The organism is Burkholderia sp. Ap-955, assembly GCF_011753045.1.
In the GTDB taxonomy this organism is placed as follows: domain Bacteria; phylum Pseudomonadota; class Gammaproteobacteria; order Burkholderiales; family Burkholderiaceae; genus Burkholderia; species Burkholderia lata_D.
Genome location: NZ_VWWH01000001.1, coordinates 115,344 through 173,014, shown reverse-complemented (window position 1 = coordinate 173,014; position 57,671 = coordinate 115,344). Strand labels below are relative to the sequence as shown.

49 protein-coding genes (2 of these 49 cut by a window edge) are annotated in these 57,671 nt (G+C 63.4%); 29 read left to right on the top strand and 20 right to left on the bottom strand.

Features of this window, described 5'->3' with window-relative positions; all coding sequences use genetic code 11:
* A protein-coding gene (locus F3J15_RS00750; protein ID WP_166886505.1) for a glycosyltransferase crosses the window boundary here: on the top strand, nucleotides 1-1,088 show its 3' portion. The gene continues 154 nt to the left of window position 1, outside the view; the window shows 1,088 of its 1,242 coding nt (coding positions 155-1,242); its start codon lies off the left edge, out of view; the stop codon is at nucleotides 1,086-1,088.
* Between the two features lie 15 nt (nucleotides 1,089-1,103).
* Here F3J15_RS00750 and hutC read toward each other — a convergent pair whose 3' ends face one another.
* The 4 genes from hutC to F3J15_RS37625 form a co-directional block, all read right to left on the bottom strand.
* Nucleotides 1,104-1,799 (bottom strand): histidine utilization repressor, encoded by a 696-nt coding sequence (gene hutC, locus F3J15_RS00745; RefSeq protein WP_089428141.1) that lies wholly within the window; start codon nucleotides 1,797-1,799, stop codon nucleotides 1,104-1,106.
* Nucleotides 1,800-1,981: 182 nt separating this feature from the next.
* Nucleotides 1,982-3,109 carry a porin gene (locus tag F3J15_RS00740; RefSeq protein WP_166886502.1) on the bottom strand — a complete coding sequence of 376 codons (1,128 nt, stop codon included), beginning with the start codon at nucleotides 3,107-3,109 and terminating at the stop codon, nucleotides 1,982-1,984.
* 185 nt (nucleotides 3,110-3,294) lie between these two features.
* Nucleotides 3,295-3,609, bottom strand: a complete 315-nt coding sequence (locus F3J15_RS00735; protein WP_166886499.1) for a hypothetical protein — start codon at nucleotides 3,607-3,609, stop codon at nucleotides 3,295-3,297.
* Between the two features lie 251 nt (nucleotides 3,610-3,860).
* The gene (locus F3J15_RS37625) at nucleotides 3,861-4,184 is read right to left on the bottom strand and encodes a hypothetical protein (RefSeq protein WP_240158652.1); all 324 of its coding nucleotides are present in this window, start codon (nucleotides 4,182-4,184) and stop codon (nucleotides 3,861-3,863) included.
* Here F3J15_RS37625 and kdpA point away from each other — a divergent pair.
* The 12 genes from kdpA (at nucleotide 4,164) to F3J15_RS00665 (ending at nucleotide 16,138) form a co-directional block, all read left to right on the top strand.
* A complete protein-coding gene (gene kdpA / locus F3J15_RS00720) occupies nucleotides 4,164-5,867 on the top strand; it encodes a potassium-transporting ATPase subunit KdpA (RefSeq protein WP_166886493.1) in 1,704 nt (567 codons plus the stop codon). The two genes, F3J15_RS37625 and kdpA, sit on opposite strands and share 21 nt — an antisense overlap.
* Before the next feature lie 10 nt (nucleotides 5,868-5,877).
* Entirely contained in the window at nucleotides 5,878-6,579 is a 702-nt protein-coding gene (gene kdpC / locus F3J15_RS00715; protein ID WP_205190624.1) for a potassium-transporting ATPase subunit KdpC, read from the top strand.
* 80 nt (nucleotides 6,580-6,659) lie between these two features.
* On the top strand, nucleotides 6,660-8,684 hold the full coding sequence (kdpB, locus tag F3J15_RS00710; protein WP_205190633.1) for a potassium-transporting ATPase subunit KdpB: 2,025 nt from the start codon (nucleotides 6,660-6,662) through the stop codon (nucleotides 8,682-8,684).
* 80 nt (nucleotides 8,685-8,764) lie between these two features.
* Nucleotides 8,765-10,471 carry a DUF4118 domain-containing protein gene (locus tag F3J15_RS00705; RefSeq protein WP_166886490.1) on the top strand — a complete coding sequence of 569 codons (1,707 nt, stop codon included), beginning with the start codon at nucleotides 8,765-8,767 and terminating at the stop codon, nucleotides 10,469-10,471.
* The gene (locus F3J15_RS00700) at nucleotides 10,468-11,202 is read left to right on the top strand and encodes a response regulator (RefSeq protein ID WP_089447251.1); all 735 of its coding nucleotides are present in this window, start codon (nucleotides 10,468-10,470) and stop codon (nucleotides 11,200-11,202) included. The genes F3J15_RS00705 and F3J15_RS00700 overlap by 4 nt, the downstream gene beginning before the upstream one ends.
* A 291-nt stretch (nucleotides 11,203-11,493) precedes the next feature.
* Nucleotides 11,494-12,267 (top strand): ABC transporter substrate-binding protein, encoded by a 774-nt coding sequence (locus tag F3J15_RS00695; protein WP_089486337.1) that lies wholly within the window; start codon nucleotides 11,494-11,496, stop codon nucleotides 12,265-12,267.
* Nucleotides 12,268-12,441: 174 nt separating this feature from the next.
* Nucleotides 12,442-13,131: an ABC transporter permease gene (locus F3J15_RS00690; RefSeq protein ID WP_089447252.1), complete on the top strand. Its 690-nt coding sequence runs from the start codon at nucleotides 12,442-12,444 to the stop codon at nucleotides 13,129-13,131.
* Entirely contained in the window at nucleotides 13,128-13,841 is a 714-nt protein-coding gene (locus F3J15_RS00685; protein WP_011355969.1) for an ABC transporter permease, read from the top strand. The genes F3J15_RS00690 and F3J15_RS00685 overlap by 4 nt, the downstream gene beginning before the upstream one ends.
* Nucleotides 13,842-13,874: 33 nt before the next feature.
* Nucleotides 13,875-14,642 (top strand): ATP-binding cassette domain-containing protein, encoded by a 768-nt coding sequence (locus tag F3J15_RS00680; RefSeq protein WP_039344915.1) that lies wholly within the window; start codon nucleotides 13,875-13,877, stop codon nucleotides 14,640-14,642.
* 93 nt (nucleotides 14,643-14,735) lie between these two features.
* Entirely contained in the window at nucleotides 14,736-15,170 is a 435-nt protein-coding gene (locus F3J15_RS00675; protein ID WP_069250965.1) for a cupin domain-containing protein, read from the top strand.
* A 310-nt stretch (nucleotides 15,171-15,480) separates the two neighbouring features.
* On the top strand, nucleotides 15,481-15,618 hold the full coding sequence (locus F3J15_RS37620; RefSeq protein WP_167347852.1) for an HHHH-motif protein: 138 nt from the start codon (nucleotides 15,481-15,483) through the stop codon (nucleotides 15,616-15,618).
* A 61-nt stretch (nucleotides 15,619-15,679) separates the two neighbouring features.
* On the top strand, nucleotides 15,680-16,138 hold the full coding sequence (locus F3J15_RS00665; RefSeq protein ID WP_166886487.1) for a hypothetical protein: 459 nt from the start codon (nucleotides 15,680-15,682) through the stop codon (nucleotides 16,136-16,138).
* A gap of 105 nt (nucleotides 16,139-16,243) precedes the next feature.
* Here the strand turns inward: F3J15_RS00665 and phaZ are convergent, their stop codons facing one another.
* Nucleotides 16,244-17,599, bottom strand: a complete 1,356-nt coding sequence (phaZ, locus tag F3J15_RS00660; RefSeq protein WP_166886485.1) for a polyhydroxyalkanoate depolymerase — start codon at nucleotides 17,597-17,599, stop codon at nucleotides 16,244-16,246.
* A 288-nt stretch (nucleotides 17,600-17,887) separates the two neighbouring features.
* Here phaZ and F3J15_RS00655 point away from each other — a divergent pair, with 288 nt between their 5' ends.
* The 7 genes from F3J15_RS00655 (at nucleotide 17,888) to F3J15_RS00625 (ending at nucleotide 33,486) form a co-directional block, all read left to right on the top strand.
* Entirely contained in the window at nucleotides 17,888-18,553 is a 666-nt protein-coding gene (locus F3J15_RS00655; RefSeq protein WP_166886482.1) for a glutathione S-transferase family protein, read from the top strand.
* 237 nt (nucleotides 18,554-18,790) lie between these two features.
* The gene (locus tag F3J15_RS00650) at nucleotides 18,791-20,032 is read left to right on the top strand and encodes a cyclic nucleotide-binding domain-containing protein (protein ID WP_166886478.1); all 1,242 of its coding nucleotides are present in this window, start codon (nucleotides 18,791-18,793) and stop codon (nucleotides 20,030-20,032) included.
* A gap of 13 nt (nucleotides 20,033-20,045) precedes the next feature.
* Complete coding sequence (locus tag F3J15_RS00645; RefSeq protein WP_166886475.1) at nucleotides 20,046-20,810, top strand: flagellar motor protein; 765 nt, start codon at nucleotides 20,046-20,048, stop codon at nucleotides 20,808-20,810.
* Between the two features lie 39 nt (nucleotides 20,811-20,849).
* A complete protein-coding gene (locus F3J15_RS00640; protein ID WP_166886472.1) occupies nucleotides 20,850-21,524 on the top strand; it encodes an OmpA family protein in 675 nt (224 codons plus the stop codon).
* 169 nt (nucleotides 21,525-21,693) lie between these two features.
* Entirely contained in the window at nucleotides 21,694-23,556 is a 1,863-nt protein-coding gene (locus tag F3J15_RS00635) for a methyl-accepting chemotaxis protein (RefSeq protein WP_166886469.1), read from the top strand.
* Between the two features lie 1,486 nt (nucleotides 23,557-25,042).
* Nucleotides 25,043-32,260 (top strand): reverse transcriptase domain-containing protein, encoded by a 7,218-nt coding sequence (locus tag F3J15_RS00630; protein ID WP_345891469.1) that lies wholly within the window; start codon nucleotides 25,043-25,045, stop codon nucleotides 32,258-32,260.
* A 377-nt stretch (nucleotides 32,261-32,637) separates the two neighbouring features.
* Nucleotides 32,638-33,486 (top strand): hypothetical protein, encoded by an 849-nt coding sequence (locus tag F3J15_RS00625; protein ID WP_166886464.1) that lies wholly within the window; start codon nucleotides 32,638-32,640, stop codon nucleotides 33,484-33,486.
* A gap of 272 nt (nucleotides 33,487-33,758) precedes the next feature.
* Here the strand turns inward: F3J15_RS00625 and F3J15_RS00620 are convergent, their stop codons facing one another.
* Complete coding sequence (locus F3J15_RS00620) at nucleotides 33,759-34,391, bottom strand: hypothetical protein (protein ID WP_205190623.1); 633 nt, start codon at nucleotides 34,389-34,391, stop codon at nucleotides 33,759-33,761.
* Nucleotides 34,392-35,270: 879 nt separating this feature from the next.
* Between F3J15_RS00620 and F3J15_RS00615 the strand changes: the two genes are divergently transcribed.
* Nucleotides 35,271-35,567 carry a hypothetical protein gene (locus F3J15_RS00615; protein WP_166886459.1) on the top strand — a complete coding sequence of 99 codons (297 nt, stop codon included), beginning with the start codon at nucleotides 35,271-35,273 and terminating at the stop codon, nucleotides 35,565-35,567.
* 208 nt (nucleotides 35,568-35,775) lie between these two features.
* Here F3J15_RS00615 and F3J15_RS00610 read toward each other — a convergent pair whose 3' ends face one another.
* The 3 genes from F3J15_RS00610 to F3J15_RS00600 all read right to left on the bottom strand — a co-directional run bounded on the left by F3J15_RS00610 (nucleotide 35,776) and on the right by F3J15_RS00600 (nucleotide 39,396).
* Nucleotides 35,776-37,017, bottom strand: coding sequence for an amidohydrolase family protein (locus F3J15_RS00610; protein ID WP_166886456.1), 1,242 nt, complete (start codon nucleotides 37,015-37,017; stop codon nucleotides 35,776-35,778).
* A 12-nt stretch (nucleotides 37,018-37,029) separates the two neighbouring features.
* Nucleotides 37,030-38,346 carry an MFS transporter gene (locus tag F3J15_RS00605; RefSeq protein WP_166886453.1) on the bottom strand — a complete coding sequence of 439 codons (1,317 nt, stop codon included), beginning with the start codon at nucleotides 38,344-38,346 and terminating at the stop codon, nucleotides 37,030-37,032.
* A 138-nt stretch (nucleotides 38,347-38,484) separates the two neighbouring features.
* On the bottom strand, nucleotides 38,485-39,396 hold the full coding sequence (locus F3J15_RS00600; RefSeq protein WP_166886451.1) for a LysR substrate-binding domain-containing protein: 912 nt from the start codon (nucleotides 39,394-39,396) through the stop codon (nucleotides 38,485-38,487).
* Between the two features lie 183 nt (nucleotides 39,397-39,579).
* Between F3J15_RS00600 and F3J15_RS00595 the strand changes: the two genes are divergently transcribed.
* From F3J15_RS00595 to F3J15_RS00585, 3 genes are all read left to right on the top strand, one after another.
* On the top strand, nucleotides 39,580-39,990 hold the full coding sequence (locus F3J15_RS00595) for a TIGR02594 family protein (RefSeq protein ID WP_166886681.1): 411 nt from the start codon (nucleotides 39,580-39,582) through the stop codon (nucleotides 39,988-39,990).
* Between the two features lie 142 nt (nucleotides 39,991-40,132).
* Nucleotides 40,133-40,765, top strand: a complete 633-nt coding sequence (gene yfcF, locus F3J15_RS00590; RefSeq protein WP_166886448.1) for a glutathione transferase — start codon at nucleotides 40,133-40,135, stop codon at nucleotides 40,763-40,765.
* 129 nt (nucleotides 40,766-40,894) lie between these two features.
* Nucleotides 40,895-41,401, top strand: a complete 507-nt coding sequence (locus tag F3J15_RS00585; protein ID WP_166886446.1) for a hypothetical protein — start codon at nucleotides 40,895-40,897, stop codon at nucleotides 41,399-41,401.
* A gap of 443 nt (nucleotides 41,402-41,844) precedes the next feature.
* Here F3J15_RS00585 and F3J15_RS00580 read toward each other — a convergent pair whose 3' ends face one another.
* The 7 genes from F3J15_RS00580 to F3J15_RS00550 form a co-directional block, all read right to left on the bottom strand.
* Nucleotides 41,845-42,219, bottom strand: a complete 375-nt coding sequence (locus F3J15_RS00580) for a hypothetical protein (protein WP_166886443.1) — start codon at nucleotides 42,217-42,219, stop codon at nucleotides 41,845-41,847.
* Nucleotides 42,220-42,241: 22 nt separating this feature from the next.
* Nucleotides 42,242-42,973, bottom strand: coding sequence for an SPOR domain-containing protein (locus F3J15_RS00575; RefSeq protein ID WP_166886440.1), 732 nt, complete (start codon nucleotides 42,971-42,973; stop codon nucleotides 42,242-42,244).
* 390 nt (nucleotides 42,974-43,363) lie between these two features.
* Nucleotides 43,364-44,800: an efflux transporter outer membrane subunit gene (locus tag F3J15_RS00570; RefSeq protein WP_166886437.1), complete on the bottom strand. Its 1,437-nt coding sequence runs from the start codon at nucleotides 44,798-44,800 to the stop codon at nucleotides 43,364-43,366.
* A gap of 19 nt (nucleotides 44,801-44,819) precedes the next feature.
* Entirely contained in the window at nucleotides 44,820-46,394 is a 1,575-nt protein-coding gene (locus F3J15_RS00565) for a DHA2 family efflux MFS transporter permease subunit (RefSeq protein ID WP_166886434.1), read from the bottom strand.
* A gap of 13 nt (nucleotides 46,395-46,407) precedes the next feature.
* On the bottom strand, nucleotides 46,408-47,502 hold the full coding sequence (locus F3J15_RS00560) for an HlyD family secretion protein (RefSeq protein WP_069250987.1): 1,095 nt from the start codon (nucleotides 47,500-47,502) through the stop codon (nucleotides 46,408-46,410).
* Nucleotides 47,503-47,566: 64 nt separating this feature from the next.
* Nucleotides 47,567-47,998: a MarR family transcriptional regulator gene (locus F3J15_RS00555; RefSeq protein ID WP_166886432.1), complete on the bottom strand. Its 432-nt coding sequence runs from the start codon at nucleotides 47,996-47,998 to the stop codon at nucleotides 47,567-47,569.
* A gap of 81 nt (nucleotides 47,999-48,079) precedes the next feature.
* The gene (locus F3J15_RS00550; RefSeq protein ID WP_166886429.1) at nucleotides 48,080-49,000 is read right to left on the bottom strand and encodes a LysR family transcriptional regulator; all 921 of its coding nucleotides are present in this window, start codon (nucleotides 48,998-49,000) and stop codon (nucleotides 48,080-48,082) included.
* Nucleotides 49,001-49,090: 90 nt separating this feature from the next.
* On the opposite strand from F3J15_RS00550, the gene F3J15_RS00545 reads away from it, so the two are divergent.
* The 3 genes from F3J15_RS00545 to F3J15_RS00535 all read left to right on the top strand — a co-directional run bounded on the left by F3J15_RS00545 (nucleotide 49,091) and on the right by F3J15_RS00535 (nucleotide 51,412).
* Nucleotides 49,091-49,519 carry a MarR family winged helix-turn-helix transcriptional regulator gene (locus F3J15_RS00545; RefSeq protein WP_166886426.1) on the top strand — a complete coding sequence of 143 codons (429 nt, stop codon included), beginning with the start codon at nucleotides 49,091-49,093 and terminating at the stop codon, nucleotides 49,517-49,519.
* Nucleotides 49,520-49,707: 188 nt separating this feature from the next.
* On the top strand, nucleotides 49,708-50,955 hold the full coding sequence (locus F3J15_RS00540) for an aconitase X (protein ID WP_166886423.1): 1,248 nt from the start codon (nucleotides 49,708-49,710) through the stop codon (nucleotides 50,953-50,955).
* Nucleotides 50,948-51,412 (top strand): DUF126 domain-containing protein, encoded by a 465-nt coding sequence (locus tag F3J15_RS00535; protein ID WP_166886421.1) that lies wholly within the window; start codon nucleotides 50,948-50,950, stop codon nucleotides 51,410-51,412. Before F3J15_RS00540 ends, F3J15_RS00535 begins: the two co-directional genes overlap by 8 nt.
* A 49-nt stretch (nucleotides 51,413-51,461) precedes the next feature.
* On the opposite strand, the gene F3J15_RS00530 is transcribed toward F3J15_RS00535, so the two are convergent.
* The gene (locus F3J15_RS00530) at nucleotides 51,462-51,881 is read right to left on the bottom strand and encodes an ester cyclase (RefSeq protein ID WP_166886418.1); all 420 of its coding nucleotides are present in this window, start codon (nucleotides 51,879-51,881) and stop codon (nucleotides 51,462-51,464) included.
* Nucleotides 51,882-52,036: 155 nt separating this feature from the next.
* On the opposite strand from F3J15_RS00530, the gene F3J15_RS00525 reads away from it, so the two are divergent.
* The gene (locus tag F3J15_RS00525) at nucleotides 52,037-52,927 is read left to right on the top strand and encodes a LysR substrate-binding domain-containing protein (RefSeq protein WP_166886416.1); all 891 of its coding nucleotides are present in this window, start codon (nucleotides 52,037-52,039) and stop codon (nucleotides 52,925-52,927) included.
* On the opposite strand, the gene F3J15_RS00520 is transcribed toward F3J15_RS00525, so the two are convergent.
* On the bottom strand, nucleotides 52,924-54,024 hold the full coding sequence (locus tag F3J15_RS00520) for an AraC family transcriptional regulator (protein WP_166886413.1): 1,101 nt from the start codon (nucleotides 54,022-54,024) through the stop codon (nucleotides 52,924-52,926). The two genes, F3J15_RS00525 and F3J15_RS00520, sit on opposite strands and share 4 nt — an antisense overlap.
* Before the next feature lie 85 nt (nucleotides 54,025-54,109).
* On the opposite strand from F3J15_RS00520, the gene F3J15_RS00515 reads away from it, so the two are divergent.
* Nucleotides 54,110-56,143, top strand: a complete 2,034-nt coding sequence (locus F3J15_RS00515) for an NADPH-dependent 2,4-dienoyl-CoA reductase (RefSeq protein ID WP_166886411.1) — start codon at nucleotides 54,110-54,112, stop codon at nucleotides 56,141-56,143.
* 197 nt (nucleotides 56,144-56,340) lie between these two features.
* Here F3J15_RS00515 and F3J15_RS00510 read toward each other — a convergent pair whose 3' ends face one another.
* Together F3J15_RS00510 and F3J15_RS00505 are read right to left on the bottom strand one after the other, a co-directional pair.
* On the bottom strand, nucleotides 56,341-56,745 hold the full coding sequence (locus tag F3J15_RS00510; protein WP_039344831.1) for a DUF2471 family protein: 405 nt from the start codon (nucleotides 56,743-56,745) through the stop codon (nucleotides 56,341-56,343).
* Nucleotides 56,746-56,908: 163 nt separating this feature from the next.
* Nucleotides 56,909-57,671 carry the 3' portion of a LysR family transcriptional regulator gene (locus tag F3J15_RS00505; protein ID WP_069250997.1) on the bottom strand. Its footprint extends 131 nt past the window's final position, so 763 of the gene's 894 nt are visible here — the last part of the coding sequence; its start codon lies off the right edge, out of view — the gene reads right to left on this strand; the stop codon is at nucleotides 56,909-56,911.

Below are 57,671 nucleotides of genomic sequence, written 5' to 3'. Positions count from 1 at the left end.
CGTTGTCCGGCGATATCCGCCGGGCGATTGCGCCGGATGGCGCATTGGCCGATGCGGTGCGCGGTCGCGGCGGTTTCAATGACACGTCGAAGGCGCTTGCGGCGATCGCCAATGCGAACACGGCTGCGTGGATGCGCGAAATCGCGGATGCGTCGGCAGGCTGCGACGCGATTCTCGTGTCGGGGCTCGCATCGTTCGTCGGCTTGTCGGTCGCCGAGTATCGCGGCGTGCCGGCGATCGGCACCGGCATGATCCCGATCACGCCCACCACCGAATTCGCGTCGCCGTTCCTGCCGCCGGGGAAATTGCCGCGCTGGCTGAACCGCACGAGCCACCGGTTCGTGAACGCGCTGTTGTGGCAGGCGTTCAGGAAGGCGACGAATGCGGCACGAGCGAGCGTGTGCGGGTTGCCGCCGCGCAAGCATGTATGGACTGACCATCCGATGCTGTACGGCGTATCGCCGGCGCTGCTGTCCGGCCCGGGCGACTGGCCGTCGAATGTACAGGCGTGCGGCCAGTGGCGGATCGATGCGCATGCCTGGGCGCCGCCGCCTGATCTCTCGACCTTTCTCGAAGCGGGCGATCGCCCCGTGTACATCGGTTTTGGCAGTATGGCCGGCTTCGATCGCACCGCGATGATCGATGCGTTGACGCGTGCGCTCGCCGGCCGGCGCGCGCTGTTTTATCCGGGCTGGAGCGGCATCGACGCGTCGATGCTGCCGGCGAACGTTCGCGCGATCGGCGATACGCCGCATGACTGGCTGTTCCCGCGCGTATCGACGGCGATCCATCACGGTGGATCGGGCACCACGCATTCGGCGGCGCGGGCCGGCATTCCGTCGGTCGTCGTGCCGTTCGCGGGCGATCAGTTCTTCTGGGCGAACCGGCTGCACAGGCTCGGCGTGGCGGATGCGCCGGTGGCGGGGCGACGCGTGGACGCCGCCGCACTGGCGCGGGCCATCACATTTGCCGAACGGGACGAAACGAAAGCGCGCGCGATCGAACTCGGCGCGCGCATCGCGCAAGAAGAAGGGTTGAAGGGGGCCGTCAGTGCAATCGAGCGATGGGGGCGTGCCGTAGCGCGGTGAGCCCGCGCATCCACCTCAGAAATGCCCGGTGAACCGGTACCGGCTGCCCGGGTGCCACAGATTGGCGACCGACGCGACCATCCCCTGCGACCACGTGCGCCGATGCAGCAACAGGCACGGCTCGCGGTCGTCCATCGTCAGGTGGCGGCGCGTTTCGGCGTCGGGCATCGCGGCCTCGATCCGGTATTCGACGCGCTGCAGCGGCGCGACGCGCGTCAGGTACTGGTTCGGCGTCGTCGTCGTGAAGTCCTGCAACGCGTATTCGGGCGCGCAGGCCGGATTGACCCAGCGCTCCTCGAGCTGCACGGGCGTGTCGTTCTCGAAGTGCAGCACGCGCGAATGGAAGATCGGGCTGCCCGTGTCGATCTGCAGCTCGTCGGCGAGCTTCGCATCGGCGACGGCCGCGCCGACCTGCAGCACCTGCGCGCGATAGCCGTGGCCGCGCGCGGCGACTTCGTCCGAGATGCTGCGGATCGCGACGAGCGTCGATTCGTACTTCGGCGACGCGACGTACGTGCCGGAGCCGCGCGTGCGCGTGAGCACCTGCTCGGCGGTCAACTCGCGCAGCGCGCGGTTGACGGTCATCCGCGCGACGTTGAATTCGCGCGCGAGCTCGTTCTCCGACGGCACCTGGTCGCCTTCCGCCCATTCGCCGGCATGAATGCGCGCGAGGATGAAGTCCTTGATTTCCTGATAGATCGGTGTGGTCATGGGATCACGATTCGAGAGTCGGCAGCGGCCCGCCGCCGAATGCCGATCCGGCGCGCGCCCGGCGCCGAGTGTACCGGTTTCGCGGACGCGCGGGCCCGGATTCCCCGAATGATCCCTGTTCGGCCGGCGCGCGTCCATGCGGGATTGCACAGAGCGGCCGGCCTTGGGCGGCTGGCGTGCGGTCAGAACCGATGCCGGATGCCCACCGTCCCGACCACCTGCGTGTTGGTCGACGAAGCCGCGAGCCCCGTGACGTTCGCGAAGCCGAGCGTCGCGCCCGCCGGCACGCCGAACTGGTGCTGGTAGACGGTTTCCGCATACACGTCGGTGCGCTTGCTCAGCGCGTAGTCGGCCATCAGCGTCACCTGGTGCCATTTCGGCCGATGGCTGCCGGTTGCGTCGTCGTAGCGGCCGTTGGTGAACGTATAGGCGCCCGCGAACGAGACGGCCGGCGTCAGCGCATAGCGCGCGTTGACCTCGAAGTTGTCGAAGCGCAGCGCATTCAGCGCGCCGGGCAGCGACGACGCAGCCGTTTCGTCAAACATCGAATGCGTCCACAGCGCGCCGACCGTCAACTGGTCGAACGCGTAGCTGCCGCCCGCGCCCATCACGCGCTGGCGCACGGCCGGGAAGTTCGGCCCGTCGTTGGTCGACAGTGCACCGCCGGCCGTCAGCCCGCCGCGGTTGAGCTGCAGGTACGCGGCGCCGAGGCTGACCGGCCCGTTTGCGTACGACACGCCCGCGCTGTATGCGCGGTTGTTCGCAAAGCCGCCGGCCGCGTTGCTGAACCCGTACAGGCCGCCGAACTGCCAGCCGGCGAGCGTCGGGCTCGTGTATTTCACCGCGTTGTCGATGTAGAACGAATCGTCGAGGTTGTCGTTGTCGAACGGATGCGACGCGAGGTTGTTGCCGTCGCCGTTGTTCGCCATCGCGAGCGGGCCGAGATAATCGACCACGGCATCGTATTGGCGGCCGAGCGTCAGCGCACCGTACTGGTCGCTCTGCAGGCCGACGTACGCGCGGCGGCCGAACATCGTGTTCTTGTAGGACTGCGTGCCGTTGTTCAGGTTGAAGCCGTTTTCGAGGCGGAACAGCGCATGCAGGCCGCCGCCGAGATCCTCGTTGCCGCTCAGGCCGAAGACCGTATTCGACAGCAGGCCGCTGCCTTGCTGCCACGCGCTTTTACCCGACTGGTTGTTCGTATAGACGATACCCGCATCGAGCATCCCGTAGAGCGTGACGCTGCTTTGCGCATGCGCGGCGGCGCTGAGGAACGCGAGGGAGAGGGTACCGGCGACTGCTTTTTTCATTGGTTGTGCTTCCTGGAAAGGCCCGTAGCGACGGGAACGACGATCCGGCGCGCGCACCGGCGGCGAGCGTGCGCGGCTCGTGATGAAGACGAACCGCACGCGTTCGCACCGGAGACGCGCGTTCGAATCGATGAAAGGGGAGCGGGCGCGTGACGCGTGTCACGCGCGGCCGCATCGGAGGCCGGCTAGTGCTGCAGCAGGCGGATCGTGCCGAATTCGGCGGCCGGCAGCAGGCGGAGGATCGACAGGATGGCGGGTGACGCCTGCGACCGTGCGACTTCGAGCTCGATGCATGCGCGCCCGGTGCGATTGTCGATCGCGGCCGTATAGAAGTTGAGCGCGGTGCCGACCGCCTGGTGCAGCAGGCGCCGCACGACGGCGAGGTTGTCCGATTCGACGCGGATCGACAGCAGCACGAGCTCGTCGGCAGCGCACCGGCGCCGCGAACGAACGGACGGCAGATCGCGTGAAGCGGCGGTTTCGGTTCTGGTCGGTTTCATGCTGGCATCCCCGGATCGCATCGTGCTCCGCACCGCGGAGATCTCGTCTTGGACATGTCGCCCATTCTAGGAATCGCGGTGAAGATACGGTGTATAGACTCGTATTGGCCCCGAAAAGAACGCATAAAAACGCCATCGCCGCCGGCTTTCGTCTTTACAGCTTTTTTACTCCGCGTAAGGAAATTGAACACCGCTTTGATACGCGGATTTCTACACTGTCGCATCCCATTCGCCAGATGAGCATGGGGGCGTCACACGGGCCTGCGCCGACACGGCGAGGCCCGGTGCACCGACGATCGCGCGGTGTTGCCGCGCATATGAAAAAGGGGAAAGCCATGTTGTGGATCACCGGCGCGTTGTCGCTCGCGCTCTTTATCTATCTGTTTCATGCGTTGATCAAACCCGAGCGGTATTGATTGGCGCGATTCAACAGGAATTCGAAAATATCGGTGAATGTCATGAGCGATCTGCTTTTCATCTTTTTCACGCTCGCGTTCTTTGCCTTGACGGCGGGTTTCATCACCGGCCTTGACCGGATCTGAGCGAGCGTCGACATGTTCAACAATCTCATTCAATTCGCGATCGTTCTCGCGATCATGCTGGCGCTGGTGCCCGTCGTCGGGAAATGGCTCGCGCACGCCTTTACGAGCCCGCGCCACGCGTGGGTCGAACGCCGTACCTATGCGCTGCTCGGCGTGAATCCCGACGAAGCGATGTCGTGGCAGCGCTACGGCATGGTGCTGCTGCTCAGCAATGCCGGGATGATGCTGGTCGGCTACCTGCTGCTGCGCATCCAGGACACGCTGCCGTTCGACGCGCTGCAGCGCGCGTCGCAAAGCCCCGACCTCGCGTTCAACACCGCCGCGTCGTTCATCACGAACACGAACTGGCAGGCGTATGCGGGCGAGAGCAGCCTGTCGAACTTCTCGCAGATGGCCGTCATCACGTTCCTGATGGTGGTCAGCGCGGCGACCGGCGTCGCGGCCGCGGGCGGCTTCATCCGCGGGCTGAGCCGCAAGAGCGCGGCGGACATCGGCAACTACTGGGTCGACTTCACGCGCGTGACCTATCGCGTGCTGCTGCCGCTCAGCTTCGTGATGGCGCTCGTATACGTGTGGCAGGGCATGCCGCAGACGCTCGCGTCCGACGCATGGGCGACCACGCTCGAAGGCGCGCGCCAGCAGATCGTGATGGGGCCCGTGGCCAGCCTCGAATCGATCAAGCATCTCGGCACGAACGGCGGCGGCTTCTTCAGCATGAACGCCGCGCATCCGTTCGAGAACCCGACGCCGCTCACCAACACGCTGCACATGCTGTCGATGCTGCTGATTCCGTCCGCGCTGACCTATGCGCTCGGCACGATGATCGGCCGGCGCCGCCAGGGCTGGGTGATCCTCGCCGCGTTCGTCGTGATGTTCGTCGGCTTCCTGGCCGTGATCTATTCGGCCGAGCAGCACGGCAATCCGCTCGTGACCGGGCTCGGCGTCGACCAGCAGATGAGCGCCACGCAGCCGGGCGGCAACATGGAAGGCAAGGAAATGCGCTTCGGCATCGCGCAGACGAGCCTGTTCGCCACGGTCACGACGGCCGCGACCACCGGTTCGGTCGACGCGATGCATGACTCGCTGACGCCGCTCGGCGGGCTCGTGCCGATCGCGCAGATGATGCTGAACAACGTGTTCGGCGGCGACGGCGTCGGGCTGATCAACCTGTTCACGTTCGCGATCCTCACGGTGTTCCTGGTCGGGATGATGATCGGGCGCACGCCGGAGTTCCTCGGCAAGAAGATCGAGGCGCGCGAGATGAAGCTCGTGATGCTCGCGGTGCTCGCGCATCCGTTCAGCATCCTCGGCTTCACCGCGGTGGCGGCGATGCTGCACGCGACGATGGACAGCCTCGCGAACCTCGGCCCGCACGGCTTCAGCGAAGTGCTGTACGCGTACACGTCGGGCACGGCCAACAACGGCTCCGCGTTCGCGGGCCTGAATGCGAACACGCCGTTCTTCAACACGACGATCGGCTTCGCGATGCTGATCGGCCGCTACCTGACGCTGCTGCCGATGCTCGCGGTCGCCGGCAGTCTCGCCGCGAAGAAGAGCGTGCCGGAAAGCGCGGGCACGCTGTCGACGTCGACGGGCCTGTTCGCCGGCCTGCTGGTCTTCGTGATCCTGGTCGTCGGTGGCCTCACGTTCCTGCCGGCGCTCGCGCTCGGCCCGATCGTCGAGCACCTGATGATGTCGGGCGGCCAACTGTTCTGAGGAAAACATCATGATGCAAGGCAATCGCCAGGCAGCGGCCGCCGCCGCGCCGGCACCCGGTTCTTCGTTCGGCGCGGCGACGCGCGGCCTCGTGCGGCCCGTGATCGCGTCGTCGGTCCTGTTCATGCTCGTCACGGGTGTCGCGTATCCGCTGCTCACCACCGGCGTTGCGAACGTGCTGTTCCCGTCGCAGGCGCGCGGCAGTCTCGTGCAGCAGAGCGGCACGACGGTCGGCTCGGCGGTGATCGGGCAGCCGTTCACGCATGCCGGCTACTTCCACGGGCGGCCGAGCGCGACGGTCGGCACCGATCCGGCCGATCCGTCGAAGACGGTCGACCAGCCGTACAACGCGGCCGGCAGCGGCGCCAGCAACCAGGGTGCCACCAGCAAGAAGCTGCTCGCGGATATTGCGCTGCGTGTGCGCACCTACCGGCAGGAGAACGCGCTCGCCGCCGGCACGCCGGTGCCGGCGGATGCGGTGACCGCGTCGGCATCGGGGCTCGATCCCGAGATCTCGGTCGCGAACGCGCGGCTGCAGGCGGCGCGGGTCGCGCAGGCGCGCGACGTCGATGCTGCGCAGGTCACGGCGCTGGTCGACCGGATCGCGTTGCCGCGCCAGCTCGGCGTGCTCGGCGAACCGCGCGTGCGCGTGCTCGACCTGAACCTCGCGCTGGACCGTGCATTCGGCCACGCGGCCGGCGCGAAGCAATAGCAGGAACCACGGAGTCACTCATGTCCCATATCGAAACCCCGATCAATCCAGTGGCGATGCCGGTCGGCGGCGTGCCGCCGATGCGCTGGACGGCCGTGCTGCGCGAGGCGTTCCGCAAGCTCGCGCCGCGCGTGCAGTTGAAGAATCCCGTGATGTTCGTCGTGTATCTCGGCAGCATCGTCACGACCGTGCTGTGGTTGCAGGCGCTGACCGGCACGGGCGACGCGCCGGCCGGCTTCATCTTCGCGGTCGCGTGCTGGCTGTGGTTCACCGTACTGTTCGCGAATGCGGCCGAGGCGCTGGCCGAGGGGCGCGGCAAGGCGCAGGCCGATGCGCTGCGCGCGGCGCGCAAGCGCGTGTACGCGAAGGTGCTCGACGAGCCGAGGCAATTCGGCAGTACCAGCCATCGCGTGCCGAGCGACGAGCTCGCGGCCGGCAGCATCGTGCTCGTCGAGGCCGGCGACACGATTCCCGCCGACGGCGAAGTGATCGACGGCGTCGCGTCGGTCGACGAATCGGCGATCACCGGCGAATCCGCGCCGGTGATCCGCGAGTCGGGCGGCGATTTCTCGTCGGTGACGGGCGGCACGCGCGTGCTGTCCGACTGGATCATCGTGAAGATCACCGCGCAACCGGGCGAAGCGTTCCTCGACCGGATGATCGCGATGGTCGAAGGCGCGAAGCGCGGCAAGACGCCGAACGAGGTCGCGCTGACGATCCTGCTCGTCGCGCTGACGATCATCTTCCTGCTCGTGTGCGTGACGCTGCTGCCGTTCTCGCAGTTCAGCGTGCTGCTGAATGCGTCGGGCACGGCGGTGAGCCTGACCGTGCTGATCGCGTTGCTCGTGTGCCTGATCCCGACGACGATCGGTGCGCTGCTGTCGGCGATCGGCATCGCGGGGATGAGCCGCATGATGCGCGCGAACGTGCTCGCGACGTCGGGCCGCGCGATCGAGGCGGCCGGTGACGTCGACGTGCTGCTGCTCGACAAGACCGGCACGATCACGCTCGGCAATCGCGAGGCCGTGCAGTTCCGGCCGGCGCCGGGCGTGGACGAGCGTGCGCTGGCCGAGGCCGCGCAACTGTCGTCGCTCGCCGACGAGACCCCGGAAGGGCGCTCGATCGTCGCGCTCGCGAAGCAGCGCTTCTCGCTGGACGTGGTCGCGACCGCCGGCAGCATCACGGTGCCGTTCAGCGCGCGTACGCGGATGAGCGGCCTCGACATCGGCGAACGTCAGGTGCGCAAGGGCGCGGCGTCGGCGATCCGCGCACACGTCGATGCGCTCGGCGGCGTGTTTCCTCAGGCGGTCGAGACGGCGGTCAACGATATCGCGCGACGCGGCGGCACGCCGCTCGTCGTGGCCGACGGTTCCCGCGTGCTCGGTGCGATCGAACTGAAGGACATCGTCAAGCACGGGATCGCCGCGCGCTTCGCCGAGCTGCGCAAGGTCGGCGTGAAGACGGTGATGATCACCGGCGACAACCGGCTCACCGCGGCCGCGATCGCGGCGGAAGCCGGCGTCGACGACTACCTCGCCGAAGCGACGCCGGAAGACAAGCTGCGGCTGATCCGCGAGCACCAGGCGAAGGGCCATCTCGTCGCGATGACGGGCGACGGCACCAACGATGCGCCCGCGCTCGCGCAGGCCGACGTGGCCGTCGCGATGCACAGCGGCACGCAGGCGGCGAAGGAGGCGGCCAACATGGTCGACCTCGACAGCAACCCGACGAAGCTGATGCAGGTGGTCGAAGTCGGCAAGCAGATGATCATGACGCGCGGCGCGCTGACCACGTTCAGCGTCGCCAACGATCTCGCGAAGTATTTCGCGATCATCCCGGCCGCGTTCGTCGCGACGTACCCGGCGCTCGGCGCGCTGAACGTGATGGGGCTGCACAGCCCGACGTCGGCGATCCTGTCGGCGGTGATCTTCAATGCGCTGATCATCGTCGCTTTGATCCCGCTCGCGCTGAAAGGCGTGAAGTATCGCGCGGAGCCGGCCGAGAAGCTGCTGGGGCGCAACCTGCTGATCTATGGCGTGGGCGGGATCATCGCGCCGTTCATCGGCATCAAGCTGATCGACATGCTGTTGACGCCGTTTATCTGACCGAACGCGCCGTCGCGGCCCCGCTCACGCCTTCATGGCGTGCGCGGGGCCGTTCGGCGTTTCAATTGCCGGAAGCGATCATGGATGTGAATGTGAACGTGAGCGAAGCGAATCGACGGGCAACGGGGCCGCGGGACACCGCCGCCCGCCGCAGCGGGGACGGCGTGCGCCGTGACCGCTGGCGTGGCGTGCTGCGCGCGTGCGCGATGCTGGCCGACCGCATCGCGGGCGCCGGGCCCGACACGCAGCCGATGCTGGCCGTGCGCGAAGCGCACCCACGCACGCACGTATGGGTGTCGCGGTACGCGGTGCCGCTGCTGCTCGCCACGCTCGTGTGCGCGCTGGCGACGCTGGCGGCCAGCGCGCTGCTGCGCGTGTTCGACCTGTCGAACGTCGTGATGCTGTTCCTGATGACCGTCGTGCTGATCGCGCTGCGGCTCGGGCGGCTCGCCGGCGCGTGGGCCGCGTTCGTGTGCGTCGGCTGCTTCGACTTCTTCTTCGTCGAGCCGAGGCTGTCGTTCGCGGTGTCGGATACGCAGTACGTGTTCACGTTCGCGTTGATGCTGGCCGTCGCGCTCGCGATCGGCCAGCTCGCGGCGCGCCTGCGTGCGGAGGCGCGGGCCGCACGCGCGAACGAGAAGCGTTCGGCGGCGCTGGCCCGGGTCGCGCATGACCTGTCGGCGGCGATCGAGACCGAGCAGATCGCATCGATCTGCACCGGCACGATCGCGCCGCTGCTCGGCGTGCGCGTCGCACTCGTGCTGCCGGATGCGGATGACCATCTGATGCCGGCGCAGCACGCCCGGTTCGTCGAAGCACCGATTGCCCGCTGGGTCTACGAGAACGCACGTGGCGCCGGGTGCGGAATGCCGCCGTTCGAGCGCGCGGCCGCGCAGTACCTGCCGCTGAAGGCGCCGATGCGCGTGCGCGGCGTGCTCGTGCTGTTCGGCGACGCGCAGCCGGTCCCCACGGACTCCGACGATCGCCGCCTGATCGACGCGCTGTGCTCGTCGATCGCGATGGCGCTCGAACGCGTGCACTACGTCGGCGTCGCGCAGCACACGCTGGTCCGCATCGAAGGCGAACGGCTGCGCAACGCGCTGCTCGCCGCGGTGTCGCACGACCTGAAGACGCCGCTGACCGCGATCCGCGGGCTGGCCGAGACACTGGAGCGGCCCGAGCGGCTGGCCGACGGGCAGCCGGCCGCGCTCGCGCACGGCATCCGCAACCAGGCCGAGGCGCTGCACGGGCTCGTCGTGAACCTGCTCGACCTCGCGCGCATGCAGAGCGAGGGTGTGCGGCTGAATCGCGAATGGCACATGCTCGACGAGATCGTCGGCAGCGCGCTCGCGCATTCGGCCGGCGTGCTGGCCGGCCGCGACGTGAGCACCGACTTGCCGGCCGACCTGCCGCTGATCGACGTCGACGCGCTGCTGATCGAACGCGTGCTGATGAACCTGCTCGACAACGCATCGAAGTACGCGGGCACGGACGCGGCCGTGGCGGTGCGGGCGCGCGTGTTCGGCGAAACGCTGTACGTATTCGTCGAGGACGACGGGCCCGGCTTCATCGCGCGCAACACCGAGCCGCTGTTCGAGCCGTTCGAGCGCGAACGCAAGGAATCGTCGATCAGCGGCGTGGGGCTCGGGCTCGCGCTGTGCCGCAGCATCGTCAACGCGCACGGCGGCTCGATCCGCGCGGTGCCGCTCGATCCGCACGGCGCGCGGTTCGAGATTCGCCTGCCACTGGGCGCGCCGCCCGATATCGAACACGAGAGCCGGACATGATCAGATCGCGCGTACTTATCGTCGAGGACGAATCGGACATCCGCCGTTTCGTGCGGATGGCGCTGGAACAGGAGGGGCTCGACACCTGCGAGGCGTCGACGGCCCGCGAGGCGCGGATGTATGCGTCGAGCAGCAAGCCCGATCTCGTGATCGTCGATCTCGGGCTGCCGGACGACGACGGCAAGACCTTCATCCGCGAGCTGCGCGAGTGGTCGACGGTGCCGGTGATCGTGCTGTCGGCGCGGCAGCAGGAAGTGGAGAAGGTTGCGGCGCTCGATGCGGGCGCGGACGATTACCTGCCGAAGCCGTTCGGCGTGCCCGAACTGCTCGCGCGGGCACGCGCGCAGTTGCGGCGCGCGGCGTTCGTATCGGCCGACGGGCAATCGTCGTCGATCGTGCGGTTCGGCGACGTGACCGTCGATCTCGGCAAGCACGAAGTCGCGCGCGGCGGCGAGCCGGTCCACCTGACGCGTCTCGAATTCCGGCTGCTCGCCGCGCTGATTCGCGCGCGGGGCGGCGTGATCGCCGCGCGGCAATTGCTGGCGGAGGTGTGGGGCATCCATGATGCCGACCGCGCGCATTACGTGCGCGTGTACATGACGAACCTGCGGCAGAAGCTCGAACCGGTGCCGGCGCGCCCGCGGCACCTGCTGACGGAATTGCAGTTCGGCTACCGGCTGGTCGGTCTGGAAACGGTCGGGATGGCGGACGGGCCGCGCGGTGCGGCGTAGCCAGGTCTAGACAAGTGAAAGCCGGCTCACGGCGGCGTGCGACCGTCTGGAGAAAGCTGTTGTTTAGTTTTTTGTAATTCGTAATTAATTGAAGATAAAGGAAAATTCACATTCGTTAAACAATCCGCCGACAACTAGAGATAAACACGGATTGCTGGCGCACCCGCTGAAAAGGCAAAGTTGTATGTACAACTTGGGGCGTCGCCGGAAAGGGCGGTCTCCGGGTTGGAAGGGTTTGCGGCGGCGCCGCCCGACGGGACCCTCGCCCAGTTCGCCTTTGACAGGAACGCCATGAAGAAACTCGCGCTCAGTATTGCCCTTGCCTGCATCGCGGTCGGTGCCCACGCCAAGGATTGGTCGACGATCCGGTTCGGCGTCGACGCCAGCTATCCGCCGTTCGAATCGAAGGACGCAAGCGGCAAGGTCGTCGGCTTCGACGTCGATCTCGGCAACGAGATCTGCGCCCGCCTGAAGGCGAAATGCGTGTGGATCGAGAACGACTTCGACGGGATGATTCCCGCGCTGAAGGCGAAGAAATTCGACGGCGTGCTGTCGTCGATGTCGATGACGCCGGCGCGCGCCGAGCAGATCGCGTTCTCCGACAAGCTGTTCAACACGCCGACGCGCCTCGTCACGAAGAAGGGCGCGAACCTGCAGCCGACGGCGGAATCGCTGAAGGGCAAGTCGGTCGGCGTCGAGCAGGGCACCATCCAGGAAACCTACGCGAAGGCCTACTGGGCGCCGAAGGGCGTGCGGGTCGTGCCTTACCAGAACCAGGACGGCGTGTACCAGGACCTGATGTCGGGCCGTCTCGACGCGGCGCTGCAGGACGCGGTGCAGGCCGACATCGGCTTCCTGAAGACGCCGCGCGGCGCGAACTTCGAATTCGCCGGCAAGGACATCGACGATCCGAAGACGCTCGGCAACGGCGCGGGCATCGGGCTGCGCAAGGACGACGCCGACCTGAAGGCGAAGATCGACCACGCGATCGCCGACATCATCAAGGACGGCACGTACAAGAAGCTCGAGAAGAAGTACTTCGCGTTCGACGTCTACGGCGGCTGACGCTCCATGCGGCGCGCATCGGTTGCGGTGTGCGCCGCGTCTGTCGTGGGTGCGGCCCGCTTCGCGTGACGCGTCCGACTTGATGAGCAGGTTGCATCAGGTAGTGCGTAGATATCGTTTGATACCCGGGTAATGGCTATTGACAATCCAGCCACATCGTTCTGGATCCCTCCTATGATCTTCCAAGGATTTGGCCCGCTGTTGTGGGCCGGCACGGTGGAAACCGTGAAGCTCGCGGTGCTGTCGCTTGCGGCGTCGCTCGTGCTGGGCCTCATCGGCGCAAGCGCGAAACTGTCGACGAACCGCGTGCTCAAGTCGATCGGCACCTTCTACACGACGCTGATCCGCGCGGTGCCGGACCTCGTGCTGATGCTGCTGCTGTTTTACGGGATCCAGATCCTGCTGAACCACTTCACCGACATGCTCGGCTGGGACCAGATCGACATCGATCCGTTCGTGGCCGGTGTCATCACGCTCGGCTTCATCTACGGCGCGTACTTCACCGAGACGTTCCGCGGCGCATTCCTCGCGGTGCCGCGCGGCCAGCTCGAAGCGGGCTTCGCGTACGGGATGAGCGGCTGGCGCGTGTTCCGCCGCATCCTGTTCCCGCAGATGATGCGCTTCGCGCTGCCCGGCATCGGCAACAACTGGCAGGTGCTCGTGAAGGCCACCGCGCTCGTGTCGATCATCGGCCTCGCCGACGTCGTCAAGGCGTCGCAGGACGCGGGCAAGAGCACGCTCGATTTCTTCTTCTTCACGCTGGCTGCAGGCGCGATCTACCTCGCGATCACGACGGTCTCCAACGTCGTGCTGCATCACCTCGAGAAGCGTTATTCCGTCGGCGTCCGGAGGCTCGCACTGTGATCGAACTCGTCAGCCAGTACTGGCAAAGCTATCTCTACACCGACGGCTACCGTTTCAGCGGCCTCGCGATCACGCTGTGGCTGCTGGTCGTGTCGATCGCGCTGGGCTTCGCGCTCGCCGTGCCGCTCGCGATCGCGCGCGCATCGTCGAACCGCTGGATCTCCGGCCCGGTGTGGCTCTATACGTACGTGTTCCGCGGTACGCCGCTCTACGTGCAGCTGCTGATGTGCTACACGGGCATCTACAGCCTGCAGGTCGTGCACAACCACGTGCTGCTCGACACGTTCTTCCGCAATGCGATGAACTGCACGCTGCTCGCGTTCGTGCTGAACGAATGCGCGTATGCCACCGAGATTTTCGCGGGCGCGATCAAGGCGACGTCGGCCGGCGAGATCGAGGCCGGCATGGCCTACGGGATGTCGCGCTTCAAGCTCTATACGCGGATCATCCTGCCTTCCGCGCTGCGCCGCTCGCTGCCGAGCTACAGCAACGAAGTGATCCTGATGCTGCACGCGACGACGCTCGCGTTCACCGCGACCGTGCCCGACATCCTGAAGGTCACGCGCGACGTCAATTCGGCGACCTACATGTCGTTCCAGGCCTACGGCATCGCGGCCGTGCTGTACGCCGTCGTCGTGTTCACGCTCATCTGGGCGTTCCGCAAGCTCGAGACGCGCTGGCTCGCGTACCTCTCGCCGCGCGGCCATTAACGCATTCGCAAGATTCGCAAGGAAGGACCCAGCATGTACAAGCTTACCGTTGACAACCTGCACAAGAAGTTCGGCGACAACGAGGTGTTGAAGGGCGTGTCGATGAAGGCGAAGGCCGGCGACGTGATCAGCATCATCGGCTCGAGCGGCTCCGGCAAGAGCACGTTCCTGCGCTGCATCAACTTCCTCGAGCAGCCGTGCTCGGGGCAGATCACGATCGGCAGCGAGCCGATCCAGACCACGCGCGACCGCAACGGCTCGCTGCGCGTGGCCGACCAGAAGCAGCTGCAGCGGATGCGCACCAAGCTGTCGATGGTGTTCCAGCACTTCAACCTGTGGGCCCACATGACGGTGCTCGAGAACATCATCGAAGCGCCGATGGCCGTGCTCGGCGTCGGCAAGGACGAAGCGATCGCGCGGGCGCGCAAGTACCTGGAGAAGGTCGGCCTCGCGCCGCGTGTCGAGGGCATGTATCCGTCGCACCTGTCGGGCGGCCAGCAGCAGCGCGTGGCCATTGCGCGCGCGCTCGCGATGGAGCCGGAAGTGATGCTGTTCGACGAGCCGACGTCCGCGCTCGATCCGGAGCTCGTCGGCGAAGTGCTGAAGGTGATGCAGAAGCTCGCGGAGGAAGGCCGCACGATGGTCGTCGTCACGCACGAGATGGGCTTCGCGCGCAACGTGTCGAATCACGTGATCTTCCTGCATCAGGGGAAGATCGAGGAGGAAGGGAATCCGCAGGAGATTCTCGTGAATCCGAAGAGCGAACGGCTCGGGCAGTTTCTGTCGGGGCGGTTGAAGTAAGCAGGCAGGCGGCGTCGCGGATTACCCGGGACGCCGCACCCTGGAACGCTAAATGCTTGTCGCATGTGATCCCTTCGACGAAGGAGCACCGCGATGAGCACACCGACCACCACCGCCTTTTCCCATGTGAAGCCACAGGACACCGCGTATCGCGGCGAAGGCCTGCGCGACTTCTTCCTCTATCGCGATCTCGGTATCGCAGCCGCGACGAACGGCAAGGTCGTCGCGCAACTCGTCCGGGCGAATCATGCACCGGAGGCGGGCACCGGCTGGCACCGCCACGAGGCCGAGTTCCATATCGTGATCATGCTGAAGGGCTGGGCGCGCTTCATGTACGGCGAGCAGGAAACGCTGGTGGCGGCCGGCGACTGCGTGCATCAGGCGCCGGGGATCGTCCACTACCTGTTCGACTACTCGCCGGACATGGAGTACCTGGAGATCGTCGGGCCCGCCGATTTCAAGTCGATCGATGTCGAAGGGCCGTGCGCGGTGCCGCCGCCGACGCCGTGGGGTGAGGCGGGGGCGTAGCTGCGCGGTATTCCGGCACGCATCATCCGCACGCTTGTGATCAACCGCCTTCGGGGCGGTTTTTTCGTTGCTTCTGTCGCGGAAGCTTCCGTGTAATCCACTTTCCCTTTCGTCACATTCTTTCGAATTCCGAATGGTCGCGAAGCTGAAGATCCGGAAAGAAAAGAAAGACATTCGTCAGCTTCGATGCGTTGACGGCGTCGCGATGTCAAAGATCGTCAATTGTGCGTGGGTGCGGTGCACGGCCTGTCGACGTCCGGCGTTAAGGAGATACAGCCGGATCACCGGTTGGGTTACCCGGGAGAGTTTCATGAAGCGCATCGCGAAGATCCTGACGGCCACCGCAGTGGCATGTGCCGTTCTTGCTCCGGCACTGGCCGAAGCGCATTCGCACCGTGTGTGTCATTTCGATCATCACCACCATCGCGTGTGCCGCTGGGTGCGGTAACCGCGACTTTCCCGGGGAAACCCGGAACGCATGCTTCATTCAGGCAAATCAGGAGAGGACTATGAAAAAGACGATGTTGATCGCCGCGCTGGTCGCCGGCATGGGTATGTCGATCGGTGCGTTCGCGCAGGTTCCGGCCAGCGCGCCGGCCGGCACGACCGGTCTGTGCAAGGACGGCTCGTTCTACTCGGGCGCGTCGAAGAAGGGCGCGTGCGCGGGCCATAAGGGTGTGAAGACCTGGTACGGCGCATCGTCGGCGGCAGCCGCGAGCGCACCGGCCGCAGCGCCGGCCATGGCAGCCTCCGCATCCGGCACCGCGCCGGCGAAGAGCGCGGCAGAAACGACCGCGGCGGCAGCGCCGGGCGGCGGCGCGGGCAAGGTGTGGGCGAACGACAGCACGAAGGTCTATCACTGCTCGACCGACAAGTACTACGGCAAGACGAAGCACGGCAGCTACATGTCGGAAGCCGACGCGAAGGCGAAGGGCTACCACGCGTCGCACGGCAAGGCCTGTTCGTAACGCAGGCTGACGCGCGAGCCGCTCCCTCGCGCGTCGTCCGCACGCAGCATCACCTCACGCCCCGCCACCCCCGGCGGGGCGTTTCATTTTCAGCGCCGTCCGGCTTCAGTGGGCGAGCTGCGACTGCGTGTCGGTCGCTGCATCGTGCGCGGCTGCGCGGGCGTCGAGCAGCGCGCGCAGCGTCACGTAGTGCGTGCCGTCCGCGTTGCCTTCCGCACCGGCAGTGCGATCGTACGGCTCGTTGTCGTGGATCGTCGCGCGCACGATCGGATAGATATGCTTTTCCCAGCGGCTGCCGTTGAACACGCCGTAGTGGCCCGCGCCCGTCTGTACGTGATGCGTCTTCAGGTACGGCGGCAACCCCGAGCACAGCTCCTGCGCGGCCACCGTCTGGCCGACCGCGCAGATATCGTCCTTCTCGCCTTCGATCGTCAACAGCGCGGTGCGATGAATCGCCGCCGGTTCGACGAGCCGATCGCCGACCGTCAGCTCGCCGCGCGCGAGCGCGTATTGCTGGAACACCTTCTCGACCGTTTCCAGATAGAACTCCGCGGTGAGATCGGCGGTGGCGAAGTATTCGTCGTAGAAGTGCCGCAGCGTGTCGGCTTTTGCCGGGTCGCCTTTCGCGCGCTCGTAATACAGATCGGCGAACGACGCCGCATGGCGATCGGGATTCATCGACATGAACGCGCCGACCTGCACGAAGCCCGGATACACGCAGCGCTGCGCACCGACGAAGCCCGCCGGCACGACACTGATCAGGTTGCGCGCGAACCATTCGATCGACTGGCTCGTCGCGAGCGCGTTGACTTTCGTCGGATTCACGCGGCAATCGATCGGGCCCGCCATCAGCGTCAGGCTCGCGGGCTGCGCCGGATCGCCGCCGGCAGCCATCAACGCGACCGCCGCGAGCGCGGCGACGGTCGGCTGGCAGATCGCGAGCACGTGCGCGTCCGGGCCGATCTGGTGGATGAAGTCGATCACGTGCGCGACGTATTCGTCGAAACCGAATCGTCCGGCCGTCAGCGGGATGTCGCGCGGGTTGTGCCAATCGGTGATGTACACGTCGTGGTCGGCGAGCATCGTGTGTACCGTGCCGCGCAACAGCGTCGCGAAATGCCCGGACATTGGCGCGACGATCAGCACGCGCGGCTGGCGTGCGACCGGCAACGCCTTACGGAAATGCAGCAGCGTGCCGAACGGCGTGGCTGCGGCGGCTTCCTCGACGATCGGCACCGTTTCGCCGTCGACGACGATCGACGCGATGCCGAACGCCGGACGCCGATGCGAGAACGCGCAGCATTCGAGCAGTTCGCACAGCGCGTCGAGCATGCGGCCGGTCGGCGTCGCGGTGGAGGGCGGCCATAGCGACATCGTGGCGCGCGCAGCGGCAGCCCATGCGCGCGCCGGGCGCGTGCATTCTGCAGACCATTGATAGAACGGATAGGCAAGCAGATTCATGGCTGTCGCTCGTTGTGCTGCGTTGCATTAAACGAGGCAAGCGATGTGCCAGCCTGCGGCTGGCACGCGCGTTGCACGTGGTTCGGAACGCGGCGACGCAGGCGGCGCGCGCCACCCGGCAGCCGCACGCGATGCGTTGCCCGACCGGACTGTCGTGCAGCACGTACTACGACAGCGTGCGGCGCTGCGCCAGTTCGGCGAATGCGCGGCACCGGCATGGTGCGGGTGACGCCACGCGGCGTCTGTTTTCGGTGCAGGGGCACGAACGGTTTTGAACAGGGGAGCGATATGGACGTCACCGGAGGACACACGACGCTGACCATCAGCAGCCGCAATTACTCGTCGTGGTCGATGCGCGGCTGGCTGCTCGCGAAGCTGAGCGGGCTCGTGTTCGAGACGGTCAGCGTGCCGATCGACGCCGCGTCGCGCGCGGAGTTGCTGTTGCTGTCGCCGTCGATTCTCGTGCCGTGCCTCACACACGACGGCAACACGGTGTGGGACACGCTCGCCATCGCCGAATACCTGAACGAAATCCGGCCGCAGGCGCGGCTGCTGCCTGAAGACCGGAGAGCCCGCGCGCATTGCCGGTCGATCTGCGGCGAGATGCATTCCGGTTTCAGTGCGTTGCGCTCCGCGTTGCCGATGAACCTGCGCGCGCATTTCCCCGGCTTCCGCATCTGGTCGCGCGCGCAGCACGACATCGAGCGAATCGTGACGATCTGGCGCGAGTGCCTGGCCGCGTACGGCGGCCCCTGGCTGTTCGGTGCGGAGATCGGCATCGCCGACGCGATGTATGCGCCGGTCGTCACGCGCTTCCTGACCTATGACGTGAAGCTCGAGCCCGATATCGCCGAGTACTGCATGCAGGTGCTCGCGCATCCGTTCGTGATGGAATGGATCGATGCGGCGAAGGCGGAGCACGAAGACATCGACGAACTCGATATGGAGTTCTGACGCACGGGTTCGCCCGGCGCTTTCAATTGCACTACACGCGCAGGCATCGAAATGAACTTTCCGGTGTGACTAGGCGACCCGCAAACGTTTTACCTTGATTTCGGTTCGAAACGAGGACGAATTCCCTAAAGGACGTTGAGCGCGATGACGTAAACGAGTCACGGGGATGACTCGCGATCACATGCTTTCGACGTGCGACGCGCAGTCCGAAAAAATCAGCGCAGCAGGGGAATCGACGTGAATCGTCAGCAATCGTGGACGCGTACAGCGGCGCCCGGGGAAATCATTTACTCCGAAGGCTTTGCGGGTGAGCCCGTCATCTTCTTGATCACCGACGGCAAGGTCGAGCTGTCCACGCGATGCGACGACAAGCGCGTCGTCGTCGCGACGCTCGGCCGCGGCGAGTTCTTCGGTGAGTCGGCGCTGCTCGCGGCCGAGCCGCGTGCCCATACCGCGAAGGCTCTTTCATTCTGTCAGCTGACGGTCGTGCCGGCCGGCATGCTCGATGAAGAAATCGAGCGCGTGTCGGCGCTGCTGCGCCACATCGTGCGAACGATGATCCGCCGCGTGAAGCGCAAGGACGACCAACTCGCTACCTACACGCATGCCGACTTCATGCCGGGCGTGCTGTCGTATGCGCATGTTCTGGCGCTGATGGCGGGCGCCGAAGCGCGCGATGGCGGCGACGCGTGGACGCGCCGGCCGATGCAGGCCCACGCGGCCGAAACCTCGGTGCCGCTCGCCGAAGTGATCCGCAAATGCCGCGCGATTGCCGGCCATTCGCGGCCGCACGTGCTCGCGATGCTGCGACGCATGGAGAAGCTCAATCTCGTCACGATCGAAGCGGCGCAGGCGGACCATGTGGGCGGAGCGGTCGACTATGCTGCGTCGTCGGATGCGCGCCAGGTCGTTACGTTCGACGCCGCGCGCGTGATCGATCGCGCGCAGCAGGTGGCCGATCACGATCTCGACCTGTCGATCAACAGCGAACTCGAACTCATCGAACTCGCCGATCTCGAAGCGCTGATCGGCGTCGAGAAGACGATGCTGCTCAACAAGCTGTCGAACGGCGAGATTGCCGACGAGTTGTTCGCGTTCCGCAAATCGAAGGTCCTCAGTTACGTCGAACAGAAGGGGGTGACGTACTTCTCGCGGCGCAATGCGCGACGTGGAGAGGTGCGCGCGCTGGAGGATCTCGTGTCGATCGACCAGCGCACGCTGTTCGACGTCATCAGCGCGTTCGATACCTACGATCTCGCGAAGCTGATCGCGAATCTCGACGATCGCGCGGTGGCCGACAAGCTGTTCTCCGTGATGACCGAGGCGCGGCGCAACGAGGTGTCGTGGGTGATGCGCCGTGAGCTCAAGCTCGATCCGGTCGAGATCGAGGACATCGAGCGGCGCGTGCTGGATGCCGTGCGCGCGGCGAAGGCGCCGGCGGCGGGCACGGCGCCTGTCGCGTCGGCATCGGATGCTTGACGAGGGGGCGCGCATGGATCTGTTGACTCTGGCCGGCGTGGTGTTGGGCGGCGCGGCGATCGTGTTCGGTTTCGCGCTGGAAGGCGGGCATTTCTCGATGCTGTTCCAGTTCGAGGCGCTCGTGATCGTGCTCGGCGGCACGCTCGGCGCGGTGATGATCCAGAACACCTGGGCGCGCTTCTTCGACGCGGTGAAGCAATTGCGGCTCGCGTTCGTGCGGGCGCGCGAGGTCGATCGCAAGAACCTGTCCGACCTGCTCGAATGGGGCGACCGCGCGAAGCTCGACGGGCTGCTCGCGTTCGAATCGATGGACGTGACCGGCATCCATCCGTTCGCGCGCCGCGGGCTCGAACTGCTGGCGAACGGTGTGTCGACCGCCGTGCTCGAAGACGCCCTGCAGCGCGAACTCGATGCCTACGAACGCAGTCGCCTCGCCGCCGCGCGCGTGTGGCAGCAGGCCGGCGGCTATGCGCCGACGTTCGGCATTCTCGGGTCGGTGCTCGGGCTCGTGCAGGTGACGAGCCATATTCTCGAACCGGCGCAACTCGGGCCGGGCATCGCGGTCGCGTTCATCGCGACGCTGTACGGGCTGGCGCTGGCGAACCTCGTGTTCCTGCCGCTGTACGGCAAGCTGCGCGCGCAGATCGACAGCGAGCTGCGGTTTCGCAAGCTGTATCTCGATGGATTGCTGGCGATTTCGCGCAAGGAATCGCCGCATACGATCGAGACGCGCCTGACCGGTGACGTGCGTGGGCGCTCGGTCGAATCGCTCGCGTGATGCGCGTGTGTCGTACGACGAACCCGGACTTCCAACCGCATGACTGCTCGAACTGACGGTGCATCCGCCGCCGATCGCGACGACGACGAACTCGAAGGCGCGCAATCCGGCCGCTGGCTGATTTCGTACGCGGATCTCATCACGACGCTGATGGTGCTGTTTCTCGCGTTGTACGTGCTCCAGCTCGCGAAATACAACGCGCTCGATGCGCGTTACCAGACGCTCGCGCGGCATGCCGAAAGTGCGGCGAGTGCATCAGCCGTTACTGCCGTGACGCCTGAGCACTCGCCGCCGTGGCTCGCCTTGCTCGATACGTTGAAGTCGAACGGCCGGATCTCGCTCGTGAAAGCGCCGCATGGTGTCGAGATCGGCATCGACGCGAAGATCCTGTTCAACGTAGGCGATGCGCGCCTGCTGCCCGATTCGTCGCCGGTGCTGAACCAGATCGCGCAGGCACTGAGCGATCACGCGACCGGCGACATTCTCGTCGAAGGGCATACCGACAGCGTGCCGATCGCGAACGCGAAATACGAATCGAACTGGGAGCTGTCGTCGGCGCGCGCGGGGAGCGTCGTGCGCTACCTGACCGAGCGCGGCGTTGCCCCGCACCGGCTCGCGGCGATCGGGCGGGCCGATACGCAGCCGCTCGTCGCGGGGGACGATGCCGCCGCGCGGGCGCGCAACCGGCGTGTCACGATCTTCGTTGCATACTGATTCGCGCTGAATTTTCGATGTTCCCGCATCTATAAGCGGCTGCATATGCCCGCCTGACAACAACATAACGAATCTCGCATGACGAACATGTGAAATCAGCGATGCGGTTCTGCGCTTGCATGCCGATAACCCAAACTGGCTCAGACCGAGCGGTTATCGAGGGTTCCCCATGCATTTCTGGCGCAAGCTTTCCATACAGAACAAGCTAATTCTCAGCATGACGAGTTGCCTGCTCGTGTTCGTCGCGATCTCGAGCGGACTCAGCATCCGCCTGATCGGCAACGCGGTGCGCGATCGCGTCGTGCGCGAAGAGCTGCCGACGGCCGTGAACGGCATCCGCGCCGACGTGCAGCGGCAGATGGCCGGGCCGATCGCCGCGTCGCGGATTCTCGCGCGCGACGCGTTCCTGCTGCAATGGGAAGCCGACGGCGAACCCGACGCCGGCACGCGCAACTGGATCCAGCTCGCGAAGAACGTGAAGGACGAGCAGAAGGCGGCGTCGGTGCAGTGGGTGTCCGTGAAGAGCGGAAACTACTACAACGAATCCGGCTTGCAGCGGAAGGTGACCGACAAGGATCAGTGGCTGACCGGCTTCCTGTCGTCCGGCAGGGCGTTCGACGTGAACATGGACCGCGAGGTGACGGTCGGCGGCTACATGATGTTCATCAACAGCCGCGTCGAGCTTGATGGTGTGCCGATTGGTGCTGCGTGCATGAGCCTGTCCGTCGATGCGCTCGCGAAGGGTATCGCTGCTTACCGGATCGGCGAGACCGGGTTCGCGTATCTCGTGCGTCCCGACGGCGCGATCATGATGCATCGCGATACGGCGTTGATCGACGGCAAGCATTTCATGAAGGATCAGCAGGGGTTGCCGGGGGATGCGTCGTCGACGCTGCTGGCTGGTCAGCCATACGCGTATCTGAGCTACAACGGTGACGGCGGCGCGCGCTTCATCGCGACGTCGTTTATTCCGGAGTTGAACGCGTATGTGGTCGTCGAGGTGCCGCAGGCCGAACTGCTCGGGCCGGTGACGCGTGCGATTCGCAGCGCGGCGCTGGTTGCGGCGGTGGTGGGCCTTGGTGTCGCGTTGCTCGTGATCTGGCTGGTGGGCCGTGCGATCGCCGCGCCGATTCGCCGTGCGGCGACGCTGCTGTCGGAGATCGCCAGCGGCCAGGGCGACCTGACGCGCCGGATGACGGTCGAGAGCCAGGACGAGATCGGGCAGTTGTCGGATGCGTTCAACCGGTTCGTGTCGTCGCTGTCGACGCTGGTGCACAGCATTCGCGCGGCTTCCTCGTCGATTGCGACCGGGTCGGCGCAGATTGCGACGGGGAATGCGGATCTCAGCGAGCGCACCGAAGGGCAGTCGAGCAACCTAGAGCGCACGGCTTCGTCGATGGAAGAGATCACGGCCGTGGTGCGGAACAACACCGAGACGGCGACGACGGCCGCGAAGATGATCAACGGCGCTTCCGATGCAGCGGCGCGTGGTGGGCAGGTGGTGGGTGAAGTTGTGACCACGATGCAGGAGATCAGCGACGCGTCGCAGCGGATCTCCGAGATCATCGTGATGATCGATAGCATTTCGTTCCAGACGAATATTCTGGCGTTGAATGCGGCTGTGGAAGCGGCGCGCGCCGGGGAGCAGGGGCGCGGGTTTGCGGTGGTGGCTTCGGAAGTGCGGAATCTGGCGCAACGCAGCGCGCAGGCGGCGAAGGAGATCAAGGTGCTGATCGAGCATAGCGCGGGCACGGTGAATACCGGGTCGCGGCTGGTGAGTGAGGCCGGGAAGGTGATGCGCGATGTTGTGTCGCAAGTGCAGGGTGTGAGCGCGATGATGAGCGAGATCGCCGAGGCGAGTCTGGAGCAGAGTGCCGGGATTGATCAGATCGGCGACGCTGTGCAGTCGCTCGATCAGATGACGCAGCAGAATGCGGCGCTGGTGGAAGAAAGCGCGGCGGCCGCGGCGAGCTTGAAGCAGCAGGCGGCGGAATTGACGCGGCTGGTGTCGGCTTTTAAAGTGGATGAGTAAGGCTGATCTGTGGTTCTGAGTTGGGTGTTTCTGAGGGCGGCTGCCGTGGAGTCACGGTGGCCGTTTTTGCTTTTTGGAGCGGGATTTGGCGGCGTTTATAGAAATGAAACGCATTTCTAGATTGAAAGTCGAGGTGGGAGGCGACGGTTGTTGGGTCGCCGACGGATTCTTAGCTGGCTTATCGGGAAAGGTTGCGGCTGAGATTGGCGCGGTCGGGATGGAATGTCAGGCAGACCCGGAAAAGAAATATGCGGCCGAGGTGAGTGCAAGGCCGGTTAAGCTCGTCGGGACGGTGAAGGTGAAAGGTTTTCGGCGAAGGCTGAGAGTAACGTGAAAAGCGTCGTTCCCGATGACGGGATTGCTCCCGGCCGGACGGGCGGCTCTTGAAGTCGGACGATGGGAAGGGCGGTCTCTTCGTTACGGGTTTCCGATGTCATCAGTCCGTATAGGGAATAACCTGATTGCCATCATAGGCCGTCTAGTTGCTTTCCCGTTCTATTGGCAGATATTTCTCGATAGCTGGGATCCACCACAGGCCACCGTTCGGCGAGTCGCGAAACTTGCGGTTTTGAACGGCTGCAGTCTGCCGGAATTTGACTGGTGTGGTACGTATGCAATTTGGCCTGCATTACCATCGGAGTATCGACCGCTGAGCGGCATCACATAGGCATTCTGCCACTGTTCGAGTCTGTCTCAGGCATAGCACGGATTGACGAAGCGCGGGTATCCATACATTGCGAATTGCATGGCCGTTTTCGTGATGTAAGCTTGCGGCGGCCTTGACGTCCAGCGCAAGGCATTCCGCCGGCGGCATCGGTTCAATATTACGGAACATGCGTGTCCTTGTATTGCAAACCTTATGCCTGCGTAAGCTGATATAGAATCATTTTTGACTTTAAACCAAGTCTCTCAATTGGACATTCAATCGTGAGATTGCGACTGCGCCGCCGACGTGCATTGCATGCGGGTTGAACCCATATGCGGGAAAAGAACAGGAAATTGGATGGACTGGTACGACCTTGATGAAGTGCTCGCGGCGGCGGATGTACCGGAGGTCGCACGCCGCCTCGGGATGGAAGTGGAGAAGCGCGGTGCGAATCTGGTCGCCCTGTGTCCTTTTCACGAGGACACACGGCCGTCCCTCGTGTTGTACCCGCGAGAACCAGGACGACATTCGCATTACCACTGTTTTTCGTGTCATGAGCACGGCTACGCTGTCGACCTTGTCAAGAGAGTGCAAGGCCTAGAGTTTCGACCAGCTGTCGAGTGGTTGGCCCGCAGCTTGGGCGTTACGCCGAGGGCGGGTCACGTTGGGCGCCACGTCACGAAGGAAGCGCCGCGCGAAGAGGCACTTACCTTTGCACAGCGCGTCTTCGACGAAAGGCACGACGAGTCTAAATTCGTTGAATGGTGCGCCGCGAGACACTTCGACCGCGATGTTGCGTACGACTTCGGCCTGCGTTGCTTGCCAGTCGGATCCCCTCTCGTGCGTGCACTAAGGGACGAAACGTTTGGTCGCCGCCAAGAACTTATTGATGGCCTGCTCTCCATTGGGTTGCTGCTGCGTTTGCGGCCTGAAAGAAAAATAGATTTCCAGACGTCACTAGATCTCAGTGAGGAATTCAGGGACTATTTTCACGACGGTCGGGTATTGATCCCTATTCGCACTGATCGAAACAGGTTGGTGGGCTTTGCCGGACGCTATAGACCAAATCCGGTGCCCGCCGGTAGCGTGTCGAGCAATGTCGCCGCCAAATATCTGCTGACGCCAGGCTTTCGGAAAGCGGAAGTCCTGTTTAACGCCGACCGCGCCAGAGCTGCGCTGCATACCCTGGTTAAAGCAGGTGAATCGCAACCGATGCTGTATGTAGTTGAAGGATTCCTAGACGCTGTGCGGCTCCAATCACTGGGACTGCCTGTCATCGCGGTAATGGGTTCGAGTCTCAGCGAGAGCCAGCGCAAGGGCCTTATCGATCTGGTTGAAGGGATCAATCTTCCCGCGCACACGCATCTCCGTTTGCGCATCTTCTTTGATCGCGATTCAGCTGGCTTCGATGGGGCGAATCGAGCGATTCGGCAACTTATTGGCCACTCCGGTTTGGAGGCGCAATGGGTCGGTTTCGCTGCCGGCGATAACACCGTGAGTGGGAAGGATCCGGACGAAATCTTGGCTTCGGCCGATCCATCCAGCGCGGAAGCTTTGCTCGACCAACATTCCCTGCTGGCTGTCGGCATTTTGCTAGCAGCGAGCCTAGGATACAAAGATGCGACACCATTGGTCAGCGATGATTTGTGGCGCGCAATTTCCCACTATCCCCGCGAGAGAGCGTTGCTGCAAGCCGCTCGGACGTTGCGTGCCTTGAGTGGAGCCGCTGCCAACTGGGAACAGCGGCTCGAAGAATTGTCGGAGCCTCGTCCACAGTGGGCTGATGCACTTCTGCCGCTCCTGCGTCCCCATCTGAAGAGCGCTTCTGGGCAGATCGCGGCTACGGTGCCGGCAGTTCTGTCAAATCAGGAGGCGCGTCTGAACCACGCGCGGATGCTGGCGGAACACGGCTCCCGGCGTGGTGAACTGCCCTGTGACGACGAGACCTGGCGTGTCCTGGATCGCAATGCGCAGATATTCAACTCGCTGGCCCTTGATCGCTTGCGGCGGGAAACTTGGCGTCCTGCGGCTCCATGCGACGCTGTCCATTTACCGCGCAAGTTGTCCGGTGACGAAAAGATGCTCGGAGATCCGCGGCGGAAGGTTATGCCTCACCCGGCGGACCTCCATTTACAGCAGTTCCTTATGAACGAACTGCTTACTGAGCGACACGATTTTGCGCACGAAGGACCGCGTGCATTTTCTGATTGCATACCCGCAGTCCGGTGGTATGGAACGGAGAAAGAGGTTCGTGTAACTGGATATTTCAGTGCGGATGAATTTGATCCTGCAATAGACGACGATGAACGCGGTCCCCACGACGAGGCAACCTTGAGTTTCGCCTATCAGGTTGATATGGACGTTCTGGAAGGGCGTCACAAGCCTACCGACCAAGGCATGTTCAGACCGTACATTGAGTGTTGGCGGGACTATATGGGCTCACTTGACCGGCAAGCCAAGGCCATTGGTGAGCACGTGCATGTGCTGCGACTCGACGCAAAGCGATACTACGACGAGATCCAACGCTATGTTGTGCGCGACCGGCTGTTAGCGTCGATTGAACAGGCTCTTTTCGTTAGCGGCGCGGAGGATTTTGCAGGTCTGCTGCAAATGCCGCATCCCGATGCACGAGTGACGGCAGAACGTCTGGTCGATTTGCTATGCGATAGTCTTTTCGAACATGACTACCGAGATCCCGATGGCGGTGCCGAACGCCGTAGCACACATGTCAAGGGCATTCCCCAAGGTCCTGTCATATCGGCGTGGATTGGAACAATCGCGATGTTCCCGCTCGACGCGGCAGCTCGGGCGTTTATACGACAGCCAAGTCAGCGTAACCCGAATGATGTGGATAAGCCGCGAGTTGGATATGCGAGATATGTGGATGACATTGTCTTGCTCGCCGATTCTGAGGCACGACTTAACGCTTTGCGCGAGGCAGTGCAGAACGCGGCTTCGCGCCTGGATTTGACACTTGTACGAAAGGGCGACGCTGTAGCACCTGGTACTCCGCAAGATGTCATGCTCCAATTGAACAGTGGTCGCATATTGGCGCCTTCTGTACCCGCATGGGAGCCGCCGATGATTGGCGACGGTGAAACCGGCTGGGGCATGAGCGGAGACGATAGCAGCGCCATTGATCGTCAAAGCGCATTGCATCTGCTGCGACATCCTAGTCTTCTGGATGAGCCGTCGACCGTTCATCAAAAGGTGCGTGAAGCCATGCAGGCGCCGGACTTGCGGCCCGGTGATCTAGGCAAATGCGCCCGAGCGCTTTGGTGGCAAGTGGCAGCGCAAGCGGCTGAATGTCCCGGGCCGGTCACTCCTGAGACGTGGCCAAGACTTTGGTATGCCTTTAGCCAGCGGTGGGAGGAAGTGTGCGCAGGACACGCATGGGCGGCTGCTTACGGACGTGAGGGGTATGACGTTCTATTTGCAGTAGAGGGACTCGACATGCTGATGGACTGGAGTCCATCCATGCAGAAAGGACGTACAAAGGAATGGATAAAGCGGCATGGTAGATCCCTTGACTTTCTTGCTGCAGCTATTTTGCAAACAGAGGACGCCCTGCAGGGGGGGCTGCTGAAGCGAAATCGTGCGCATATTGAGAGTCGGGTCAGGAAGGTGCAGTGGAAGGCGTTGCAACGCGTGCCTTCTGCCAAAGCGCCATTGCACGTGGAGTCGCAGCGGTCGGTAGCCCCCACATTGACGCAGTGGCTCTGCCTGGCGGCGATACTTTTGAACCGCTATGACACCAACCGCGACGGCGAATCTCATCCGTTGGACCAACTGCCAAGCCGGTTCGACCCGAACGACAATGTCGGTCCTGAGGCAATCAAGACAGCTTGCGCATATATTCAGGCGCCTGCGATTGGGAGGGAACCTGTTGCGGAGCCCCTTGACGCCGAGGCTAGCAAGATCGCACTGCAATTTCTGGTATCCAATACGGCGGGGCCGCCGCGTTACAGCCGGTGGGAAATTCTCCGAAGGTATAGCGATCTGATTGGCAATGGGAGTATCGAGTCGCACAGCATGTCTATCTTGCCGCCGGTTCCTGTGGTTGGTGCGGGCATGTTGGCCTACATAGAAGAGCGCGACGGCTCGGGTGTCAAGCTTTATGCATTCGAATCGAGTCGTGATGTGCAGTTGCCGCCGCGTTTCGCGGGTGCAACCATGGATGAGGACGGCCCGCAAGAAGTGTCTCCTCTTATCTACAGTTGGAACAGTCCACAAGAACTGACACATGGCCTTTTACGTTTTGATGGTAACCAGAGTATCCGAATAGTCTTCAACTCTGTACAGCCAGCAAATCGAGCGCGCTTTGCGGCAGACCTGTTTGAGACGCTTCACGTCATCCAGCAGGCACACGCCGATGAAGGGAAAGAATGGGTCGTCATCATGGCGCACGTAGCTCATGAACCTACCGCGGGTAGCGTGACAGAGGTCGGTGCCTGTAGGTGGTACCTGGTGTCTTTCCCATTGGAAAGCGCAAACCTAGGTGTCAGCGCTTGGGTACGAGATGGACGAGGGGGATTGCGTAGCGTCAGCGTACCGGGCGGGGAGCACACAAAGTTGTGGCGTCTCGGGTGCGCAGTAAGCGATGCACTGGAGATGGGGTTTGACCTACCGGATGATGAGACCTCAGTTGAGGTGGACGAGGCGGCATTAGCACACCCGAACCAAATCCAAGACTATGTACTGCGCCAGCAACTGAGCAAACTGCGCGGCACATTAATCGCGGACGCGCAGGTTCAGAGTGAGGGGCAGGGCGGACTGCCAAAAACGGTAAGTCGCTCATTGGAGATTCTTCGTCGCTTCGATCCTACGCTTGATCCTGCGGCACAGGTACGGCTGGTGTTTTATACCGAGGCCGAGACGCACAGTATGGCCATGCGCTTGCAGTACAAGGGCGCAAGTGACCTGAGAGACCGTTTGCATTTGCTTCCCGCACTCATCCTTCAACGCTTGCCATTGAGCGTGTTGGAGTGGATGCCATTGCCACATGATCTTAGACGCAAATCTCTGCGGACTGACTTTGCGTTGATATTCGCATTGGCCGAACTGATGGGCGCTGTACATACAGGAGATTTCGGCGCGCGATCCAAACATAGAGGGGACTTCGGGTCCGCGCATGCCTTGCACATTGGCCTTGCACTGGCCGCCACAGGCGCTGCGCTGCGTGGTCTCGTGGCGTCTGCGTGGGGTGCAACTCGGTACCGGGATCCTGCTCCGTTGCCTGCGAGCTTACCGATACCGCCAAGCTGGAATTCTCCCGATGCGGGACGGCAGGATCCTCAACTGGACTACGAGGCCGCATGCAAATTTCTGCACGATGACAATTGGGCAGAGTCCAAGGACGCAACGCCTTGGCAATGGATGCTCGCGTTACTGGGAATACTCGATAGTGTCGCTCCGCAAATGCTGGACGGATCCACTGAAAATCCACTGCACGCTGTATATGAGCACCTGCGGCAATGGCAGTCGGCACCGAGTGAAAGTATCGAAAACCAGCAGTGGGCGTGGCCATATGACGACCTGCCTGTGTACAACATTGTCGACTGGAACTCGCTCGTAAGAATTTTACCGCCAGCAATCGCATACGTCGACCAGCACTTGGGCCTTGTCGTCCGACAGATCGAGGCCCCGGCGTATCGGCGTCATCGTGACGACAGCGCATTTACTGACGCTGATAGTCAGCAATGGATCCTTGCGAAGATGCAGTATTCCGGACTCGGGTCCAATGGCAGTGTGGCTCGTGTGCAGCAAGGTCGTAGTCGGCTCGCGACATGGACTGAGGTTCGGCGGCGAGCAGATAACGAACTTTTGTCGGTTCATACGCTGGACGACAAGCTGGGGCGGTGGTGGTCTGTCGAGGGCGCCGCTGGGCAAGATGAAGTGACATCGGCCGAAAACAGGGCAGCTATCGTTGCTGCACAAACCGACAGAGCGGAATCGACTGCTGCCGAAAGTGTATCGGAGGAGCGTGCAACGCCTGAGTCCGTTGATGATGAACGTCATATTGCTGAACCGATCATTGGCCCGGATTCTGCTGCCCCCGATGCGGCTGAACTTCCTTCTGCCGAATCAACAACATCTGCACCGGTTATCGCGACGGTACCCCAAGCCGAGCCAGTTGGCGCAGAGAGCGTAGCGGCAGGGATTATTCCGGAACCGTCCGTGGCTTCCAAAGTGTCGGTTGAGGAGACTGGGACCACGACCTTTGATAAGGACGAGATTCGTCGTAAGGCTCGGGAGTCGCAGCATGCGTCATGGTCTATGCGTGGACGCGCGAAGTCCCAATCACATATACGTGTCGCTTTGCTGCAATGGCGTATCGAAGAAAGTTATAGCCATCCAATCGCCGAAGTCGGCCTATGTGGTATGGGTATGCCAGAGTTGGAGCGTAATGATTTGCTCAAAGAATTGGATGCCGATGGTCCACTTGCGCGGGCGCATGGAGCTGCCGTGCGCGGAAAAGAGCACAGCTGGCCAAGGGGGGAGGCAACATCCGTTCTCAGTTGGCCCGAACATCGGCGGCGCCGCTTCTTGAAGCGCGCGCTTGAGGCGTGTCACGATCTCAGGGTGGAATTGCTTGTGCTTCCCGAAGTGTCGGTGCGTCGAGAAACGATCGAGTGGCTGGAAGAGGAGTTGCGCCGACATCCCGACATCGCCGTGCTTGCGGGAACCTACCGTCATTTCGGTCGTTCGGTCTCCGATCGTCTGGATTCGAATAACGGAATCACTGAAATTCATCCGCTAATGGCGCCGCTGACATTGTTGTGGCGACCAGACGAGGCACTTTCGAAAGCCCTCTTTGGAGAAGATAGTGCACATCGGACTTTACGTTTCGTGAGGGGCAAGAAATACCGCGCGGTGGCAGCCAACGAAGTGTTCCGTCCTGACTGGCGAGCATTACAGCCACTTTTTGGGATCGATCAACTGCTTGACCACCTCGGCGACATACCGAACGAGCGCATTCGGCCAGTGATAAGGGCCATTGCGGAAAAGATGCCGTCGCTTCGTTACTGCATGGAACTTGTCTGCTCGGAACTGTTTCTTCTTACCAGTCCGGCGAATCGGGAGCCGCTACGCCAAGAGGTAGCGGCCATGCTAAACCGCTTTCCTCACGCGGCGTCCGCTGACGCAAAGAAGATAGTTGATGATGACTTCATTAGCTTGGGTGACTCTTTGTCGGTGGCACAGGCACATGGCGTTCCTCGCCGCACCATCCTGCTGGTGCCTGCCGCGACGTCCCGAAGCAATGACTATTGGCATGCTGGACAAGCTAGTGTCCTTGCGTCGGGAACGGCCACCGTTTTTTGCAACGCGGCTAAGTCCACGTTCTCATGTGGGGGAAGCTGCTTCATAGGAATCGATTCAGCTACGAAGCCTCACGGCGCAGCTCCGGGGCTTATCGAAGCGCTGACGCCTTATCACGGTTGGCGTAAAGGAATTTTGTCAGCAAAAGCGGACGGTGCGCTTTCGGAGGAGGACCAGGCGATGGTTATCGTTGACCTCGACCCGGTCCATGTGGTGAGTGGTCGGCCACGACCGCAACTATTACCCGAGCCGATGGTGTTGGTGGCCTATTTACCCGTCGTCGAACTCTTGGATCCTGAGGCAAACAAAAAAAATATGCACAGTGCCCTTGAGAGGGACTCCGCGCTTCATTTCAAAAAATCTAGCAGGGACCAAGATGTTCAGAATGCGTTGGGAAAGGTCGGTACGACACCGAAGCAGCGGAAATCGTCCGACTCACTATGGCGTGCCTTTGGCGAACTACTCAACGCCTCGAAGCCTAGCTTGGATGTGTCCCGGCTGGATGCTTTCGTCAAACATTTCGTGGATCACAAAGCCATGCGGGAGAGGTTGTTGGCATGGGAGAGGGACCGGCAGCAGCAACCACATGCAAAAAACGGGCCGCTGGGATTAGAGCCGGCCTGGTTGGATTTTCTCGAGGTTGATCTGACGCTTCATAGCGATGAGGAACTTCCAACGGTTAAGGTGCCACCTTGGCGGTCAGATGGTCTCTCGGAAAGCGAAGGGTCTGGCGATTAGGGTTTGTCGTTTCTCGATGTCGACATCGCAATACCTAGCGTTTGCATCTCCCGGTCTTGCGGCTATCGAATGCCGCGAGGCTGGCCTCGACGTTGAGGTCTTCATCTCCTTCGATGATCAAACACTCACCGCGAATGGGACAGGTGCGGCGGGTCGCCGCCTCGTGCGACCGGCCGGCGCATAGTTTCGCTGTTGGTGGCGCCTCACTCGACGCGGCCACCGTGGCTGTGTAGTCTACTAAACGGGTATCCCTTGCCCCCGGTCGTTATCAACATTTAGTCACAAGCTGTGGGCATGCCATCTTGAATAAGTCAGCGTTGGAGCTTACGAGGCCGCGTGTTCCGTTGTTGCGGGCAGGCACTTCGTGCACGCTTGTCATGCATGTCGGAACTGTGCTTGCGGTGACCATGCTTTTGTCAGGTTTCGCAAGCGCAGCACCGCAGTCCACTCTACGTTTTGCATTGCCTGGTGGAGCAGCGGTGCTCTATAGCAACGCTGCGAATCCTCAAGATCCCTTGCCTCGTCGGACTTGGAAGAAGGCGGTTTTCTCCTTTCCGAATGGATTGACGTTTGACTTGCTGTCGCGAGTAGGTGAGTCACGCGCCGGTGGCGGAACGCAGATGGAGCCTCCCAACAAATGGAATATCTCGCCTTCAGGTCAATATGTAATCGTTATGCGAAACGACCAAGGAACGGTGTTCATGGGGCAAGGGCGACCGGAAGCGGTGCTGAACCGGGAGTACTGTTCCATGATTGAGATAAAAACCGGCTGTATTACGGCCGAGCACACCGGAGAGATTTGCGGAGCGGGATGGCAACCGAGTCAAGGTGCCCAATGGGGAACAGATGCCCAAACTTCAATGATGCTCACGCGAGATCGTCCCTCGGCAAGCAATAAGTTGGCCTTCATCAATGCAGGACAACCCGCGCATTTGCTGATGCGCGATGCTTCGGGGGCCGACAATCTCTTGCGGTGTGACCCACTTTCCCCGACCAATCGCAAGTCCTATCGGAAAATTGCCGCAACTCTAAAGATGGAAGGCGCCGCCTTTGATGCGCAACTGATCGAGACGGCGCTTTCGAAAGACTTTGCCGCTGTAGGTATGCCGGTAGTGCAAGAAGCGGATGCTGAAGGCGCCGTGCGTCACAGTGTGGGTCGCCAAAGCGACTCTGTTCACATCCCCAGACGACGCGACCGCATGTCGAGCCTATCTCGTCCAGAATGATGTCGTAACTGTACTGAAGCAGTCTCCGGCTGGGTGGGCCTACGTGGACTACATTAAAGCGTCCGGTAAACATCTGCTTCGGTGGATCAAAGCCGATCAGATCTCGATTAAACGATGATGCGTAAAAGTTAGACTAGATCAAACAGGTAGCGTCAGAGCGGCTGACTCAGTTCGGTCACAAGTAGTCAGCAGCGAGCGGCGGCTACCCGGACGGATATGGCGAGCCGAATGATCCATCGGACACAAACGGACGCCATCGCCATGGTCGTCACCTAGACTGTCATCTGGGCTGTTACAAAAGCGGTCGCCTTTGCGGCTGCAGCGTCGCGACGTTGATCCGGAGAGAAGTCATGCCACCAGAACTTGGTCAAAGTTGGGTCGTACACCCATGGATGGTCAAGCGCCTCATATGACTTAAGACGGCGACCTCGCAGATAAATGGCTTGCTCTTCATTGGGAACATTCGGGGGCCAGTAGACGCCAAAGTGCTGTAGATTCATGTGCTCATAGACCTTGGTCACTTGAGGCGCTCCGCCAATGTCTCTGAACTTTTCAGATGAGAGTACTTCGAAAAACGCTACTGCCGGAGTCATATCGAGTCTTTTGCGTTTTGCCTTGCTTTGCTTGAGAATTTCGGACATCCGCCGGACAGTCGCTTTGACAGGTTTCGCGTCTCCTACGTACGCTACCGACTCTCCCCCGTAAGACTTGGGGTGAGTCGATACAAACTGATTGCATTTTGGCTGGAAGTCAATTCGCCGCACAAAGAAATCCTTCCTGCGCACTGAATAGCCTGCAAAGACAAACGAACACTCCGGGAGTGCCATGGAAGGATGGGCGGGATCTGTCACGAAGGAGAGTGAGTCATTCAGCATCTGGACAATTCGATCGAATAGTTCCGCCACGTCGACGACTCGATCCCGCAAGTTGACGAACGATTCTACGTAAGAGGAAATTTGGGCAATTAATGGGTACGTCCACGATGTGTCTCCAGCGAACGCAATGACAGCGTCACTCCGGCCAATACCGAATATCTTAGGACCATAGTCCCAGAGCTTTCCGCCGCTAAGCCTGCTGTCAGACAGTATCCACAGTTCACGACCAGTCTGGGTCGTTCTAGTCCAAGCGACTACAAGTGTCATGAGCGGTTCCAGTCAAGAGGATCGGTTAGCGTCACATCTTAGTCGAACGAGTCCGAAAGAGCATTCAGTGAAGGTCGGGTAATCGGCGATCAGTCAGCCAAGGGAGCCCGGACAAGGTTTTTGGTTACCGCCATGGCCGGTTGCGGCACGACGGTCGGATTACTGCCAGGTGATCCGCGACCGCCAAAGGTTGTAAGGGGGCGGCTACAGTCAACCGGGTCGGACAGGCTCCCTAGCTGACGTTGGCCGACCGGTCGGGTCTTGGCCTATACAAATGAAGCAAGTCACCAAGCCTCACTCGTCCGTTCTGTCCGGCCCGGAGAGCTTCCTCTTACAATGACATCTACTCCAGCACGCTCGAATGAGCCGCGTGCCACGCGCACCCATATACCAAACGGCCAATGGCTCTCAATTCCCCATTTCTGAGATGCCAGCGCGGTTACGCTGGTCATGAAGCCTTGCTTCTCGCCATCGGAGTTGAACGCAGTTCCCTCGCGCCGATGGTCGAAAAAGTCTTGTCCAGCGAGACACAGCGAAGAGGGGGGAAGAAGGGGAAACCCAAGGCAACAAAAAAGCGCGGGCCGCATGGGCGGCAACCCATACGACCCGCTGACCACCACCAACTCACCACAGGAGTCGGAAATGGCTGACGCCAATACTAAGCCACGTCTTAGAAAGAACAAACCGGTCAACATGCAAAAGACGTTTGAGCTGGTCCTGCGCAACTATCCGGACCTTCCCAAGCGAGGCTGGCCGTATCTGCCGTGGATGAAGGCGATCGACATTGATTTCAAGATCTTCGGATTCAAGCCTGGCGACCGCGTATACGTGGACGCCAACTACGTGACCCGGCAGATCACGATCACGCCGGATTACAGCCAGTTGGCGTTGCGAGAGCAGCCGTACCACGATCCTGACCGTGGACCGTCGCCGCTATAACGCCTGCTAGGGCCGCTTGATGCGGCCCTAGCGAGTGGAATGCAGGCGTTTCCCGAATGCGACTGACTGCCGGGGCGACACCGCCCCGGCCATTGCCGCAAACGCCGCGACTCACACCTCCAGCCACTTTCAACAACTGTCACGACCGCAAGGTCCGTGAGGCGACACGTCGCCCGCCGAAACAGCCGAATGGCGTTAAATCATCAAATCAACGCCCACCGGCTTGCCGCTTCACAAGCGCCCCCCGCTGCAACACATACTCGACCCGCGCGCCTTCATCGGCCACGACTCCGATATCCTCAAGCGGATTCCCATCCAACACGACGAGGTCGGCGATCGCTCCCACGGCAACCACCCCCAGCTGCCCCTGCATATTGACGATCTCCGCCGCCACGGTAGTCGCCGACCTGAGCGCTTCCAGATTCCCCAGCACCTCGGCCCGGATCCGAAACTCTCCGCTTTGAAATGCGTGCATTTCCCCGAGCAGATCCGACCCGAACCCCATCTTCACGCCGGCGTTCGCATAGATTTCCAGCGATTCGCGTCCTTTCTGCTGAACGGAAGCCACCTTTGCCACCGAATCCGGCGGCATCCCGAACTCCGCGCCGTGTTTGGCAAGCGCGTCATAAGTGACAAGCGTGGGCACGACAAACGCGCCATGCTCGTGCATCAGCTTCGCCGCAGCCTCATCCACGAGATTCCCATGCTCGATCGTCCTAACCCCACAGCGCACCGCCCGAGCAATCGCCCGCCCCGTATACGCGTGCGCCATCACATAAGTATTCGCGGCCTCGGCCTCATCCACGATGGCCCGAATCTCGTCCTCGGAGTACTGCGTGTTCGCAATCGGGTCGGTCGGCGAAGCCACGCCACCTGACGCCATGATCTTGATCTGCGTCGCGCCTTTCTGAATTTCTTCACGTACCGCAAGCCGCACACCTTCGACCCCATCCACCACCCGAGCAATCGCTCCCGTCCTGAAACAGCAAGAACAAGGCTCCAGCAAATCCCCGCGCGGCCGAAAGTCCCCATGCCCGCCGGTCTGCGACAACGCCTTTCCCGACGGAAAAATCCGCGGCCCCGACACCAGCCCGGTTTCGACCGCCTGCATCAAGCTCCAGTCCGCGCCGCCAGCATCGCGCACGCTGGTGAACCCACGCGACAACATCGCATCGAGAATCGGCAACGACCGAATCGCCGCAAGAATATTCGGCTGCGTCGCATTCGCGCCGAGATTCGCATTCGACGCCAGCACATGCACATGGCAATCGATGAATCCCGGCATCACGGTCTTGCCGCGCACGTCGATCCGCCGCGCGTTCGGAAAATCCACCGGCCGATCGGTGACTTCGACGATCCGGTCGCCGTCGATCACGACATGATGATGATCGAGCAGCACGCCCCGTTCGAGATCGAGTACGTTGCCGCCGTGAAGCACGGTAATGGTCATGGAGAGAGATCCTTATCGATTGACGGAAGCAGCCCGCTTGGCGTCCTTCACGAAGCGCGTACCGATGAAGCTGACGGCCGCTGCGAGCGTCACGTAGAAGGCTGGCGCCATGTTGCTGCCGGTGCGGGCGATGAGCCACGTGATCAGGAACGGCGCGAAGCCGCCGAAGATCGTGACCGCGAAGTTGTAGGCGACGGACAGCCCGGTCGACAGCACCTTCGTCGGGAACAGTTCGGCGAACGCAGCGAGGATCGGCCCCGTGTAGGTCGCGATCAGTACGCCGAACACGGCCTGGAACACGATCAGCGACGTGAACCCGGGCGCATGGTTGATCCACGCGAACATCGGCCACGCGAGCACGAAGATGGCCAGCGCCGATCCGGACAGGAACACGCGTCGCCCCCACACGTCGGCGAGCCGGCCGACGATCGGCGAGCAGCACATGATCATCAGTCCGCCGACCATGCCGGCCGCGAAGCCGGTCGATTGCGGCAGGTGCAACGTGCGCACGGAATACGTCGGCATGTAGAAGAGCAGCACGTAGGTGCAGACGGTCCACAGAATGACCATCGAAAAGCTCGCGAACGTCTCGCGCGGGTAGGTGGACAGCACTTCCTTCAGCGGCGAGCTCTCCTTTGCCTGCGCTTCGACGGCACTGAATGCGGGCGTCTCGTCGATATGGCTGCGGATGTAGTAGCCGACGGGCCCGACGATGATCCCGAGCAGGAACGGCAGCCGCCAGCCCCAGCTATGCAGCGCCTGCGCGTCGAGCGACGTCGTGACGAAGGTGCCGGTCGCGGCGCCGAGCAGCACCGCGAAGCCGATGCTCGACTGGATCCAGCTCGAGTAGTACGCGCGCTTCTCCGGCGGCGCGTATTCGGTGAGGAACGCGGTGGCGCCGCCCATCTCGCCGCCGGCCGAGAAACCTTGCAGCAGCCGCGCGACGACGATCAGCAGCGGCGCGGCGATACCGGCCTGTTCGTAGGTCGGCGCGAGCCCGATGAGCGCGGTGCCGGCGGCCATCATGAGGATGGTGAGCGACAGCGCTGCCTTGCGCCCGACCTTGTCGGCGTAGACGCCGAGCACGATGCCGCCGACGGGCCGCATGAAGAAGCCGACGCCGAACGTCGCGACGGTCAGCAGCACGGACGTCAGTTCGTTGCCGGTCGGAAAGAACAGTTTCGCGATGATGACCGCGAAAAAGCTGTAGACGGTGAAGTCGAACCATTCGAGACCGTTGCCGATCACGGTCGCGACGATGGCGCGGCGACGCTGCTGCACTGCCGCATCGACGGCAGGCGCGGCGCGCGGGGAAAGCGTTCCTTGCATGGTCTCTTCCTCTATCAAAATCAGAAGACGGGACGGCTGCCCCGCGTGAACCCATGCTAAGGACAGCGCGATTTTTTTCTGAAACGAAAGATTTGCATGCACGCATGCGCTGGACGCATGCATTGCGTGATGGATCGGTCAGAGCGCCGTCTGCCGCTCCGCCTGTTCGAACAGCCAGCGTGTGAAGAGGCGTGCGGCGTGGTTCTGCGCGCGGTCGTTGGGCGAGATCACGTAATAGCCGCCACCGTGGCTCGCGGATGCGTCGGTCACGCGCACGAGCAGCCCGGCCTCGATGCACGCGTCGATCATGTAGCGCCAGCCGAGCGACACGCCCTGGCCGAGAATCGTCATCTGCACGATCTGCGGATACGAGTTGATGGTGATGTCCTGCGGCTGCGCCTTCTGCCGGTCGATGTCGTTCTGGTCGAACCATTCGGACCACGACATCCACTGACGCTGCCCGTCCTCGAGGCGCAGCAGCGTCTCGTTCGCGAGATCGGCCGCGGCGAGCGTGCGGCCGGCCAGGTAACCCGGCGCGCAGACGGGAAACACTTCCTCGTCGAACAGGCGGCGCGCGGTGTATTCGGCGGGCGCCTGCTGGCGCACGTAGTAGACGCCCACGTCGAACTCCGCCGGCGACATCGACGCGAGCCCGTCGCGCACGATCAGCCGCAGCTTGATGTCCGGATAGGCGGCGCGAAACTCGGGCAGGCGCGGCGTGAGCCACAGCAGCGCCACACCGGACGAACACGCAATCGTCAGTTCGAGATCGCCGTAGGGCTTCATCACATCGTGCGTGGCTTCCGCGCATTGCGTGAGGAGATGGTGCACCTGCGCTGCGTATTGCTCGCCGGCGATCGTCAGCCGCAGCGAACGATGTTCGCGCACGAACAGCGAGCGGCCGAGGAATTCCTCGAGCTGCTGGATCTGCCGGCTGATCGCGCTTTGGGTCAGATGCAGCTCGGCGGCCGCGCGCGTGAAGCTCGCATGCCGCACGGCGGCTTCGAACGCGATGAGGCACTGAAGGGGCGGCAGGGGCGTGATGCGCATGGCAGCTTGGGAGGTCGAGGAGGCTGCCGATATGATACGAGCGGATCGAAAGGAAAACACAAGGAAGCAGGGTGCCCCAGTCACCGCATTCATGCGAAGATTGACCGCACAACACACTCGCCCGAGAACGACGTGACCCCATTCAACCCTGAGAGCAAACCGGACGCCGTCCATCCGCCGTGGATGCCCGTCGCGATGGCCGAACTCGGCATCCGCCGCCATCCGCCCGGCAGCATCAACCCTCGCATCGTCGAATACAACAACCAGACGAACCTGGTCGGCTACGACGACAAGATTTCCTGGTGTTCGTCCTTCGTCAACTGGTGCATGACGCATGTCGGCATTCGTGGCACGGGCTCTGCGCTTGCGCGTTCGTGGCTCGAATGGGGGAGGCCGCTGGAACGGCCTGTCTACGGTTGCATCGCGATCCTGACGCGTGACGATCCCGCAAGCTGGAAAGGGCACGTCGGTTTCTACCTGCGTCACGACGACGAACAGGTGTATCTCTTCGGCGGCAACCAACTGGAAGAAGTGCGCGAACTTGCGTACCCGTTGAATGAAGTGATCGGCTACCGATGGCCCGACGCCGCATGATCACAACGCTGAGCACACACAAAACCCCGAACACCGCGTAACCAGCCGCTGTTAACCTGTCACGCAACCGCATCGACCCACCCGGAGCCCGCCGGCGCATCAACGAGCCGCCGCCGGTCTCCGCACCCACAAGGAGCCAGCAGTGCAAACCGGTCATCTCCGTCTCTACGCGGATACGCAATACACGAGCCCTTACGCGATGTCGGTCTTCGTTGCGCTCGAGGAAAAATCGCTGTCTTACGAACTGGTGACCGTCGACCTTGGCAACCGCGCGCATTTCGCCCCCGACTACGCGGCGACGTCGCTGACGCAACGCGTGCCGACGCTCGTGCACGACGATTTCGCGCTGTCGGAATCGTCGGCGATTACCGAGTATCTCGACGAGACTTTCCCGGGCACGCGGCTCTATCCGGTCGAGCCGCGCCAGCGCGCACGTGCACGGCAGGTGCAGGCGTGGCTGCGCAGCGACCTGATGCCGGTTCGGACGGAGCGGTCGACCGAAGTGCTGTTCTACGGGCCGTCGAGCGAGCCGCTGTCGAGCTTGGCGCAGGCCGCCGCGCAGAAGCTGTTCACGGCTGCCGACAAGCTGCTCGCGCCGGGCGCGGCGAACCTGTTCGGCGAGTGGAGCATCGCGGATGTCGACCTGGCGGTGATGCTGAACCGTCTGGTGCTGAACGACGATCCGGTGCCGCAGCGTCTCGCCGACTATGCGCGTGCGCAGTGGGAACGGCCGTCGGTGCAGCGCTGGGTGAAGCTGAAGCGGCCGCCGTTGTAATTCGCGGAGGCTAGGGCGTCTGCGCTGCACGCCGATGAGTTGCAGGTCAGTCGGTCGCGCACGCATCGAGAAGCGGTATGTCGGCGCGACTTCATGTAACCCGCCGAATCGGCGTGAGAACGAATATCGATGAAGAAGATCGGTTTGTCGGTCGCGATCATGGCCGCGTCCTGTATCGGATGGGCAGCGCCTCCTGGCGACGGGCTGGTGAAAAGCTGCCTGATGGCGCAGTCCGTCTCGCCGTCCATTGTGATCCAGGACATCAACACGCACGAGGTGTCGCAAGAGGACGACTACGCATACGGTTTCAACGCCAGTTACGTCGTCAAACATGCGGGTGCCGACGTCGGCTACGCTGAAGGAAAGTCGACGCAGGCGCTGATCTACGCTGGCAAGCTCTACCGATTGTCTGCGGCGATACCCGTTGGAAATAACGGTGGAATCAAGTCGACTACATTCAATCCCGCGCTGGCCGAATGGAGCATGGCAACGGTCGGCCGTCAGCACTATCTATGCGTGAGCTTCAATTTCGACGGACTCGGGCGAAGCGGGGCGTACCAGAATGTTCGCGGCGGATACTTGCTGAACGTGAACACCAAAGACCTGTACTTTGTCGTACGCGATGTTAGGAAGTGAGTGGCTTTCTCTTGCACGGTGTCGCATCGTGCAGGGCAGGGGGCCATCCGGTGACCCGCCAACCCTGCACATCCCGGTGGTCAGTTGTATAAGTCTGGACTAGACCAAGCAGGCGGCGTCAGATTGTCTGACTCAGTTTGGCCAGGAACGGACTTTCATGAGGCCGCGTGTGCAGCCGCTGAGAAGGCCAGTTCACTCAGGAAACGGTCATTCGGCTGTTGGTGGCAAGCGCTGGATTTTCGACCATTGCCGACGTCGGCACCGCTGAGAGCCTCCGTCAGCTATTCAGTCCTTTCGGAGCAGTCAATGGTTTGAACAGTACCGCGAGCGGAAGAAGACCGGTGGCACCAAGTCGTCAGCCAGAAGCGAAAGTTCCGCCAGAGTCGAGCTGATGCGGGACTTCGCTTGAGACAGACGACGGCACCGACTTCACCCCAAAGAGGCTAAGAGCGGCAGTTTCTATCAATGATGGGCATTAGCGCGTCGGCTTCGCTTTTAGCGTTTGACCTGACATAGCAGATTTGAGCTTGCAGAAGCATTTCGCAAACTTGATTCTTTTCTGCTACCGTTTGCCACTTGTCACTAAAGTCCTTGTTAAATTTAACGGTGACGTCGGCTTTGACCGGCGCGGCTTTAAGAAGCGTCAAGTCCGCAGAAACGTCGGCTGAAACAGCAGTTGACCCTGACGCTGCGTCTGGAGCGGTTGCGATGCACTCGTCGATTCCTTTGCTACCACTGGTCACGGGCGTGGGTGTGCATCCCGTCGTCACAATTACAAAAACAAGCAATGAGCTGCTGCATAAAAATATATTTTTCATTTTTCTCACCCGAATTGTAATGTTATTGCTTCTGGAGCCAAACTTCAATATTTCCTCTCTTGATGCTTGCACCTTTCCATGAGTAGTTTGGGGCAATGAGCACGTGCTCAATTCCTTGTCTATTCATAATGCTTTTAACCAGCTTGGCCGCCTCAAAATCCGATTGATAAAAGATTCTAATTTGTGAACTGTTCGGGCTTGCGTCCGTCTGGAGGTCTGGCCCATAGGCTAAAAATCCCCGATCACCGAGCTTTTCTTTCAAAGCTCTCGCCAGGTCAGCTTGACTTGCTGAAGCTGTTTGGATGTACACCGTCTGTCCCGGAGACGCATCAACTTGAACGTTGCTCGTACAAGAGTTCTTGGATTCAATGATCTGCAGAAGTCTGGCGCTTGTAGCCTGCGTATTCGGATAATTTCCCAAACAGGCTACCGTTTGGAGCAACATTGTGCAGGCAATCTTCTCGTCAGGTATCTCTGCAAATACCTCGGTAGCTTTCTGCTCTATGTTTGTATTCGCACTTAGCGAATTGCCGAAAATAGTTAGATCGGCACCTATCTTTCTAGATTGATCGTTTGTGTAACTTTGGGGTGGTGTGACTATACAAGGCGATGGGCCTGCGGCGGGGACAGCACGATTGATCCCCGAATTGCCCGACGATTCCATATCGGATTTGTCACTAGGGACAGTTTGGCATCCGTGCACTAAAACGACGAGTGCTAGCCCCCCGATTTTCATCATATTTTTGGATTGCATGCATTTCTCGGTTTTGTTTTGGCATAGAAGCGGTTATAGATTGATGGCTGCCGAGATGCAAGGTAATTAATTGTATTTTTGGGTGTTAAATGGTTGCTTAATGCCCAATGTCTTGGCTTGCATAACGACCGGCGTCGGCTGCACTTGATCTCTCCTTGTCCTCAATGTTCCAAACTTGCACGTAGAAACAGTCCAATTCGACGTTCGCCATAGCCGATGTCGCGCCTACGAGGCCGGGAGCGACCGACCGTTTCATCCATCAAAAGACTTCCGTCGGCCTCGTGTCGAACGGCCGGGATGGGTCGATCACCGCCCTTGATGAGGTGATGTCCACGCAAGCTCAAAGCCAACCTGGCGCTGACTGAGAGAGCAAGCCCAGACTTACACGGCTCAGTTCTTCGCCACAGCCTCCACCTCCGGCCCACCCGCCGCGTCATTCCTGCTCCACCCACCCCCAAGCGACCGATACAGCGCCACCGCCGCCAGTGCATGCTCGCGCTTGACCTGATTCAGCGAATCCGAATCCCGCAGATAAACCTCCTGCGCAGACAGCACATCGAGAAAATCCGTCGCACCGCCCTTATAGAGTTGGTTCGCCAACCCAAGCGCCTTGTCCGAAGCAGCCAGCGCACTACCCAGCCTGCGCGTTGCCTCATCGGAGCTGACGAGATTCGCCCGTGCATCCTCGACTTCCCGCAACGCCTGGAGCATCGTCTGCCGTAACCCGAGTTCCGACTCGTGCATCCGGCTTTCACTCTGCGAGATGTCGGCGGTAATCCGCCCCGCGTTGAAGATCGGACTCGTCGCACTCAACGCCGCACTGAACAGGTTATCGGTCAACGTCGGCAACCCGAGATAAGAAGCCGCCAGAATCCCGTCCGTCAGGTTCAACGAAAACTTCGGATACCGCTCGGCCTTCGCCACACCGACTTGCGCCGCCCGTCGCTCGACCTGCGCATACGCCGTCAGCACATCCGGCCGCCGCAGCAATGCCTGCGACGGCAGCGTCCCCGGCGAGCCCACCGGCGGCGCGGGAATCTCCCCAGCCTGCGCGAGCACGAGCCGATCGACCGATTCCGGCGTCCTCCCCGAATACACCGCAATCAGATTGAGCTGATGCGCAATCTGCGCCTGCGTCGGCGGAATCCGCGCTTCGAGTGCATCGAGCTGGTTCTGCGCACGCGTGACGTCGAGTTCGGTCGACAGCCCGAACGCCTGCCGCTTGCGCGTGAGTTCGAGCGCATGCTGCCGGATCTTCGCGTTGTCCTGCAGGATCTTCAATTCCTGCTGCGCCCAGCGCAGATCGACATACGCGGAAGCCGCATCGGCCGCGAGCGCGAGCCGCATCGCATCCTCCGCATGCTTCTGCCCGACGAGTTCCGCTTGCGCGGCAAGCAGATCGAGCCGTTCACCGCCGAACACATCGGGTGACCAGCTCAACGCGAGCCCGGCACCCGCCTGCCGCACATAGCCGAGCGGCGGCGGCGTGTTCTGGCGTGCGTCGGCCGCATGCGCGGTCGCGTCGAGTTCGGGCAGCAGTACCGCGCGCTTCTGCACGGTCAGCGCCTGCGCCTGCTTCACGCGTTCGGCGGCGGCCTGCAGATCGAGGTTGCCGTCGAGTACGGTGGCGATCAGCCGGTCGAGCGCGGGATCGTGGAATTGTGCCCACCACGCGGCGGCGTCGATGTCCGCGCGCGGCACGTCGGTGTCCCATGCATCCGGCGCGAGCGTCCGAACCGAATCCTGAAGCGCCGGATGCTGCGCGGGCTGCACCGCACATCCTGCGGCGAGTGCGCTGACGGCGAGGGCGACGAGAAGTTTTTTCATGATGGTGATGACCTCAACCTCAGTGCGCGTCCGGCGGCGGCGCGTTCAGGGAAATGGGTTTGGAGAAGACGACCGCGAGCAGCGCGACGACGAAGCACAGCGACAGCGCGTAGTACGCATCCGCATAGGTGAGCGTCAGCGCCTCGCGATAGATCAGGTGATGCAGGTTCGCGAGCCCGGCTTGCGCGGTGTCCAGCGTGTTGCCGGCCACCGACGTCCAGTACGCGGCCTGCCGATCGAGCAGCGATGCGATCTGCGGCTGGCCGGCGCTCACGTGCTCGTTCAGGCGCAGGTAATGAAAGTTCAGCCGGTCGTTGAGCATCGTCGCACTCACCGCGATGCCGATCGCCCCGCCGAGATTGCGCATCAGGTTGAAGAGGCCGCTCGCCGATTTCAGGCGCGACTGCGGCAGCGAGCCGAGCGCCATCGTCACGATCGGCGGCACGCTGAACTGCTGGCCGATGCCGCGCAGCGCCTGCGGCAGCAGCAGTTCGCGCCAGCCCCAGTCGTGCGTGATCGGCGTGTACAGGTAGCAGCCGAGCCCGAAACAGATCAGCCCGAACACGAGCAGCGCGCGCAGGCTGAAGAAGCGCGCGGCGAACGCATACGCACAAAGCGCAATCAGCTGGAACGCGCCGACCGACAGCAGCGCCATGCCGATCTGCAGCGAGCTGAACGCGCGCACCTGCGCCAGGAATAGCGGCGTCAGGAACACGGTCACGAAGATCCCGATGCCGGTCACGAACGACAGCAGGCTGCCGATCCCGAAGTTGCGCACGACGAGGGCGCGCAGGTCGACGATCGGATCCTTCGCGGTCAATGCATGCACGATGAAGAGAAAACCGCAGATGCCGGAGATCCATGCGCAGATCACGATCGCGTCGTCGCCGAACCAGTTCTTGCGCGGGCCTTCCTCCAGCACGTATTCGAGGCAGCCGAGGAAGCCGGACATCAGCATGATGCCGAGATAGTCGCCGCGCTTGATGAGGCTGAGGTCGGGTTCGTCGATGTGCACGTAGCGCGGCACGAGCGCGGCCACCGCGATGCCCGGCACGAGGTTCAGGTAGAACAGCCAGTGCCACGACCATTGATCGGTGATCCAGCCGCCGATCACGGGGCCGATCGCCGGGGCGAGCGACGCGAGCGCGCCGATGGTCGTCGATGCGATCAGCCGCTGCCTGCCGGGGAACAGCACGAACGCGGTGGTGAACACGGTCGGGATCATCGCGGCGCCGAGCGCACCCTGCAGCCCGCGAAACAGGATCATCGAGTTGATGTCCCATGCGACGCCGCACAGCATGCTGGTGATCGTGAAGCCGACCGCCGATGCGGCGAACAGCCAGCGTGTCGACATCACTTTCGACAGCCAGCCCGACATCGGGATCACGATGATCTCGGCGATCAGGTAGGCGGTTTGCACCCACGACAGTTCGTCCTGGCTGGCGGAAAGTCCGCCGCCGATGTCGCGCAGCGACGACGCGACGATCTGGATGTCGAGCGTCGCCATGAAGAAGCCGACGCACATCAGCGCGAAGGCGAACACGCGCTGCTTCGTTGGTTGCGACGCGGGGTCGCCGGAAAACGCGGTGGTCATCGTCGTCTCCCGTTCAGCTTGCGTGGCCGGTATGCACGGTCACGACCGCGGACAGGCCGGGGCGCAGCACGTGGTCGAGGCCCGGCTGCGGATCGAGATGCACGCGCACGGGCACGCGCTGGACGATCTTCGTGAAGTTGCCGGTCGCGTTCTCGGGCGGCAGCACGCTGAAGGTCGCGCCGGTGGCGGGCGCGAGGCTGTCGACGCGGCCGTGCAGTTTCGTGTTCGACGCATCGAGCGACACGTCGACGCGATCGCCGGCGTGCATCTTGCGCAGCTGATCTTCCTTGAAGTTCGCGTCGATCCACAGCCCGGATGCCGGCACGACCGTCAGCAGCGGCACGCCGACGTTCGCGAGCATCCCGACGCGGCCTGTGCGATTGCCGACGTAACCGTCGACCGGCGAGCGGATCGTCGTGTATTCGACGTTGAGCGCGGCGACGCGCTGCGCGGCGAGTGCCGTGTTCACGCGGGCCCGCGCATCGGCGAGCTGCGCGCCGAGCACGTCGAGCTGCCGCTTCGACGCGAGCAGCGCGGCGTCGCTGCGGTCGACGGCGGCGCCGGCTTTCGAGTAATCGGCGTCCGCGCGTTCGACGATCTGGTTCGACACGGCATCGGATTTCACGAGCTCGCGGTAGCGCACGCGATCCGATGCGGCACGGGTCAGCTCGGCCGACGATGCATTCTTGTCGGCCGTGTGCTGGCCGATCACCGCATATTGCAGTTGCTGCTTCGCCTCGAGTTCGGCCACGGCGGAGCGGGCGCTGTCGACTTCGGCGCTGGCCTGCGCGAGTTTCGCGTCGTAGTCGCGCGCGTCGAGCTGCACGAGCACGTCGCCGGCCTTCACGCGCTGGTTGTCGGTCACGAGGATCTTGTCGACGAAGCCGTTGACCTTCGGCGCGAGCACCGTCACGTCGCCGCCGACATACGCATCGTCGGTGCTTTCCTGGAAGCGCAGCACGAACAGCCAGTCGAGCGCGGCGGCGGCGACGACGATGACGACGGCACCCACCGCGATGCGCATCCACGGCACGCGGCGCTGTTGCTTCGCGGGCTGGTCGAGTGTGGCTGCTTCACGGGATGAGGCAGCGGCTTGGGTCGTTTCCATCGATTCACCTATGTATATGCACTTATCAAAGCGACCGACAGCGTGTCGTCGATCGGGGAAGGGGCTAGCGTTCCGGCAGGTTGTGCGTGATCCGGAACAATTCGTCTCTCAGGCGGGCCGCCTGCGTCGACCCGAACCGCTGCTCGAACGCTTCCTGCGCGGCGAGCCAGTGCACCTGCGCGTCGGCGATCTTCGTTTCGCCGTGCGCGGTCAGCGCGAACGTCTGGCGGCGGCATCGCGGCTCGATCCGGCCGGCCACCAGCGCGGCACCGACGAGCGGCTTGAGCGCGCGCAGCAGCGCGGTGCGTTCGATCACCAGCACGGTCGACAGCGTCGCCATCGTCAAGCCGGGCCGGTCGCGCAGCAGCGCGAGAATGCTGTACTGCGACGGCGTCACGCCCGCCCGCGACAGATAGCGCTCGTAGAACTGCGAGATCCGGCGGGCGGCTTGCCGGACCGCGAAGCAATCGTCATCGGTGAGCGTCATCTTGTGCATGTACACATGTTAGGAGGCAATGTGGCCCGAGGCGAGTGGCGGGGCACGATCAGATTGTTGTCACGGCTGTACCAATCGGCGTCAGGCTGCGGCCGGAACGATCCAGCCTTCGTGGTCGCAATAGGCGACCGTGTAGTCGATGAACGCCTTGACCTTCGCGGGCAGCAGCGCGCGGTTCGCGTAAGCCAGTTTGATCTCGACGAACTTGTCGACGAGATCGGCATCCGCGAGCAGTTGCACGAGCGCGCCCGACGCGAGTTCGGCCTGGACGAGCGTTTTCGGCACGACGCCGATGCCGAAGTCGTGCGTCACCATTTCGCGATTGAAGACGGGGCTGTTCGACGAGATGTCGAAGCGGAACGGCACGGTCAGCAGGTCGCCGTCGACGCGGAACGACAGCGCGGGCCGGCGCAGCGACGGTGACATCGGCACGAACTGATGGTCGGCAAGATCGGCCGGCGTGACCGGGCGCGAATGGGCGCGCAGGTAGGCGGGTGTCGCGACGATCACGAGCGGAATCCGCTCGATCAGCCGCACGACGGTCGATTCGTTCGTCAGCATGTACGGTACGACGATCGCGATGTCGTAGCCTTCGCCGACGAGATCGATGGGGCGCTCGGTCAGCGTCACGTCGAGGCGCACCTGCGGGTGCGCAGCCTTGAAGCCGGCGATCAGCGGCACCAGCCGGTTCAGCGTGGCCGTTGTGTGCGCCACGAGCCGCAGCAGGCCTTCGGGTTCGCGCGTCGGCGCCTGCGCTTCCGCTTCGAGCGAGTCGAGTTCGTCGAGCACGGCCGCGCAGCGCTCGTAGATGCGCTCGGCGGTTTCGGTCAGCGACACCTGGCGCGTGGTCCGGTGCAGCAGCCGGCTGCCGAAACGCGCTTCCAGATCCGCGACCGCGCGCGACACGACCGGCCGTGCGAGGCCGTGCATGTCGGCGGCGCGCGTGAAGCTGCGCATCTCCACCACCGACCGGAAAATCCGCAGCTTGTCGATGTAGTCCATGTCCGTCTCCTTGACGCGAGGGCCGGCCGCCGGCCTTGTTACGGCGAGTGTACATTGACTTTATGCATATGCACATATAAATTGCGAAACATGAACGACACCTCGATTGCCCAGACGTGCAACTGTCTCGCGCTGCGTCAGGCGGCGCGCTTCGTCACGCAACTGTACGAACGCCATCTGGCCCCGGTTGGCGTCACGCCCGCCCAGTTTTCGATCATGGCGAACCTGACGCGTCAGCCCGGCCTGCTGATGAGCGAACTCGCCGATACGCTCGTGATGGATCGCACGACGCTGCTGCGCGCGCTGAAGCCGCTGCAGCGCGACGGGTTCGTCGCAACGGCCGCGTCCGAGCACGATACGCGTGCGCATGCGCTGAGCCTCACGAAGCTGGGCGAGCGCACTTTCGCTGAAGCGAAAGTCGCATGGCAGGCCGCGCAGGACGAATTCGAGACGCAGTTCGGCCGCGACCGCGCGAAGGCGCTGCGCGACGAACTGTTCAGTGTGACCGCGGAACGCTAGACGGCGGGCTGGCGGCAAACTGGAGCGGAATTCGAGCCATTGACCGCTTCGGTGGCGTTCAATGGCGCAAATTGGTTTTTGAAACTGTCCGGATTGATGGTGATCTGGACAGTTTTTATTTCCAGTTGTAGAGTCCCCTGACGGATTTCACGAGCCGGCGCCGCCGGCACGCGTCAGAGGAGCAACCGATGCTGCAGTTGAGTGACCGCGACAGCGCCATGCTGCGCGGGGATTTCGGCGAGGGCGTCGCGCGCGCGATGCGGATCGTCGCGCGTACGGCGCACGTGATGTCCGCGCCGCACCTGATCGACATTACGTCTGCCCATATCGACGGCTGCCTTTACCACGGCCAGACCAGCCTCGACTTCGTCGAGTATTTCGTCGACACCGGCGCAAAGGTCGCGGTGCCGACCACGCTGAACGTCGGGTCGCTCGACCTGATCCATCCCGAGCTGTACCACGGTGACCGCACGATTCAGCGCGATGCGCAGCGCCTGATGGACGCGCATCTGCAGCTCGGCTGCGAATCCAGCTTCACGTGCGCGCCCTATCAGCTGAAGAACCGTCCCGCGAAAGGCGAGCAGATCGCATGGGCCGAATCGAACGCGATCGTGTTTGCGAATTCGGTGCTCGGCGCGCGGACGAGCCGGTACGGCGATTTTCTCGACCTGGCCGCCGCTATCACCGGGCGTGCGCCGTATGCGGGGCTGCATGTCGAAGCGAATCGCGCTGCGCGGATCGTGTTCAACGCACCGGATTTCAGCCGCCTGGCCTCGCGCGACATCTATTTCGCCGCGCTCGGGCTGCTGATCGGCAGGATCGCGGGCGCGGTGGTGCCGGCGATCGTCGGGCTGCCGGCGGACACCACGGAAGACGAACTCAAGGCACTCGGCGCGGCTGCCGCGTCGAGTGGCGCTGTCGCGCTGTTCCATGCGGTCGGTGTGACGCCGGAAGCGCCGACGCTCGACGCCGCCTTGCACGGGCAAGTAGCGCAACGGACGGTCGATGTTGCGATGGCCGATCTCGACGAGATTCGCCGCACGTTGAACCACGGCGCGGCCGGCGATGCGCTCGTCGCGGTGGCGCTCGGCACGCCGCATTTCTCGCTGGCCGAATTCCGCACGCTCGATACCTTGCTCGACGCGTTCGACGGCAAGCCGGCCTGCGATTTCTACGTGAATACCAGCCGGTTCATCCTGTGGGAGCTGGATGAAGCCGGCCTCACGGAGAAATTTGCGGCACGCGGCATCCAGATCGTCGTCGATACCTGCACGTACATCACGCCGGTGATGAAGCAACTGTCGGGGCTCGTGATGACCAATTCGGGGAAATGGGCGTCGTATGCGCCCGCGAACATCGGCGTGACGGTCGCGTACGGCAGCATGCGCGAATGCGTGCGTTCGGCGTACGAAGGAAAGGTGCGATTCGATGACTGAAGCCACGCGCAAGGGTTTGACGGGCGACACGCTCGTGCCGGGCAGTGCATGCGCGCGCCCGTTCGTGCTCGACAAGCCGCTCAGCTTTTGGGGCGGCTACGACTCGGGCGCGGGCAAGATCGTCGATCGCGGCCATCCGCAGGCCGGTGCGAGCCTCGCCGGCAAGGTGATGGTGATGCCGCACGCGAAGGGCTCGAGTTCCAGCAGCAGCGTGCTGGCGGAAGCCGTGCGCAACGGCACGGGGCCGGTCGCGATCGTGCTGAAGGAGCGCGACCTGATCATCTCGATCGGCGCGATCGTGGCGGCCGAGCTGTATGCGATCGCGGTGCCGGTGGTGTGCGTGACCGATGACGTGTACGACGCGATCGTCGCCGCGACGGGGGAGGTGCGGATCGAGGCGGAAGAGGGTGACGGCGGCGCGCGGATTGATCTGGGCGACGCGGCGCGTTCGGCCTGACCGATTCGCGCGCGGCGCGGCGAGCGCTCCGGCTCGCCGCACCCGAGCGCTACAGCTGCGCCCCCTTCAGGTTGCGATGCACTTCGAGCGCATTGCGTTCGACCCAGTTGTGCTGCAGCAGCCCGTCGTCGCGCACGTGCCAGACGGCCGTGCCCGTCATGTCGATGGGCGACCCGCACGGCGCCGATCCCATGAACCCGTTGTTCTTCCCCGTCACGCGCCAGCGGCTCGCGACGCGGTCGCCCGCTTCGTTCTGGAACGTTTCGACGACTTCGAACCGGAAGTCGTCGATGCTCGCGAGGAACGCCGCGACCCACGTCTTGAATGCCGCGCGCGAGCGGATGACCACGCCCCCCGACGTGATCGCGAAATCCTCGGCGACGAGTGCGTCCACCGCGTCGGGGTTGCGCGCCTGCCAGACTTCCCGCCAGAAGTGCTCGACGATCTCCACCGAATTGCGTTTGCTCATCTTCCTGCTCCGTTGAAACAGCGTCATTGATCCGTTGCCGGCCGCGACTCGCGATCGAGTCCGGCTGACACGCAGTCATTGTGTGAACTTGCGAACAAGAAAACAAACGAATAATCTTTCTTGGATCTAGAAGATTATCGAATGGATGGGGCACGATGCTGGATCTGGATTTGCTGCACGCGTTCGTCGCCGTGGCCGAGACGGGCAGCTTCACGGCGGCTGCCGACGTCGTCGGCCGTTCGCAATCGGCCGTCAGCCAGAAAGTGTTGCGGCTCGAGGATGCGCTGGGCGTGCGCGTGTTCGAGCGCACGAGCCGCTCGCTGAGGCTGACGCAGGAAGGTGAGCGCGTGCTCGCCGGCGGGCGGCGGTTGCTGGCGCAGTACGACGCGTTCATGCACGAATGGCGGGAGCCGCCGCGAGTCGAACGGTTGCGGCTCGGCGTCTCCGAAAATCTCGTGCACGCGCAATTGCCGCTCATCCTGGCGCGCTTCGGCGAGCGCTTCCCGGCCGTTCAGCTGGAACTCGTCACCGGATCGAGCGCGGAACTCGCCGACGCGCATCGGGCCGGCCTGCTCGACGTGGTCTTCGCCCGGCAGAAGCAGGACGGCGCGCCCCCGCGCGGCCGCGTGATCTGGCGCGAGCCGCTGGTGTGGCTGGCCGCGAAAAACTACCGGAACGACCCAGGCCGCCCTGCGCGCCTCGTCATGATGCCGCCGCCTTGCGCCTATCGCGAAGTGATGACCGAAAGCCTGGATGCGGCACGTCGCGAATGGTCGGTGGGCTGCACGGCCAGCAATCTCGCCGGCGTGCAGGCCGCGGTGGCGGGTGGGTTGGGGGTCACCGCGCTGGGCAAGTCGTTCCTGCAGCCCGGCATGAAGATCCTGCCGACGTCCGCGCAATGGCCGGCGCTGCCCGCGTCCGAAGTCGCCGTGATCGGTGAGGGCGCGGCCACGCAGTCCGTCGTCGAGCCGCTCGTCGGCATGTTCGTCGAAGTCCTGACGGCGCGTTCGTCGACGAGCCTGGATGCAACGATCGAAGCGGATTAGCGTGCGCTTTCCGGCTTCTGTCCCGTCAACCCGGCAGCCGCTTCACGATACGCACTCGGCGTCTGCCCGGCCCAGCGCCGGAACGCGCGCGTGAAATTGGCCGGGTCGGTGAATTGCAGCTGCTCGGCGATCGTCTTCAGGTCGAGATCCGACGCGGCGAGCAACTGTTTCGCGTCGCGAAACCGCGCTTCGTCGAGCAATTGCCGATAGCTCGAACCGGCTTCCTCCAGCCGGCGCCGCAGCGTGCGCGTCGACACGAGCAGCGCGTCGGCGAGCGTCTCCGGCCCCGGGTAATCGCCGGCGCCGCGTGCCAGCTCCGCGCGCACGCGTTCGACGAGATCGCCTTCCTCCTGACGCACCTGCGCATACTCGCGTTCCACCTGCACGAGCGCCTGCCGGTGTGCGACTTCGTCGGCGAGCGGTAGCGGCCAGTCGAGTACGTCGCGCGCGATCCACAGCGCATTGGCGGCGCAGCCGAATTCGACCGGCGGCAACTGATCGCGATAGCGCGCGAAATAAGGCGGCTCCGGCCACGCGAATTGCAGCTTGATCGGCGGCGATACGCGCCCGGCCCATTGCGAGATGTTCTGCGCAAGCCCGGTCAACACGAACTCGAACATCACGTGATGCTGCAGAACGGGGCTGGCCTGCACGCCGTGCAGTTCGAGCGTCGCGCCGCGTTCGTCTTCTTCATAGGTCAGCCGATATTGGCGGTTGCGCATCCGGAAGTAGCGTTGCGTGACGGAGAGCGCTTCCCGGATGTCCTGTGCGGCCAGCGTCGCGTAGCCGAGAAAGCCGTGCACGGTCGGCTTGAGCAGCAGCCCGAACGCGAGCCCGATGCCCGGATCGCCGCCAATCTCGATCGCATTGAGCACGAGCCGCCCCCATTGCGACGGCGCGACGCGCGCGTCCGGTTCGGCCAATACCGCATCGCGCAGGCCGGTGCCGGCGCGCACGGCGGCCAGGTCGACGCCGCGCGCGGCCAGCGCCTGCAGCATCAGGCGCGGATAGGCGACCGGAATCGTCGGCCGGCGCAGCCCGAGGCGGTCCTTGGCGAGAGGGGAAGTCATGTCGTCTTGGCCGGAAATGACAAGCATTATGGCTGTTTGCCCCCTCACGTTCAAGGCGGCGCGCGCCTACGATGTCACGCATTGCTTACTGGCACGAATTGGCACGATCATCATGACCACGACCTTTCCCCACCTGCTCGCACCGCTTGATCTCGGCTTCACGACGCTGAAGAACCGCGTGCTGATGGGCTCGATGCATACGGGCCTCGAGGACAGCCGCAAGACGCTGCCGCGGCTCGCCGAATATTTCGCCGAGCGCGCCCGCGGCGGCGTCGGCCTGATCGTGACGGGCGGCTTCGCGCCGAACGTGGCCGGCTGGACCAAGCCGTTCGGCGGCACGCTGATGACGTCGGCCGCCGCGCGGCGGCATCGCGAGATCACGGATGCCGTGCATGCGGAGGATGGCAAGATCGCGCTGCAGATCCTGCATACGGGACGCTACGGCTATCACCCGTTCGCGGTCGCGCCGTCGAAGATCAAGTCGCCGATCTCGCCGTTCGCGCCGCACGAACTGAGCGCGCGCGGCGTCGAGCGGCAGATTCGCGCGTTCGTCCGCTGCGCGAAGCTCGCGCGTGAAGCCGGGTATGACGGCGTCGAGATCATGGGCTCCGAAGGCTACCTGATCAACCAGTTCATCTCGATGCATACGAACAAGCGCACTGACCAGTGGGGCGGTTCGTACGAGAACCGCATCCGGCTGCCGATCGAGATCATCGAGCGCACGCGCGAAGCGGTCGGCCGCGATTTCATCCTGATCTACCGGCTGTCGATGCTCGACCTGATTCCGGACGGCAGCGACTGGAGCGAAACCGTGCAGCTCGCGAAGGCCGTCGAGCGCGCCGGCGCGACCATCATCAACACGGGGATCGGCTGGCACGAGGCGCGTGTGCCGACGATCGCGACGTCGGTGCCGCGCGGCGCGTTCGCGTGGGTGACGAAGAAGATGAAGGGCGAGGTCGGCATTCCGCTCGTGACGACCAACCGGATCAACCGTCCCGAAGTGGCCGAGCAGATCCTCGCGGACGGCGGCGCGGACATGGTGTCCATGGCCCGCCCGCTGCTCGCGGATGCGGAGTTCGTGGTCAAGGCCGCGCAGGGCCGTGCCGACGAGATCAATACGTGCATCGGCTGCAACCAGGCGTGCCTCGATCACGCGTTCAAGAACAAGATCGCGTCGTGCCTGCTGAATCCGCGCGCGTGCCACGAGACGGAACTGAAATACACGCCCGCCGCGCAGCCGAAGCGCATCGCGGTGGTCGGCGCGGGGCCGGCCGGGCTCGCATGCTCGACCGTGCTCGCGCAGCGCGGCCATCAGGTCGACCTGTTCGATGGCGCGGCCGAGATCGGCGGCCAGTTCAACATGGCGAAGCGGATTCCCGGCAAGGAAGAGTTTCACGAAGCGCTGAGCTACTTCGGCCGCCAGGTCGAGCTGACCGGCGTGAACCTGCACCTGAACCGCCGCGTCGACGCGAGCGACCTGATCGCGGGCGGCTACGACGAGATCGTGCTCGCGACCGGCGTCGCGCCGCGCGACCCGAAGATCCCGGGGCAGGACGGGCCGAACGTGCTCAGCTACATCGACGTGCTCGCGGGCCGGCAGCCGGTCGGCCGGCGTGTCGCGGTGGTTGGCGCGGGCGGGATCGGCTTCGATGTCGCCGAGTATCTGGTGCAGGAGGGCGAATCGCCGGCGCTCGACCTGGAAGAGTGGAAGGCCGAGTGGGGCGTGACCGACCCGGCCGCGACGCGCGGCGGCGTGACGCGTGCGCAGGCGACCGCGCCCGCGCGCGAAGTGACGCTGCTGCAGCGCAAGGCCGCGCCGCTCGGCAAGGGGCTCGGCAAGACGACCGGCTGGATTCACCGCGCGACGCTGAAGATGAAGCAGGTGAAGATGATCGGCGGCGTGAACTATGAACAGATCGATGCGCGTGGCCTGCACGTGTCATACGGCGAGCAGCGCACCAATCACGAACTGATCGAAGCCGACACGATCGTGCTCTGCACCGGGCAGGAGCCGCAGCGCGCGTTGCTCGCGCCGCTGCGGGCGGCCGGGCGCTCGGTGCACCTGATCGGCGGCGCGGAACTGGCCGCCGAACTCGACGCGAAGCGCGCGATCGATCAGGGCTCACGGCTCGCCGCGCGGCTGTAACGGGAGGTCGCTGCAACGGCCGCCCGAGAAGGTACGCCGCGTGGCGATGACCCGCCTGCGCGACCGTTCGTGGCTCACCGTCTGCTGCACCGATTCGCCGGCGCAGGACTGAAACGAGCCGCAACGCCGGCCGCGTCGCCACGCAACGTGGCGGCGCTACCCCGACAGGCCGTGGCGGCGATTGGCCATCACACGGCTCAGGCCGCTTCGGCCCGTTCTTCCTCTTCCGCTTCCAGCATTGCCTTGACGATCAGGTAGATGGCCGGCAGGTCGTCATCGTCGCGGCGCCAGTCGACCGGCTCCTCGACATCCGCGGCGACCAGGCGGCTGTCGCGCAGCCGGATGAACGCGTCGACGACGGCCGGATCGTTGCGGCTCAGAAAGCCGGCATTCGAGAATGCCAGCTCTTCGACGTTCAGCAGCGCCTGCCAGCTCATCGTGCGGACGGCCGCGGGATGGGTGCGGCGCCGCAGGCCGAGCGCCCGCTGCGCGGGGCCGCCCGCGACACGCTGCAGATCGACGACCGCCCGCTGCGCGGCGCGCTCGAAGTGGACGGGGTTGAAGCCGGGTTGCTCGGGATCGAATGCGGATGCCTGGAACATGGTCGCCTCACAAAAGTCCGTTCGTCTGTGAATGACGGAATTCGGGTCAAATGGTGCAAAAGCACTGTAAATATATACAGTGTTTGGCGCGGTTTCAAGCCCCGGATGAAGGATTTCATGCGATGGCGATCGAAGCGGGCGCCCGCACCGGGCAGCGACCGCTCTACACCGCTGCCGCGATCGTCTCCCGCAACCACCGATGCGCCGGATCGCGATGCACGCGTTCGTGCCACAACATCGACATTTCGTAGCCGGGCACGTCGACGGGCGCTTCCACGACACGCAGCGCGGGCACGTCGCGCACCAGACGCTCAGGCACCATCGCGACGAGATCGGTGCTGGCCACGGCTGACATCACGAACAGGAAATGCGGCACCGACAGCACGACGCGCCGTGTGGCGCCCACCTTCGCGAGCGCTTCGTCCGTCACGCCGATGAAGCCGCCGCCGTCGGGCGACACGATCACGTGCTCGAGTGTGCCGAACTGCGCGAGCGTCGGGCGCCGCTTCAGCTTCGGGTGGCCGGCACGGCCGATGAGCACGTAACGCTCGGCGAACAGCGGCAAGCGTCGCATGCCGGGCGGCGACGCTTCGGTCATATGAAAGACGAGATCGATGCCGTTTCGTTCGGTATCCTGCTCGATGCGCGGCGGTACCAGCTCGACCACGGCGAGGCGCGTGGCGGGCGCGGCCGAACGCAGCGTGTTCAGCGCGGGCAGCACGATCGTCGATTCGCCATAGTCGGTCGCGGCCACGCGCCACGTGTTCGTCGCGGTCGCGGGATCGAACGGCGTGGCCGGAATCACCGCGCGCTCGACCGCTTCGAGCGCATCGCGCAACGGTTCGCGCAGCGCTTCCGCACGCGCGGTCGGCCGCATTCCACGCGGCCCCGGCAGCAGCAGCGGATCGCCGAACACGTCGCGCAGC

Bases quoted from the DNA above. Each gene is read 5' to 3' on its own strand.
- F3J15_RS00735 (WP_166886499.1), bottom strand. From the start codon at position 3,609: ATGAAACCGACCAGAACCGAAACCGCCGCTTCACGCGATCTGCCGTCC.
- F3J15_RS00680 (WP_039344915.1), top strand. From the start codon at position 13,875: ATGTACAAGCTTACCGTTGACAACCTGCACAAGAAGTTCGGCGACAAC.
- F3J15_RS00665 (WP_166886487.1), top strand. From the start codon at position 15,680: ATGAAAAAGACGATGTTGATCGCCGCGCTGGTCGCCGGCATGGGTATG.
- F3J15_RS00570 (WP_166886437.1), bottom strand. From the start codon at position 44,800: ATGAAAAAACTTCTCGTCGCCCTCGCCGTCAGCGCACTCGCCGCAGGA.
- F3J15_RS00550 (WP_166886429.1), bottom strand. From the start codon at position 49,000: ATGGACTACATCGACAAGCTGCGGATTTTCCGGTCGGTGGTGGAGATG.
- F3J15_RS00675 (WP_069250965.1), top strand. From the start codon at position 14,736: ATGAGCACACCGACCACCACCGCCTTTTCCCATGTGAAGCCACAGGAC.
- kdpC (WP_205190624.1), top strand. From the start codon at position 5,878: ATGATGCAAGGCAATCGCCAGGCAGCGGCCGCCGCCGCGCCGGCACCC.
- F3J15_RS00655 (WP_166886482.1), top strand. From the start codon at position 17,888: ATGGACGTCACCGGAGGACACACGACGCTGACCATCAGCAGCCGCAAT.
- F3J15_RS00625 (WP_166886464.1), top strand. From the start codon at position 32,638: ATGCATGTCGGAACTGTGCTTGCGGTGACCATGCTTTTGTCAGGTTTC.
- F3J15_RS00515 (WP_166886411.1), top strand. From the start codon at position 54,110: ATGACCACGACCTTTCCCCACCTGCTCGCACCGCTTGATCTCGGCTTC.
- F3J15_RS00700 (WP_089447251.1), top strand. From the start codon at position 10,468: ATGATCAGATCGCGCGTACTTATCGTCGAGGACGAATCGGACATCCGC.
- kdpA (WP_166886493.1), top strand. From the start codon at position 4,164: ATGTTCAACAATCTCATTCAATTCGCGATCGTTCTCGCGATCATGCTG.
- F3J15_RS00640 (WP_166886472.1), top strand. From the start codon at position 20,850: ATGACTGCTCGAACTGACGGTGCATCCGCCGCCGATCGCGACGACGAC.
- F3J15_RS00560 (WP_069250987.1), bottom strand. From the start codon at position 47,502: ATGGAAACGACCCAAGCCGCTGCCTCATCCCGTGAAGCAGCCACACTC.
- F3J15_RS00605 (WP_166886453.1), bottom strand. From the start codon at position 38,346: ATGCAAGGAACGCTTTCCCCGCGCGCCGCGCCTGCCGTCGATGCGGCA.
- F3J15_RS00705 (WP_166886490.1), top strand. From the start codon at position 8,765: ATGGATGTGAATGTGAACGTGAGCGAAGCGAATCGACGGGCAACGGGG.
- F3J15_RS00610 (WP_166886456.1), bottom strand. From the start codon at position 37,017: ATGACCATTACCGTGCTTCACGGCGGCAACGTACTCGATCTCGAACGG.
- F3J15_RS00530 (WP_166886418.1), bottom strand. From the start codon at position 51,881: ATGAGCAAACGCAATTCGGTGGAGATCGTCGAGCACTTCTGGCGGGAA.
- F3J15_RS00740 (WP_166886502.1), bottom strand. From the start codon at position 3,109: ATGAAAAAAGCAGTCGCCGGTACCCTCTCCCTCGCGTTCCTCAGCGCC.
- F3J15_RS00555 (WP_166886432.1), bottom strand. From the start codon at position 47,998: ATGCACAAGATGACGCTCACCGATGACGATTGCTTCGCGGTCCGGCAA.
- F3J15_RS00545 (WP_166886426.1), top strand. From the start codon at position 49,091: ATGAACGACACCTCGATTGCCCAGACGTGCAACTGTCTCGCGCTGCGT.
- F3J15_RS00520 (WP_166886413.1), bottom strand. From the start codon at position 54,024: ATGCTTGTCATTTCCGGCCAAGACGACATGACTTCCCCTCTCGCCAAG.
- F3J15_RS00595 (WP_166886681.1), top strand. From the start codon at position 39,580: ATGCCCGTCGCGATGGCCGAACTCGGCATCCGCCGCCATCCGCCCGGC.
- F3J15_RS00635 (WP_166886469.1), top strand. From the start codon at position 21,694: ATGCATTTCTGGCGCAAGCTTTCCATACAGAACAAGCTAATTCTCAGC.
- F3J15_RS37620 (WP_167347852.1), top strand. From the start codon at position 15,481: ATGAAGCGCATCGCGAAGATCCTGACGGCCACCGCAGTGGCATGTGCC.
- F3J15_RS00580 (WP_166886443.1), bottom strand. From the start codon at position 42,219: ATGAAAAATATATTTTTATGCAGCAGCTCATTGCTTGTTTTTGTAATT.
- F3J15_RS00585 (WP_166886446.1), top strand. From the start codon at position 40,895: ATGAAGAAGATCGGTTTGTCGGTCGCGATCATGGCCGCGTCCTGTATC.
- phaZ (WP_166886485.1), bottom strand. From the start codon at position 17,599: ATGAATCTGCTTGCCTATCCGTTCTATCAATGGTCTGCAGAATGCACG.
- F3J15_RS00575 (WP_166886440.1), bottom strand. From the start codon at position 42,973: ATGCAATCCAAAAATATGATGAAAATCGGGGGGCTAGCACTCGTCGTT.
- hutC (WP_089428141.1), bottom strand. From the start codon at position 1,799: ATGACCACACCGATCTATCAGGAAATCAAGGACTTCATCCTCGCGCGC.
- F3J15_RS00565 (WP_166886434.1), bottom strand. From the start codon at position 46,394: ATGACCACCGCGTTTTCCGGCGACCCCGCGTCGCAACCAACGAAGCAG.
- F3J15_RS00535 (WP_166886421.1), top strand. From the start codon at position 50,948: ATGACTGAAGCCACGCGCAAGGGTTTGACGGGCGACACGCTCGTGCCG.
- kdpB (WP_205190633.1), top strand. From the start codon at position 6,660: ATGCGCTGGACGGCCGTGCTGCGCGAGGCGTTCCGCAAGCTCGCGCCG.
- F3J15_RS00540 (WP_166886423.1), top strand. From the start codon at position 49,708: ATGCTGCAGTTGAGTGACCGCGACAGCGCCATGCTGCGCGGGGATTTC.
- F3J15_RS00600 (WP_166886451.1), bottom strand. From the start codon at position 39,396: ATGCGCATCACGCCCCTGCCGCCCCTTCAGTGCCTCATCGCGTTCGAA.
- F3J15_RS00510 (WP_039344831.1), bottom strand. From the start codon at position 56,745: ATGTTCCAGGCATCCGCATTCGATCCCGAGCAACCCGGCTTCAACCCC.
- F3J15_RS00525 (WP_166886416.1), top strand. From the start codon at position 52,037: ATGCTGGATCTGGATTTGCTGCACGCGTTCGTCGCCGTGGCCGAGACG.
- F3J15_RS00695 (WP_089486337.1), top strand. From the start codon at position 11,494: ATGAAGAAACTCGCGCTCAGTATTGCCCTTGCCTGCATCGCGGTCGGT.
- F3J15_RS00690 (WP_089447252.1), top strand. From the start codon at position 12,442: ATGATCTTCCAAGGATTTGGCCCGCTGTTGTGGGCCGGCACGGTGGAA.
- F3J15_RS00645 (WP_166886475.1), top strand. From the start codon at position 20,046: ATGGATCTGTTGACTCTGGCCGGCGTGGTGTTGGGCGGCGCGGCGATC.
- F3J15_RS00615 (WP_166886459.1), top strand. From the start codon at position 35,271: ATGGCTGACGCCAATACTAAGCCACGTCTTAGAAAGAACAAACCGGTC.